58 protein-coding genes and 3 tRNA genes (1 of these 61 running past the window's edge) are annotated in these 56666 nt (G+C 63.2%); 29 read left to right on the forward strand and 32 right to left on the reverse strand.

Annotated elements, in window-relative coordinates; all coding sequences use genetic code 11:
• Both QQM37_RS12445 and QQM37_RS12450 read right to left on the reverse strand, forming a co-directional pair.
• A partial coding sequence (locus QQM37_RS12445; RefSeq protein ID WP_285727935.1) for a hypothetical protein occupies positions 1-287 on the reverse strand: 287 nt, incomplete at its 3' end.
• A 21-nt stretch (positions 288-308) separates the two neighbouring features.
• Entirely contained in the window at positions 309-569 is a 261-nt protein-coding gene (locus QQM37_RS12450; RefSeq protein WP_285727936.1) for a hypothetical protein, read from the reverse strand.
• On the opposite strand from QQM37_RS12450, the gene QQM37_RS12455 reads away from it, so the two are divergent.
• The 5 genes from QQM37_RS12455 to QQM37_RS12475 all read left to right on the forward strand — a co-directional run bounded on the left by QQM37_RS12455 (position 544) and on the right by QQM37_RS12475 (position 5385).
• A complete protein-coding gene (locus QQM37_RS12455) occupies positions 544-993 on the forward strand; it encodes a hypothetical protein (RefSeq protein WP_285727937.1) in 450 nt (149 codons plus the stop codon). The two genes, QQM37_RS12450 and QQM37_RS12455, sit on opposite strands and share 26 nt — an antisense overlap.
• Positions 994-1149: 156 nt before the next feature.
• A complete protein-coding gene (locus tag QQM37_RS12460) occupies positions 1150-1935 on the forward strand; it encodes a DUF5819 family protein (protein ID WP_285727938.1) in 786 nt (261 codons plus the stop codon).
• Positions 1932-3134 carry an HTTM domain-containing protein gene (locus QQM37_RS12465; protein ID WP_285727939.1) on the forward strand — a complete coding sequence of 401 codons (1203 nt, stop codon included), beginning with the start codon at positions 1932-1934 and terminating at the stop codon, positions 3132-3134. Before QQM37_RS12460 ends, QQM37_RS12465 begins: the two co-directional genes overlap by 4 nt.
• Entirely contained in the window at positions 3131-4567 is a 1437-nt protein-coding gene (locus QQM37_RS12470; protein ID WP_285727940.1) for a phytoene desaturase family protein, read from the forward strand. The genes QQM37_RS12465 and QQM37_RS12470 overlap by 4 nt, the downstream gene beginning before the upstream one ends.
• Positions 4568-4638: 71 nt before the next feature.
• Positions 4639-5385, forward strand: coding sequence for a YceI family protein (locus QQM37_RS12475; RefSeq protein WP_285727941.1), 747 nt, complete (start codon positions 4639-4641; stop codon positions 5383-5385).
• 206 nt (positions 5386-5591) lie between these two features.
• Here the strand turns inward: QQM37_RS12475 and QQM37_RS12480 are convergent.
• Positions 5592-5674 (reverse strand) — tRNA-Leu (locus QQM37_RS12480).
• A 298-nt stretch (positions 5675-5972) separates the two neighbouring features.
• Here QQM37_RS12480 and QQM37_RS12485 point away from each other — a divergent pair.
• The 7 genes from QQM37_RS12485 (at position 5973) to pknB (ending at position 15608) form a co-directional block, all read left to right on the forward strand.
• Positions 5973-6794: an FhaA domain-containing protein gene (locus tag QQM37_RS12485; RefSeq protein ID WP_285727942.1), complete on the forward strand. Its 822-nt coding sequence runs from the start codon at positions 5973-5975 to the stop codon at positions 6792-6794.
• Complete coding sequence (locus QQM37_RS12490) at positions 6794-7276, forward strand: FHA domain-containing protein FhaB/FipA (RefSeq protein WP_285727943.1); 483 nt, start codon at positions 6794-6796, stop codon at positions 7274-7276. Before QQM37_RS12485 ends, QQM37_RS12490 begins: the two co-directional genes overlap by 1 nt.
• Before the next feature lies 1 nt (position 7277).
• Positions 7278-8960 carry a PP2C family protein-serine/threonine phosphatase gene (locus tag QQM37_RS12495; protein ID WP_285727944.1) on the forward strand — a complete coding sequence of 561 codons (1683 nt, stop codon included), beginning with the start codon at positions 7278-7280 and terminating at the stop codon, positions 8958-8960.
• The gene (locus QQM37_RS12500; RefSeq protein ID WP_285727945.1) at positions 8957-10405 is read left to right on the forward strand and encodes an FtsW/RodA/SpoVE family cell cycle protein; all 1449 of its coding nucleotides are present in this window, start codon (positions 8957-8959) and stop codon (positions 10403-10405) included. Before QQM37_RS12495 ends, QQM37_RS12500 begins: the two co-directional genes overlap by 4 nt.
• The gene (locus tag QQM37_RS12505) at positions 10402-11880 is read left to right on the forward strand and encodes a peptidoglycan D,D-transpeptidase FtsI family protein (RefSeq protein WP_285727946.1); all 1479 of its coding nucleotides are present in this window, start codon (positions 10402-10404) and stop codon (positions 11878-11880) included. The genes QQM37_RS12500 and QQM37_RS12505 overlap by 4 nt, the downstream gene beginning before the upstream one ends.
• Positions 11877-13607, forward strand: a complete 1731-nt coding sequence (locus QQM37_RS12510) for a protein kinase domain-containing protein (protein ID WP_285727947.1) — start codon at positions 11877-11879, stop codon at positions 13605-13607. Before QQM37_RS12505 ends, QQM37_RS12510 begins: the two co-directional genes overlap by 4 nt.
• A 66-nt stretch (positions 13608-13673) precedes the next feature.
• On the forward strand, positions 13674-15608 hold the full coding sequence (gene pknB / locus QQM37_RS12515) for a Stk1 family PASTA domain-containing Ser/Thr kinase (RefSeq protein WP_285727948.1): 1935 nt from the start codon (positions 13674-13676) through the stop codon (positions 15606-15608).
• Between the two features lie 72 nt (positions 15609-15680).
• Here pknB and QQM37_RS12520 read toward each other — a convergent pair whose 3' ends face one another.
• Genes QQM37_RS12520 through QQM37_RS12535 form a run of 4 tightly spaced genes read right to left on the reverse strand, consistent with a single transcriptional unit; the run spans position 15681 to position 17883 of the window.
• The gene (locus QQM37_RS12520; protein WP_285727949.1) at positions 15681-16280 is read right to left on the reverse strand and encodes an SseB family protein; all 600 of its coding nucleotides are present in this window, start codon (positions 16278-16280) and stop codon (positions 15681-15683) included.
• A 40-nt stretch (positions 16281-16320) separates the two neighbouring features.
• A complete protein-coding gene (locus QQM37_RS12525) occupies positions 16321-16959 on the reverse strand; it encodes an aminodeoxychorismate/anthranilate synthase component II (protein ID WP_285727950.1) in 639 nt (212 codons plus the stop codon).
• Positions 16960-16968: 9 nt separating this feature from the next.
• Positions 16969-17160: a hypothetical protein gene (locus tag QQM37_RS12530; protein WP_285727951.1), complete on the reverse strand. Its 192-nt coding sequence runs from the start codon at positions 17158-17160 to the stop codon at positions 16969-16971.
• Between the two features lie 12 nt (positions 17161-17172).
• Entirely contained in the window at positions 17173-17883 is a 711-nt protein-coding gene (locus QQM37_RS12535) for a class E sortase (RefSeq protein WP_285728030.1), read from the reverse strand.
• Positions 17884-18183: 300 nt separating this feature from the next.
• Here QQM37_RS12535 and QQM37_RS12540 point away from each other — a divergent pair, with 300 nt between their 5' ends.
• From QQM37_RS12540 to QQM37_RS12555, 4 genes are all read left to right on the forward strand, one after another.
• Positions 18184-18450, forward strand: coding sequence for a cell division protein CrgA (locus QQM37_RS12540; RefSeq protein ID WP_285727952.1), 267 nt, complete (start codon positions 18184-18186; stop codon positions 18448-18450).
• 480 nt (positions 18451-18930) lie between these two features.
• Positions 18931-19968 (forward strand): iron ABC transporter substrate-binding protein, encoded by a 1038-nt coding sequence (locus QQM37_RS12545; RefSeq protein WP_285727953.1) that lies wholly within the window; start codon positions 18931-18933, stop codon positions 19966-19968.
• 4 nt (positions 19969-19972) lie between these two features.
• The gene (locus tag QQM37_RS12550; protein WP_285727954.1) at positions 19973-21508 is read left to right on the forward strand and encodes an ABC transporter permease; all 1536 of its coding nucleotides are present in this window, start codon (positions 19973-19975) and stop codon (positions 21506-21508) included.
• The gene (locus tag QQM37_RS12555; RefSeq protein ID WP_285727955.1) at positions 21505-22650 is read left to right on the forward strand and encodes an ABC transporter ATP-binding protein; all 1146 of its coding nucleotides are present in this window, start codon (positions 21505-21507) and stop codon (positions 22648-22650) included. Before QQM37_RS12550 ends, QQM37_RS12555 begins: the two co-directional genes overlap by 4 nt.
• Positions 22651-22674: 24 nt before the next feature.
• On the opposite strand, the gene QQM37_RS12560 is transcribed toward QQM37_RS12555, so the two are convergent.
• From QQM37_RS12560 to QQM37_RS12580, 5 genes are all read right to left on the reverse strand, one after another.
• Complete coding sequence (locus QQM37_RS12560; protein WP_285727956.1) at positions 22675-23424, reverse strand: VIT1/CCC1 transporter family protein; 750 nt, start codon at positions 23422-23424, stop codon at positions 22675-22677.
• Positions 23425-23555: 131 nt separating this feature from the next.
• Positions 23556-23819, reverse strand: coding sequence for a hypothetical protein (locus tag QQM37_RS12565; RefSeq protein WP_285727957.1), 264 nt, complete (start codon positions 23817-23819; stop codon positions 23556-23558).
• A 32-nt stretch (positions 23820-23851) separates the two neighbouring features.
• Positions 23852-24187, reverse strand: a complete 336-nt coding sequence (locus tag QQM37_RS12570; RefSeq protein WP_285727958.1) for a suppressor of fused domain protein — start codon at positions 24185-24187, stop codon at positions 23852-23854.
• 65 nt (positions 24188-24252) lie between these two features.
• The gene (locus QQM37_RS12575) at positions 24253-24603 is read right to left on the reverse strand and encodes a DUF2185 domain-containing protein (protein WP_285727959.1); all 351 of its coding nucleotides are present in this window, start codon (positions 24601-24603) and stop codon (positions 24253-24255) included.
• Positions 24604-24653: 50 nt separating this feature from the next.
• The gene (locus QQM37_RS12580) at positions 24654-25013 is read right to left on the reverse strand and encodes a hypothetical protein (RefSeq protein ID WP_285727960.1); all 360 of its coding nucleotides are present in this window, start codon (positions 25011-25013) and stop codon (positions 24654-24656) included.
• 52 nt (positions 25014-25065) lie between these two features.
• Between QQM37_RS12580 and QQM37_RS12585 the strand changes: the two genes are divergently transcribed.
• Both QQM37_RS12585 and QQM37_RS12590 read left to right on the forward strand, forming a co-directional pair.
• A complete protein-coding gene (locus QQM37_RS12585; RefSeq protein WP_285727961.1) occupies positions 25066-25398 on the forward strand; it encodes a hypothetical protein in 333 nt (110 codons plus the stop codon).
• Between the two features lie 300 nt (positions 25399-25698).
• Complete coding sequence (locus QQM37_RS12590) at positions 25699-26634, forward strand: VOC family protein (RefSeq protein WP_285727962.1); 936 nt, start codon at positions 25699-25701, stop codon at positions 26632-26634.
• 115 nt (positions 26635-26749) lie between these two features.
• On the opposite strand, the gene QQM37_RS12595 is transcribed toward QQM37_RS12590, so the two are convergent.
• From QQM37_RS12595 to QQM37_RS12610, 4 genes are all read right to left on the reverse strand, one after another.
• Entirely contained in the window at positions 26750-27535 is a 786-nt protein-coding gene (locus tag QQM37_RS12595) for a hypothetical protein (protein WP_285727963.1), read from the reverse strand.
• Between the two features lie 99 nt (positions 27536-27634).
• Positions 27635-28387: a hypothetical protein gene (locus QQM37_RS12600; protein WP_285727964.1), complete on the reverse strand. Its 753-nt coding sequence runs from the start codon at positions 28385-28387 to the stop codon at positions 27635-27637.
• Between the two features lie 176 nt (positions 28388-28563).
• Positions 28564-29208 carry a rhomboid family intramembrane serine protease gene (locus QQM37_RS12605; protein ID WP_337250251.1) on the reverse strand — a complete coding sequence of 215 codons (645 nt, stop codon included), beginning with the start codon at positions 29206-29208 and terminating at the stop codon, positions 28564-28566.
• A gap of 241 nt (positions 29209-29449) precedes the next feature.
• Positions 29450-29992, reverse strand: coding sequence for a peptidylprolyl isomerase (locus QQM37_RS12610; RefSeq protein WP_285727966.1), 543 nt, complete (start codon positions 29990-29992; stop codon positions 29450-29452).
• 174 nt (positions 29993-30166) lie between these two features.
• Between QQM37_RS12610 and QQM37_RS12615 the strand changes: the two genes are divergently transcribed.
• Positions 30167-31387 carry a hypothetical protein gene (locus tag QQM37_RS12615; protein WP_285727967.1) on the forward strand — a complete coding sequence of 407 codons (1221 nt, stop codon included), beginning with the start codon at positions 30167-30169 and terminating at the stop codon, positions 31385-31387.
• A gap of 94 nt (positions 31388-31481) precedes the next feature.
• Positions 31482-32384: a glycosyltransferase family 2 protein gene (locus QQM37_RS12620; protein ID WP_285727968.1), complete on the forward strand. Its 903-nt coding sequence runs from the start codon at positions 31482-31484 to the stop codon at positions 32382-32384.
• Positions 32385-32396: 12 nt separating this feature from the next.
• On the opposite strand, the gene QQM37_RS12625 is transcribed toward QQM37_RS12620, so the two are convergent.
• The 12 genes from QQM37_RS12625 to dnaA form a co-directional block, all read right to left on the reverse strand.
• Complete coding sequence (locus QQM37_RS12625; RefSeq protein ID WP_285727969.1) at positions 32397-33260, reverse strand: DMT family transporter; 864 nt, start codon at positions 33258-33260, stop codon at positions 32397-32399.
• 139 nt (positions 33261-33399) lie between these two features.
• Positions 33400-33472 (reverse strand) — tRNA-Ala (locus QQM37_RS12630).
• Between the two features lie 11 nt (positions 33473-33483).
• Positions 33484-33603: a DLW-39 family protein gene (locus tag QQM37_RS12635; protein WP_285727970.1), complete on the reverse strand. Its 120-nt coding sequence runs from the start codon at positions 33601-33603 to the stop codon at positions 33484-33486.
• A gap of 27 nt (positions 33604-33630) precedes the next feature.
• Positions 33631-33704: transfer RNA gene (locus tag QQM37_RS12640), tRNA-Ile, on the reverse strand.
• 69 nt (positions 33705-33773) lie between these two features.
• Positions 33774-34286, reverse strand: coding sequence for a DUF3566 domain-containing protein (locus tag QQM37_RS12645; RefSeq protein WP_285727971.1), 513 nt, complete (start codon positions 34284-34286; stop codon positions 33774-33776).
• Positions 34273-36888, reverse strand: coding sequence for a DNA gyrase subunit A (gene gyrA / locus QQM37_RS12650; RefSeq protein WP_285727972.1), 2616 nt, complete (start codon positions 36886-36888; stop codon positions 34273-34275). The genes QQM37_RS12645 and gyrA overlap by 14 nt, the downstream gene beginning before the upstream one ends.
• A 35-nt stretch (positions 36889-36923) precedes the next feature.
• A complete protein-coding gene (gene gyrB / locus QQM37_RS12655) occupies positions 36924-38897 on the reverse strand; it encodes a DNA topoisomerase (ATP-hydrolyzing) subunit B (protein WP_420030169.1) in 1974 nt (657 codons plus the stop codon).
• 316 nt (positions 38898-39213) lie between these two features.
• Complete coding sequence (locus QQM37_RS12660) at positions 39214-39840, reverse strand: DciA family protein (RefSeq protein WP_420030168.1); 627 nt, start codon at positions 39838-39840, stop codon at positions 39214-39216.
• Entirely contained in the window at positions 39824-41104 is a 1281-nt protein-coding gene (gene recF / locus QQM37_RS12665) for a DNA replication/repair protein RecF (RefSeq protein WP_285727974.1), read from the reverse strand. The genes QQM37_RS12660 and recF overlap by 17 nt, the downstream gene beginning before the upstream one ends.
• Before the next feature lie 16 nt (positions 41105-41120).
• Positions 41121-42005 (reverse strand): phosphogluconate dehydrogenase (NAD(+)-dependent, decarboxylating), encoded by an 885-nt coding sequence (gene gnd, locus QQM37_RS12670; RefSeq protein WP_285727975.1) that lies wholly within the window; start codon positions 42003-42005, stop codon positions 41121-41123.
• Positions 42006-42109: 104 nt separating this feature from the next.
• Positions 42110-43234 (reverse strand): DNA polymerase III subunit beta, encoded by a 1125-nt coding sequence (gene dnaN, locus QQM37_RS12675; RefSeq protein WP_285727976.1) that lies wholly within the window; start codon positions 43232-43234, stop codon positions 42110-42112.
• A 440-nt stretch (positions 43235-43674) separates the two neighbouring features.
• Entirely contained in the window at positions 43675-45141 is a 1467-nt protein-coding gene (dnaA, locus tag QQM37_RS12680) for a chromosomal replication initiator protein DnaA (RefSeq protein ID WP_285727977.1), read from the reverse strand.
• Between the two features lie 380 nt (positions 45142-45521).
• Here dnaA and rpmH point away from each other — a divergent pair, with 380 nt between their 5' ends.
• The 8 genes from rpmH to QQM37_RS12720 all read left to right on the forward strand — a co-directional run bounded on the left by rpmH (position 45522) and on the right by QQM37_RS12720 (position 51031).
• Entirely contained in the window at positions 45522-45659 is a 138-nt protein-coding gene (gene rpmH, locus QQM37_RS12685) for a 50S ribosomal protein L34 (RefSeq protein WP_055854070.1), read from the forward strand.
• Positions 45660-45717: 58 nt separating this feature from the next.
• Positions 45718-46158, forward strand: coding sequence for a ribonuclease P protein component (gene rnpA / locus QQM37_RS12690; RefSeq protein WP_285727978.1), 441 nt, complete (start codon positions 45718-45720; stop codon positions 46156-46158).
• Positions 46151-46552 carry a membrane protein insertion efficiency factor YidD gene (yidD, locus tag QQM37_RS12695; protein WP_285727979.1) on the forward strand — a complete coding sequence of 134 codons (402 nt, stop codon included), beginning with the start codon at positions 46151-46153 and terminating at the stop codon, positions 46550-46552. The genes rnpA and yidD overlap by 8 nt, the downstream gene beginning before the upstream one ends.
• 25 nt (positions 46553-46577) lie before the next feature.
• Entirely contained in the window at positions 46578-47537 is a 960-nt protein-coding gene (gene yidC / locus QQM37_RS12700; RefSeq protein WP_285727980.1) for a membrane protein insertase YidC, read from the forward strand.
• Positions 47537-48079, forward strand: a complete 543-nt coding sequence (locus QQM37_RS12705; RefSeq protein ID WP_285727981.1) for a Jag family protein — start codon at positions 47537-47539, stop codon at positions 48077-48079. The genes yidC and QQM37_RS12705 overlap by 1 nt, the downstream gene beginning before the upstream one ends.
• Positions 48080-48090: 11 nt before the next feature.
• Entirely contained in the window at positions 48091-48720 is a 630-nt protein-coding gene (gene rsmG / locus QQM37_RS12710; RefSeq protein WP_285727982.1) for a 16S rRNA (guanine(527)-N(7))-methyltransferase RsmG, read from the forward strand.
• A 339-nt stretch (positions 48721-49059) separates the two neighbouring features.
• On the forward strand, positions 49060-49959 hold the full coding sequence (locus QQM37_RS12715) for a ParA family protein (protein WP_285727983.1): 900 nt from the start codon (positions 49060-49062) through the stop codon (positions 49957-49959).
• A 55-nt stretch (positions 49960-50014) separates the two neighbouring features.
• Positions 50015-51031 (forward strand): ParB/RepB/Spo0J family partition protein, encoded by a 1017-nt coding sequence (locus tag QQM37_RS12720; protein WP_285727984.1) that lies wholly within the window; start codon positions 50015-50017, stop codon positions 51029-51031.
• A 93-nt stretch (positions 51032-51124) separates the two neighbouring features.
• Here the strand turns inward: QQM37_RS12720 and trxA are convergent, their stop codons facing one another.
• The 4 genes from trxA to QQM37_RS12740 form a co-directional block, all read right to left on the reverse strand.
• Entirely contained in the window at positions 51125-51451 is a 327-nt protein-coding gene (gene trxA / locus QQM37_RS12725; RefSeq protein WP_285727985.1) for a thioredoxin, read from the reverse strand.
• A gap of 48 nt (positions 51452-51499) precedes the next feature.
• Positions 51500-52498, reverse strand: a complete 999-nt coding sequence (gene trxB / locus QQM37_RS12730; protein WP_285727986.1) for a thioredoxin-disulfide reductase — start codon at positions 52496-52498, stop codon at positions 51500-51502.
• Between the two features lie 159 nt (positions 52499-52657).
• Complete coding sequence (locus QQM37_RS12735; RefSeq protein WP_285727987.1) at positions 52658-55984, reverse strand: lipid II flippase MurJ; 3327 nt, start codon at positions 55982-55984, stop codon at positions 52658-52660.
• Between the two features lie 81 nt (positions 55985-56065).
• A complete protein-coding gene (locus QQM37_RS12740; protein WP_285727988.1) occupies positions 56066-56608 on the reverse strand; it encodes an NUDIX hydrolase in 543 nt (180 codons plus the stop codon).
• Positions 56609-56648: 40 nt separating this feature from the next.
• Between QQM37_RS12740 and QQM37_RS12745 the strand changes: the two genes are divergently transcribed.
• Positions 56649-56666, forward strand: partial view of a CCA tRNA nucleotidyltransferase gene (locus QQM37_RS12745; protein ID WP_285727989.1) — the 5' portion only. 1458 nt of this gene lie beyond the right edge of the window; 18 of the gene's 1476 nt are visible here — the first part of the coding sequence; the start codon lies at positions 56649-56651; its stop codon lies beyond the right edge, outside the window.

Genomic DNA, 56666 nt, shown 5'->3' on the forward strand with positions numbered 1-56666 from the left:
GCCAACACTGCAGCAGCGGCAAGCGCAGCAGCCACAGCTAACTCCTCCAACCAGGCGTCAGCACAGGCAGCAGCAAACACCAACGCCAACGCAACGGCATCAGCGGCGGCATCAGCAAGCGCCACAGCCACTGCGGCAACCAATGCCGCAGCGCAGGCAGCAGCGCAGGCGGCCGCCAACGCGGATGCCAGCAGCGCTGCGACTGCAGCAGCCAACGCCAATGCCAACGCAGCGGCCTCTTCTGCGGCCACTGCGGACGCCACGGCCACTGCCTCGGCCAATGCCACCAGCACTGCCAACGCTTCGGCTCAGTCCGCAGCCAACGCAGCCGCATGGAGCACGGCAAACGCAGACAGCAACGCCACGGCATCCGCCGCAGCTAATGCCAACACTGCAGCAGCGGCAAGCGCAGCAGCCACAGCTAACTCCTCCAACCAGGCGTCAGCACAGGCAGCAGCAAACACCAACGCCAACGCAACCGCGTCGGCAACGGCGTCCGCGAACACCAACGCCAGCTCCAGCAGCAACGGCACCCCGATCACGGTGACCATCGATAAGTCGGTCGTCACGGTGGGCGAGGATACCGTCCTGACGGTGACCGGCCATGGTTTCAAGGCTGGCGAAGTGGTCTCCGGGACGGTTCACTCCGTGCCAATGGATCTGGGTGTGCAGACCGCTGACGCTAACGGCCAGGTGGTGTTCACCTTCAACAGCAAGGATCTGGAAGTTGGCGCTCACAGTGTGACGCTGACCTCCACGACCGACGCGACCCGTACCGGAACTGTCGGGTTCACCGTCATTCCGGTCGCGGCCACCGCTTCGGCCAGCTCCTCGGCCGCAGCAACCGGCACCGGTGACGGCTCGCTGCCGGACACCGGAGCGAATGGCGTGCTGCCCCTGCTTGCAGGTGGTGCCGTCATCCTGCTCCTGGGTGCCGTCATGATCGGTGCGGCTGCCAGCCGCAAACGACGGAAGATCACCGCTGAACGCTAGGTTCAAGCACTAGGGATCTACCAGTAAGAACAATGATGGCCCCGGCTCGGATCACCGCGCCGGGGCCATCATTCTCACTGACCCCCAGGATAGCCCTTTACTCTTGAGGTAAGCGGCTTGGGGGGTCGGTCATCAGATCAAGTTAAAGGAAGAATTGTGGCTGAGCCGACAAGCACCAGCACCCCTGTGAAACGCAAACCGTATGTCCGTGTGGTGATGGTTCTTGCGGTACTTCTGACTGCGTGGCACGTTGCGGCATCCTTCTTGTGGATCGCCCCATACTCGGACGGAGCGCGGTCCGCATTCCCGGGCGGCCAGCCGACCCTGACGGCCTATATGATCCCACTCTTCGGTCAGTCCTGGAGCGTCTTCGCCCCGGAACCGATCAATGGAAACTTCACCCTGAAAGTCCGTTCCAGCAGCACGGTCAACGGTCAGGAGCAGGTCACCGACTGGGTCGACGCAACTGCGGTGGAGCTGTCGATGATTCAGCACAATCTTTTCCCACCCCGCGCCGGGATCCAGGCCGCCGAGCTTGCCTCCGAATTCAAGGGCGCCTGGGACAACCTCACCGCCGATCACAAGGTGATCGTGGGCCTGAACTACACCAATGGCACCGACTGGTCCGCACGCCTCAATGACAAACTGCTCAGCTATGGCAACCCCGACGTCGTCAATGCCTACCTGATTCAGGAAACCCGGGTGGACCGCTACGCCACCCAGGTCGCAAAAGCCATCTGGGGCGACAAAATCGAGCGGGTTCAGTTCCAGATTTACCGACAGAACATCACCCCGTTCGCCCAGCGCAACGATCCCACGGTCAAACCCCAGCCTCTGCAGCTGGCCAATACCGGTTGGCGGGGCCTCGATGCCGCCCCAGGTCAGTCATCACTGGATTTTGCAGCAACCTTCCGCGCCCACTACGAAAAGACCCAGCGATGAACCCCGTCAAGGCCTCGCAACGCCCCAGCGCTCAGAAATCCAGCGCACAGAAACCCGGCGCACAACGCCCGGGACCGGGGGGCCTGGGCGCCATCATCATCGGGTATCTGAGCGGCCTGGGACGCTTTATCCGCAGCCTGCTGCAGCAACTGTTCACCCTGATCGGCTCGCTGGTTCAGCGAGGGTACCTCTGGGTTGAGTCCTGGCTGCTGGATTCCAAGAAATCACTGTATGGCCTGGGCGTGACGCGCATCGTGTTCGGTGTAACCGGGCTGACCCTGCTCATGGCCAACTTCTCGACCCGGCTCTACTCCTTTGGCCCGGGCTCGGCGTGGAACGGCGAAATGCCGGTGGCCAAGAGCGATCTGGCCCGAATCGGCATCTTCTCGATGTTCCATGACGCCATGCTCAACGGCGCTGTCTACACCTTGCTCTACCTGATCCTCATGCTGCTCGCCGTGCTCTTCATTCTGGGCTGGCGGTTTCGGATCGTTCTGCCGCTGTACTTCATCATGTGGGTCTCCTTCATTGAGGCCAATGACATGCTCGGCGATCAGGGCGACAATATGTACCGCATTGCCCTGCTGCTGTTCTTCTTTGCCGATCCTGCAGCCAGGCTCTCCCTCGATGCCCGGCGCAGGGCCAAATTCGCGGACCTTCCGGCAAGCACTCCGTGGCTGGTGCGCGTCTGGCGCGGTCACTCCCCCCTCGATCCGCAGATCGGCTCACTGTTCCACAATCTGGCGCTCGTGGCCCTGACCGCCCAGGTCTGCTTCGTCTACGCCTCGGGCGCGCTGTACAAGGCGGGCGGCGTACCGTGGTCCACGGGCTATGCGATCTACAACCCGCTGATGACCGAACGGTTCGGCACCTGGCCTGAACTGAGCCAGATCACCACCCATTGGGGAGCGGTAGTCGCCGCCATCAGCTGGGGGTCGATCATCATGCAGATCACCTTCCCGCTACTGCTGCTGACCCGCCCCACCCGCATCCTTGCGCTCTTCGGCATCATGTCCTTCCATATCGGCATCGCCGTCCTGATGGGGCTCCCGTGGTTCTCGCTGACCATGATCGCCATCGACTTCATCTTTGTCCGGGACCGGACCTGGAAAGCCTTCGGTGGGGTCATCTCCTCCACTTTCACCAAATCCTTCAACCCCTCCGCCGTGGCCGCAGAAGGTGCGGAAGGCACCTCATGAGGGATGCCGCCGTCGTCGGATCCGGGCCTAATGGTCTGGCCGCTGCCGTGCTGCTGGCACGCGCGGGCCTGCAGGTCGACCTCTTCGAGGCCAGCAGTACGATCGGCGGCGGAACCCGGACCCAGGAGCTGATAGCGCCGGAACACTGGCATGATGTCTGCTCGGCAGTACATCCCATGGCCTTCGCCTCGCCGTTCTTTCGCGAATTCGGCCTGGCGGAGAAGCTGGAATGGTTCACTCCGGAGATTTCCTACGGCAACCCGCTCGATGGCGGACGGGCGGGCCTGGCGTATCACAGCCTGGACCGCACGGTGGAGGGGCTGGGCCGGGACGGTGCTGGATACCGCAGGCTGATGGGGCCACTCGTGGACCGCGTCCAGGGCGTGCTGGATGTTGCCCTGCACCCGGTGCTCCGGATACCCCGTGATCCGCTGGCCTTCACCGCTCTGGCTCTGGGAACCCTCTGGCAGGGCAGCCCAGCCTGGAATCTCGGCTTCCACGACCAGGAGGCGCCGGCATTGCTCACCGGGGCTGCGGTGCACACCGTGGCCCCACAACCCAGCCTGAGTTCGGCCGCGGCCGGCCTGGTGCTGACCAATCTGGCGCACACGGTAGGCTGGCCGATCCCCCGGGGTGGTTCGGCCCAGATCTCCCAGACCATGCTGGACGATTTCCTGGCCCACGGCGGGACGCTCCACACCGATACTCCGATCACCGACCTGGGCGAGCTGGAGGAGTACCGCGCCACGCTGCTCGATGTCGGTCCGCGGGGGCTGCTCTCCCTGGCTGGAGAACGGCTGCCAGACCGCTATGCGGCCGCGCTGCGGCGGTACCGCTATAACAACGCTGCCTGCAAAGTGGACTTCATCCTCTCCGGCCCAGTGCCCTGGCAGAATCCGGAACTGGCGCTGGCGGGCACGGTGCATGCGGGCGGCAGCCGCGCAGAGATGGCGCTTTCCGAGCGTCAGGTAGCACGGGGCGAGCACCCCACCGAGCCCTATGTCCTGCTCTCACAACCCAGCAGTTTCGACCCCAGCCGGGCGCCGGCAGGACGTCACGTGCTGTGGACCTACTGCCATGTTCCGGCTGGCTCCACGCGAGACATGCGGGACGCCGTCGTACGCCAGCTGGAGCGCTTTGCCCCCGGCTTCCGCGACCTCATCGTGTCCTCACGTGCGACGACGGCGGCACAGCTGGCCGAGTACAACGCCAACTACGTCGGAGGTGACTTCGGGACCGGGGTGCCCGATCTGCGGCAGTTGATTGCCCGTCCTACGCTCAGCCTCGCCCCGTGGAACACACCGCTGGCCGGAACCTACCTGTGCTCCGCGGCGGCACCTCCCGGGCCCGGTGTGCACGGAATGGGCGGGTATCACGCGGCAACCAGGGCGCTGAAGGAGATCTTCGGGCTGAAACGGCCATCTCTGCGCTGAACCCGAGGCCTCAGGAGCATGGGCTTGTGTGGCACCGCGCCGTAGACTGGCCGGATCAGAAGGGAGCCCCGATGGCCATCCGGAAGCGTACTCGTCTCATCCTGGTTGTTGCTGTCGTCGTGGTGCTCCTCGGCGCCGTGGCAGTGTTCCTGGGACCGCAGTGGTACGCGGCCTCTCAGGGGCCCGCGCCCGCTCCGCTGAGCCTGAGCAGCCCGTCCACCACCGTGGGAAGCCCCACCGCCCCCGGTACAAGTGCCGCTCCCTCAGCTGCCACCACCGCCGGCGTCGCCAATCCGGCAGATGCTGGGCAGTGGAAAGTCGGCACTGGATCCCAGGCCGGATACCGGATCGACGAGCAGCTCAACGGGGCGAAAAACACCGTCGTCGGCAGGACCGGGAAAGTCAGCGGCACGGCCACGGTGGCCGGAGGACAGCTGACTCAGGCGCAGATCGACGTCGACGTTGCCAGCATCATGACGGACAACGGAACCCGGGACAATTACTTCCGCGGCTCCGTGATGAAGACGGACAGTCATCCCACGGCATCCTTCGTTCTGTCAGCCCCGGTCGGGCTTCCGGGCTTGTCCGCCACCCCGGTGTCGCTGAGCGCCTCGGGCAGCCTGGAACTGGCCGGGCAGAAACATGAGGTGGTCGCCAAATTGCAGGTGGCGCGCTCGGACGCACAGGTGTCCATCTCCGGCACCATCGATCTGGTGCTGGCGGATTTCTCGATTCAGCCGCCGAACCTGGGCTTCGTCAAAGTGGCAAACACAGGCACCATCGAATTCCTGCTGCGCCTCGATCACCTCCGACCCTGATCCCTTTTCTCAGCTTTCCCAGCTTTCCCAGCGCCACACTGAACCCGCCGCTCAGGCCCCAGGGGGGTAGTTCAGCACCGCGAGGGTGAAAACACGCGTCGCACTACCCACCCAATGCTGAAACACCCTCCCGCAGTGACCACACAGCTGTGTGGTCACACAACGCAAAAGTCCCGCAGACCTGAGGTCTACGGGACTTTCATCTGTGCGCGAGGGGGGATTTGAACCCCCACACCCTTTCGGATACTGGCACCTGAAGCCAGCGCGTCTGCCGTTCCGCCACTCGCGCGAGTGTCTGAACCCTGGAACGAATTCCCGGTTCACAGCGACATTCAGCATAACGGAAAATCCGCGAATCACCCAAATCGCGCAGGCGACGGCACCCAGAAGCACCGAAAAACAACCCCTCGGAACCTTCTTCCACCGCCTGTAACAGGTAACGATCTCGACCGTTCATGGACCAAAAGTAAGGTCATCAACAGGCGCACCAAGTAGTATCAAGCCCAGAAGCATCCGGCCGGGAGGCTGGCCCTGCGCTGTCGTCCTGGAGATGGCCGCGCTCCGAAACGACACAGGAGGAGGTGCCGATGGGACTACTGGACAACGTAGAGCGTGGTCTGGAGAAAGCCGTTCGCGGCGCGTTCTCCCGCGGCTCGCGCTCCCAGGTACAGCCGGTGGAAATCGCCAGTCGGATCCGTCGTGAGATGGATGACAAGACGATGAGGTTCGACGCCGAGCGCACCTTCGCACCGAATGTATTCGACACCCTCCTGGGCCCCAACGACTTTGAGCGCGCCAAGACCTGGGGTGCTGCCCTGGCTGAGGAACTCTGCGACGTCGTCATCCGTCACGCCCGGTCCCAGGGCTACACCCTGCAGGGGCCGGTTCGGGTGTCCTTCACGCGCGATGCCGCTCTCAAGCCGGGCGAGATGCGCGTCATCTCCTCGATTGAGCGCTCAGACGCCCGGGGGGCCACTGCGTCCCAGGCGTCGGCCGCCTACGCCTCGCCGAACCCTGCTGCACCCCGGCCCGCACCGGCGCCGGTTCAGCGCGCCCCCCAGGCGCCCCGACTGCCTCAGCGACCGCCTCAGCCGGTGCTCGACATCGACGGTCAGCGCTATTCACTCAACGCCTCCTCCGTGGTGCTCGGCCGCTCCAGCGATGCGGACATTCTGGTCGATGACACCGGAGTCTCGCGCCGACACGTCGAAATTCGCAGCCAGGGAGGCGCCAGCACGGCCATTGACCTGGGGTCGACCAACGGGAGCTTCGTCGACGGCCGCAAGATTGACGGCTCTGCACCGCTGCACGATGGCTCCACGATTTCCATCGGCCGGGCAACCATGGTGTTCCGACTGATTCCGGCCACCGGCTCCCCCGGTTCAGCGCGCACCGGGAGCGGCGGCTGATGGATGAGCTGAGCGGGCTGACCCAGGCCGTCCTGCGCTTCGGCTTCCTCCTGCTGCTCTGGGTCATGGTGTTCAGCGTGGTGGCCGCGATGCGTCGCGACCTGGTGATCGGCCGCAAGGTCCGCACCGGGACGCCCACCGCGCGTCAGGCACGCAAACACCCCGAACTGGCCGCACCGCCGGTCCACCAGCGTGCCCGCCAGCTCGTGGTCACCGAGGGCCCGCTGAGCGGTACGGTGCTGGATCTGGGCACGACGCCCATCCTGCTGGGCCGCGCTCAAGAGGCCACACTCGTTCTGGAAGACGACTACGCCTCCGGACGCCACGCCCGCCTCTTTCCTCAGGGCAGCCGCTGGTTCATCGAGGATCTCGGCTCCACCAACGGGACCTATCTGGCGGATCAGCAACTCACCAGGGCGCTGCCTCTGGAACTGGGTGTCCCGATCAGGATCGGCAAGACGGTCATCGAATTGAGGCCGTGAGATGGCCGGATCCCCCTCGCTGGTTCTGCGCTATGCCGCCCGCTCCGATGTGGGCCTTCTGCGCGCCAAAAATGACGATTCCGCGTATGCGGGCCGCTATCTGGCCGTGGTGGCCGACGGAATGGGCGGCCATGCCGGTGGCGACGTCGCCAGCGCCTCCACGGTGCTGGACCTGATTCATCTGGATCGTGACGGCTATCAGGGTGATGCTGATATTCAACTGGCCGATGAGATCCAGATTGCCAACTCACTGCTCTCCGAGATGGTGCACGTCAACCCCAAACTGACCGGCATGGGCACCACGGTGACCGCCCTGCTGCTCTCCGAAGGCAAGCTCGCCTTTGCGCATATCGGTGATTCGCGCGCCTACCGACTCAAGGGCGGCATTTTCGAGCAGATCAGCACCGATCACACCTTTGTGCAGCGACTCATCGACGAAGGCCGACTGACTCCCGAGGAAGCCGAGGTCCACCCGCATAAGAACGTGCTGATGCGAGTGCTCGGCGATGTCGATGCCTCCCCGGAGCTGGATGTCAGCACCTTTGAGGTCACACCGGGCGAACGCTGGCTCCTGTGCTCTGACGGGCTGAACTTCGTGGATCTGGACGTCGTGGAGCAGGTCATGCGGCAGACGCCGTCCCTGGAGGTCACGGCGGAGACACTGATCAACCTCACCCTGGAGGTCGGCGCCCCGGACAACGTGACCGTGGTTCTGGTGGAGGTAGCGGAAGGGCCCGATGACGAACCAGCCGACGACGTCCGGGTGACCACGGCGCGCATCGACGTGGTGCCGGGTGCAGCGAGCTCGGCTGGGGCGCCGGTCGTGGCAACCGAGACGGCAACGGCCGATGCCGAGACCGACCAGCCGCATGAGACCGGTGAGCAGGCCGATGACACCAACGATGGGCTGGCTGAGAAGGCCGAGGCAGCGGACGCCCCCACCGATGAGAAGCTGGACGACAATCAGCTGGGCGACGACGATCCGGCCGACGATCCTGCCGAGACCAGCCACGGCAGCACCCTGGGTGACCACATAGCCGATGAGGTCATCAGGGAAGAGCTTGCCGCGCGGCCGCACCAACTGGTCGGTGCGGCGGTTACCGCGCATGCCGAGGGCAAGATCCCGGTCATCGAGGGTCGCCGCCGCACGCGGCGGGCCGCTGCGGTACTGACCCACCGCACCGATTCAGACAGCGACGAGTACGTGCTGATCACCGAACCCGTCCGGCGCCGGACGTGGCTGGCCGTGGCTGCCTCGCTCGCCGTCATCCTGGTCCTGGCCGGTGCCGCCTGGGTGGGCTACGCCTGGACGCAGACCCGGTATTACGTCGGTGAATCCCATGGAAAAGTGGCCATCTACAACGGGGTGGCCCAGAGTCTTGGCCCCATTCAGCTCTCCCATCTGTACTCCGAAACCGATATCTCGGTGAGCTCGCTGCCACCCTTCTCCCAGCAGCGGTTGAGTCAGACTCTCGCGGCGGCCAGCCTGGCGGACGCGAGGAATATCATCACGGACCTGCAGCTGGGCCATATCAGCCCACCGGACGGCAGCAGCCCGAGTGACACGGCATCCCCCGGTGGAACGGGGACCAGCTCCTCGAGCCCCAGCACAGGCACCTCCAGCCCTGCACCTTCCGCGCCGCCCTCCAGCCCTCCCGCGAGCACGGGAGGAGCCACCCCATGAGCCAGGTTCTGACCGTCCCCAAGCCCCGGCGCAATACCGAGCTGGTGCTTCTCATTTTCGCCCTGATCCTGGGCATCGGAGCATATGCCTTAGTCGACATAGATCTGCGGATCCCCTTCGGTGCCGACTTCTACCTGCAGGCAGTGGTGCTCACCCTCCTGGCCATAGGCATGCATGTGACCTTGCGGTTCCGCGCTAAATATGCCGATCCAGTAATACTTCCGATCGTGGTGCTGCTCAACGGCATCGGCCTGGCGATGATCCATCGGATCGATGTCGCCACGGGCGATGGCGCAGCCACCCGTCAGTGGATCTGGACCACCGTGGCGGTCGCGGCAGCGGTGGCGGTGATCTGGTTCCTGCGGGACCACAAAGTGCTCCGGCGCTTCACCTATATTTTCCTCGCGGTCAGTGTGATTCTCCTGCTCATGCCGCTGATGCCGATCATCGGCGGCGGCGACATCAACGGCGCCAGCGTCTGGATCAAGATTGGCGCCCTCTCCTTCCAGCCTGGTGAGGTCGCCAAAATCACCCTGGCCGTGTTCTTTGCCGGCTACCTCTCCTCCAACCGGGACATCATCCTGCTGGCCGGGCGGAAGATCGGCCCGCTTCAGCTGCCTCGTCCGCAGGACCTCGGTCCCATGCTCGTGGCCTGGGCGGCCAGCGTCGGCGTCCTGATCTTCCAGCACGATCTCGGCACCGCAGTGCTGTTCTTCGGCCTGTTCGTGGTGATGATCTACGTCGCCACCGGTCGGCTCTCCTGGGTGGTGATCGGCATCATCCTGGCTGCTGTGGGCGGTTTTGCAGCAGCCAGGATCTTCTCGCATGTGGGTCTGCGCATCGACTCCTGGTACAACGCCTTCTCCCCGGAGGTCTACAACCGGGCCCCGGGCGGCAGCGAGCAGATCGTCAAGGCACTCTTCGGAATGGCCAATGGCGGGCTGTTCGGCACCGGGCTGGGCCAGGGGGATCCACAGCTGGTGTTTGCCGCGAATGCGGACATGATCATCGCCTCACTCGGTGAAGAACTGGGCATGATCGGCCTCTTCGCCATCATCCTGCTCTATGCGCTACTGGTGACCCGCGGCTTCCGTGCCGCACTGGGCGCCCGGGATGCCTTCGGTAAGCTGCTCGCCTGCGGGCTGGCGTTCGCCATCGCCCTGCAATGCTTCGTGGTGATCGGCGGGGTCACCCGACTGATCCCGCTGACCGGTCTGACCACGCCGTTCCTGGCCGCTGGAGGCTCCTCCCTGCTGGCCAACTGGATCATCGTGGCCCTGTTCCTGCTGATCTCCGATGCCGGCCGGCGGCCGATCGTGACCACCCCGCTGCCGCAGGACTCACCCGCAGACCAGGCCACGGAGAGCCACCCGGGCACCACGAGCCCTTCCGTGAACGCGCCCGCCACTGAACCATTCGACGGATCGAAGGTGACCACCTCATGAACCAGGCCATCCGATCCTCCTGGGCTGTCGCCGTCGTGCTGATGGCGCTCATCCTGGGCTCCGTCACCTATGTTCAGTTCTTCGCGGCAGACAGCCTGAAGCACAACGACCTCAACACCCAGTCCCTGCTGCAGGCCTACTGTGGCCAGCGCGGAGCCATTGTGGCGGGCGGACAGGCCATCGCCCAGTCCGTTCCTTCCGGCGACTCCTGCGCCTACGTGCGCCAGTACGTGGATGGTCCGTTGTACGCCGGGCTCACCGGTTTCTTCACGCAGGCTTTCGGTGCCTCCGGGTTGGAGCTAGCGATGAATGACCAGCTCACTGGCCAGGCACCGGAGTTGTTCTTCGACCAGATCGCACAGCTCCTCTCCGGCAGCCAGCCGAAGGGGTCCTCGGTGGAGCTGACCATCAATCCGGCCATTCAGAAGATGGCCTACGACATGATTCCGGATGGCACCGTCGGCTCCATTGTGGTGATGAACCCCAAGACCGGCGCGATCATCGCCATGGTGTCCAAACCCAGCTACGACACCAACCTGCTGGCCGGGCACAACTACCCACAGGTGGCGCAGAACTTCAGCACGCTCACCCAGGATCCCAATGTGAACATGTACGGCTCCAGCGCCTACCGGCTCACCTACTCGCCAGGCTCCATTTTCAAGCTGGTGGACACTGCCGCAGCGCTCTCCAGCGGCAAGTACACCAAGGACTCGGTGCTGGCTAACCCGCCCTCGCTGACCTTCCCCGGAACCAGCGTTGATCTGCCCAACTATGTCTACGGCAACTGCAAGCTCCAGACCCAGGCAGATTTCGCCTTCGCCCTGGCGCAGTCCTGCAACACACCGTTCGCCCAGATTGCCCTCGACCTGGGGCAGCAGGCCATCACGGACCAGGCCACGAAGTTTGGCTTCAATACCTCCGGGCTCAGCCTGCCCAGCATGCCGGTGGCCACCAGCGTCTTTCCCGGCGGCAAGGGCGGGACTCTGGGACAGGCCGAACTGGCCCGCAGTGCCATCGGCCAACAGAACGTCCAGGTGACTCCTCTGGAGGTCGCCATGTTGACCTCCGCCATCGCCAATAAGGGTGCCCAGATGAAACCACAGCTGGTGCAGGGCGTGCGAACGCCGGATTTGAAGCCGGTCTCGCGATACGATTTCAAACCGGAGCAATTGCGCCAATCGATCAGTCCCGAGGTGGCACAGCAGCTCACTGACTGGATGACCGGCGTGGTGGACAACGGCATCGCCCACGCTGCTGCGGTCCCCGGCATCAAGGTCGCAGGGAAGACCGGAACGGCCGAAGGCGACCTGACCAACCCCAGCGCCCCGAAGAATTCCTGGTTCACCGGATTTGCTCCTGCCGATGACCCGCAAGTAGTGGTTTCCATCATGGTCCAGGGCGCGGACATCGTGGCCGGAAACCAACTGACCAGTCCTAATGCAAGCAAACTCATCAAGGCGGTGTTGAACAAGTGAGGCCTATCTCCGGCGATACCTTGGGCGGACGGTTCCAACTCACTTCTCGAATCGCCATCGGCGGCATGGGCGAGGTGTGGCGTGCCCAGGACCTGGTCCTGGGGCGCACGGTAGCCATCAAGATCCTCAAAGAGGAATACACGGGCGATCCGAACTTCCTCCAGCGGTTCCGCGCCGAGGCGACCAACACCGCGCGACTGAACCATCGCGGCATCGCCGGCGTCTTTGACTACGGTGAGGAGGACGGCTCTGCCTACCTGGTGATGGAGCTGGTACCGGGCGAGCCGCTCTCCTCCATCATTGAGCGCGACCGGGTGCTCAGCCCGGACCGGACGCTGGACATCATTGCCCAGACTGCCCGCGGTCTCTCCGCCGCCCACGCCCAGGGGCTGGTGCACCGGGATGTGAAGCCGGGCAACCTGCTGATCACCCCGGACGGTCAGGTCAAGATCACCGATTTCGGCATCGCCCGGCTGGCTGATCAGGTTCCGCTGACCCAGACCGGTCAGGTCATGGGTACCGCCCAGTATCTGGCGCCGGAACAGGCCACCGGACAGCAGGCGACCGGTTCCAGCGATATCTACGCCCTCGGCGTGATCGGCTACGAGTGCCTGACCGGGCACCGGCCCTTCTCCGGGGAGTCCCAGATCGCCATCGCACTGGCCCAGGTCAATGACGCCCCGCCGCCGCTGCCTGAGTCCCTGCCCTCCCCGGTGCGTGCACTGCTGATGTCCATGCTGGCCAAGGACCCGGCCAACCGCCCCGCCAACGCCGACCGGCTCGCTGAGGCGGCGGACGCGATCCGCGCTGGTGACATTGCCGCAGCGCAGGCTGCCGTGCCCGGCATGCTGCTCTTCGAATTCAGCACCGGCCCCATCACGGCGCCGGTGAACGTCGACCCGGCCACCACGGTGCTGGGCACCGGCGTACCGACGGCCGCGACCTCGATGTACCCCGCTCCGGTCACCTCTGCCCTTCCTGCGGTTCCGACCGCTGCTGCGGCGGCAGAGACGGTTGCCGCCCAACGTGACTGGTCCGCCTCCGATCTGGCGCAGGTCAGCGACGATTCCGCCGAGCAACGCCAGCAGTCCAAGGGCCGTAGCCCCTGGACCTGGCCTCTGGTGGGTCTGTTGATCCTGGCGGCACTGGTGATCATCGCTCTGCTGCTCAATGCGCTGGGCGTGTTCTCCTCGCACTCCACCGGGGTCAACACGGCCACACAGAGCTCCTCGAGCGTCGCGAGTACCCCCTCCAGTACCACTGCCACCAGTACCTCCCCGAGCACCTCGGCCAGCGCCACCAGCAGCGCGACGACGGTGACGATCTACCCGGATCAGTTCAACGGCAAGCAGTGCTCCGCCGTGAAGACGCAGCTCGTGGCGATGAACCTGCAGGTGCAGGAGGATCAGGTCTTCGATCCTTCCGCGGCGGGTACGGTGCTGGATGTCTCGCCCGCGGGCCCGGTGCCCGTCGGATCCGCAGTGACCGTCAAATGCTCCAAGGGGCCCGAGATGGTGACGGTCCCCGCAATCGGTGGCCAGACCGGACAGCAGTATGCCAGTGCCCTGGTCACAGCCGGTCTGGTGCCCTCCGGACCCAACACGAGTGCGCCGGTCACCGGAGTGAGCCCGGTCCCCGGTGCCTCCGTGCCGAAGGGCTCGGTAGTCACCTACGTGACCGGCACTGCGCCGTCCTCGAGCTCCTCGGCGAGCTCCACGAAGCCGTAGCCGCCACACACAGTGACCAGCCCCGCCCCTGAACCCCAGCCAACCACCAGCAGAAAGGACCGACCGATGAGCGACAGTGCGCCCAGTACCCAAGGCACGCGCCGTCTGCTCAACGGTCGCTACGAGCTGGAGCGGCTGCTGGGGCGCGGGGGGATGGCTGACGTCTTCCTGGGCAAGGATCTGCGCCTGGGTCGCCCGGTCGCCGTCAAACTGCTCCGCCCGGATCTGGCGCGCGACCCGCAGTTCCAGGCGCGCTTCCGTCGGGAGGCGCAGGCGGTGGCCGGACTCAACCACCCCTCGATCGTGGCCGTTTATGACACCGCCGACGAGCCCCCTGCCGACGGACGGGTCGACTCACCACGTCTTCCCTACATCGTCATGGAATACGTGCAGGGCCACACCCTGCGCGAGCTGGTCCGCTCCGGCACACTGAGCATCGACCACGCCATCGACTACTCGCTGGGCGTGTTGTCCGCCCTTGAATACAGCCACCGGGCCGGCATCGTGCACCGGGATATCAAGCCTGCGAACGTCATGGTGACGGCGGACGGCGGCTCGGTGAAAGTGATGGACTTTGGCATTGCCCGGGCCATGGCGGATTCCTCGGCCACCATGACGCAGACCCAGGCCGTCATTGGCACCGCCCAGTATCTTTCGCCGGAGCAGGCTCGTGGGGAGAGCGTCGATGCCCGCAGCGATCTCTACTCCGCCGCCTGTCTACTCTATGAAATGCTCACCGGTCGGCCGCCCTTCGTCGGCGACAGCCCGGTGTCCGTGGCCTATCAGCACGTGGGTGAGGCAGCCGAGCTGCCCAGCCATTACAACCCCCAAGTCAGCCCGGCCCTGGACAGTGTGCTGGTGAAGGCGCTGCAGAAGGATCGCCTCGATCGTTTTCAGGATGCGGCTGCCTTCCGCCGGGCCCTCCGTGCAGCCAAGGCGGGCGTCGCTCTTCCCGTTCCGGTGGTCGCGCCTGATCCGGTGGCGGCTCCGGCGGAAACGGTGGCAGTTGCTGCCGTAGAGGCCCCCGCCCCGGTACCGGGGACCTCCTCCGATGCCGTTGCCCCCGACGCTGGCCCCTCCACCCGGGCGATGGCGAAGGTGCTCTCCGGTGGATCGCTCACCACGGGCGAGCCCGACGAGGCGGAAGAGGTTCCGCTGGGACTGATGAACGAAAAGGAAGTGGATCGGAGGGTCAGACGCCGACGACGGGCGTGGATCACGGTGCTCTTCATCGGCTTGCTGATCGTGCTGCTGGCCGGTGGCTATTTCCTGTATTCGATGCTGACGGCCAAACCAGCGCCCCCATCCACCGTGGCCATCCCCTCGGTAGTCGGCATGAACGAGACTGAGGCCTCCAATGCACTGTGGGGGGCCAAGCTCAAGCCCGTCAGTGAGAAGGTCTATGACGACACCGTGAAGGTCGGTTACGCCGTCGGTACCGACCCGACCACGGGCGCCTCGGTTCCTGAAGGTTCTGAAGTCCATCTCAAGATCTCCAAGGGCCCGGCCAGCATCGTCATTCCGGCCACCTTGTCCGGTATGACTGAGAGCGCCGCCCGGGATCAATTGCGCGCTCTGCAGCTCAACGCCGGGATGACGGTCCTGGTGGATGACCCCAAGATTCCTGCGGGCCAGGTGGTGTCCACGTCTCCGGCCTTCGGAGAGAAAGTGGCTGCCGGGAGCATCGTGAACCTCAACGTCTCCACCGGCAAGGTCAAGCTTCCCGCCTTGTTCGGCAAGACCAAGGATGAGGCCGCCCAGGCCATCGCCGATCTGTCCCCCACGCTCAAGGTGGATTTCCGCACCGAGGAAAACTCCCAGGTCAGCCCCGGTAAGGTCGTCGGTCAGGATCCTGGTGCGGACAGCGAGGTTGCCCAGGGCAGCACCATCGTGGTGAAAATCGCCGCCGCACCCAGCAGTAGCCCCTCATCGAGTCCCTCCGGCACAGCCTGCCCCACGGGCAGTTCCGCTCCGCCCACCGGATGCAGAACCGGCCCCTGAGCGCTCATTCCGTTACACCCGACGGACCGCAGTGAGGTCCATCTTCCGGTGGTACTCGGCGCCAGGAATCATCTAGGCGTTCCTCAGAACCATATGCTCATTGAGAGGGTTGATCACCACGTCCACCCCCGGGGCCAGCTGGCCGACGCCCGTCGCCGGGACCACGGAGGCGATCACCCCGGCTTCTTTGCTCTCACTCACCCATGCGTCGAACAGTTCGCGTGAGGAGAACGCAGGGATCATCGGCCGACCGTGGACGGTGATCGTGATCAGGCGGCTAGTGCCATGCTCTTCCACCGTCGGAACGAGCACGCCGTGCCGCGCGACGAGGGAACTCGCCGCTTCCAGTGTCCCGATACCGGCCTCCCGCAATTGGCGCACGGTCACGCGCGCAAGGAGCGTCAGCGTGCCCGGAGCGCTCCCCTGCAGCTCGTACATGCGCGTGAGCGCGCGCTCGAAGCCCTCGTCTGCATGCCCCGAATCGACCACCTGGTGGGTCAGGGAGACTGCAACTGATCGGGGCGACAGCTGCCCAGACCGCACAGCACGAAGCTCCGCCTCCAACTCTCGGCGGAACGAGGAGCTCAGCCGGGCAGGAAAAGCCTTCTGCGCCGAAGCAGCCGCGAGAGCGTCAAGGGCCTGGACCACCGCGTCCTCATAGCTCAGCGTCATGGAATCCTCTAGTCCAGAGCCACCACTCACCGGCGTCGATCTAGTGCGTGATCAGCGGGCTCAGATGGCTGGAAACTTCTTGCGCACCCGCCAGACCCAGCGACTCGAGCCAGTTGCCCAGCATCCGGTAGCCGCCCTCCGTCAGCACCGACTCCGGGTGGAACTGCACACCGACCATCGGGGCCGCCCGGTGGGCCAGCGCCATCACCACACCGCTCTCGGTCCGCGCCGTCACCTCCAGCAGCTCCGGAATGGTCTCCGGCACCGCCGCGAGCGAGTGGTACCGCGTCGCCGTGAACGGGGAGGGAACGCCGTCGAACATGGCCGCCCCGTCGTGGAACACCGGCGAGGTCTTGCCGTGCATCAGCTCCGGCGCGTGGCGCACCTCGCCGCCAAAGGCCTCCGCGATGGCCTGATGCCCCAGGCAGACGCCGAACAGCGGCTTCTGGGCGGCCGCTGCCCAACGCACCAGCTCAATGCAGACCCCGGCCTCGGCGGGGTTCCCGGGGCCAGGGGAGAGCAGGATTCCATCACGGGCATCGGCCAGTTCAATGGCCTCCTGCAACGTGACGTCATCGTTGCGCACCACCGTGGTTTCCGCGCCGAGCTGCTGCAGGTATCCGACCAGGGTGTAGACAAAGCTGTCGTAGTTGTCGATAACGAGAATGCGGGTGCTCATGGAGTGATCCTAGTGACGGTCGATGACGGCGGCTGGACTGCCCAGCGAACCGATGGTGGAGTCGGAGAAGGGGTTGTACTGGGACAGCCAGGGGAACACCCAGGTGACCAGAAGGGCAAGAACGACGAGGACGAGGATCACCGTCTCAATGATCCGCAGCCAGAGCGGTCCGGGCAGATGCCGGAAGAGCCAACCGTACATAGCTATTCCTTCCTACTTCTTCCCGGCCAGAGCCTGGACCTGGGCGGCGATCTCGGCGGGCGGACCAGCGCTGGCGGGCTGCCACGAGGTCAGCACCGAGTACGCAATGATGCGCTCCGCGACGCCGAACCGAGGGTTGCAGCTGGTCATGGTGAGCACCGACTGTTGCGGGGCGACTCCGGCCTGGGTGGGTACCGGCAGCAGCACATTGACCTGTGTGGGCAACACAATCTCGGTATTGCGGAAGACGTAGGTGTAGTAGCCGTCTTTGGTCTGAATGTAGATCTTGTCGCCCGGCTGAAGCGTGTGGATATTGTCCAGTACTGCGCCGTGGGTCTGCCGGTGCCCCGCGACGGCAAAATTGCCCACAGCCCCCGGCATCGCGGTGCTGTCGTAATGCCCCAGGCCCAGAGTGTCTAACTCACGCTGGGCGGTTCCCTGGACCAGCGGACGACTGTAGTCCGCACCGAAGCGTGGGATGTAGGCCACGCCGAATACTTCGCCGTCCTGCGTGGGGGCGGGCGTCACGACCGGCGGACCATAGTCTTTAGGCTGCGGATCCTGGGGGGTGAGGGGTCCGGTGATCTGCTGGGCAAACTGCTGAACGGCCTGCGCCTGCGTGTGATCGGCCTCAATATTGGTCCACCACAGTTCCCAGCTGACAAAGAGCATCAGGAGCACGCCTACGGTGATCAGGAGCTCGCCCACCACCTGCACCACCATCCGCAACGGGCCGCCGGAAGGTGCCGCCCGGCGAGGGCCCCCGCGCGTTTCAGCCTCGGCTGGAGCGTCAGGCCGCCGGCGTGAACGCCGCGATGTTCCGGCATCGTCCGGTAGCTGGGACACCGCGCCTCCTCGCTTTCAGGGTGGATCCGCTCGATCCACAGGTGGTTGGGCGATAGACTGACTGCCAGAAACCACCGTGCACGGTCAAGGTACGCCCCTTTGCAGGATACCAAGCCGCCGCGCCACGTACGCATCGGCGGCCCTCGTCGTCCATGCTCCGCCCCGTGAGGAGACCCCGTGCCCGAGTCGAAGTCCCGTCGACGCACCCGATCTGCCGAGACCAGCCAGCAGAGCAGCAAGGCCATCAAACCGAACCCGGTGTGGTTCAAGCCTGTCATGTTCGGCCTGATGATCCTGGGCCTGCTGTGGATCATCGTTTACTACATCACCTCCATGAGCCCCGGTGGCAGCTGGCCGGTCCCTTCGCTGGGTGCGTGGAACATCGCCATCGGCTTCGGCATCGTGATCATCGGCTTCCTGATGACCACCCGCTGGCGCAGCTAAGCCCACTGAGGGGCGAGGGGCCCCTCCCCCTGACATCGAGTGTCGAGATAATGCTGGAAACCCGCGGGTTTCCAGCATTATCTCGACACTCGATTCGTTTTTTAACCGCCGATCCACCGGCGCCGTGAGCCCATGCCACACCCCAGACAGCACCCGGCCCACCCTCAGCCCACAGAACGTGCACAGGCTGTGGCGAACGTTATCCACAATGTGAATAACTCTGTGGGAAACTCGCTCCCTGGGGATAACGCGAGAGCTCTCCTCGCCGGATCCCGCGGAACTACACCGTTGTAAGCCGTTTGTTCATCCACAGCCAACCCTGTGGATGAGTAATCCTTGCCTCGCAGAAGCGCTACCCGGTGGAAATAATTAGCACACATCCGTTTTTCGTTTTTATGGAAACTGGCCTACAGTGGTAACCGGCCCGGTCGTTCGGGTACCTCACAGCCTCAGGGCCATTGCTCCCAGAAAAGGACTCTCGTGTTGTTGAAAAGCAAAGCCCTCGGAACTCTGCTGGCCGTAGCGGTCGGCGCTCTGGCCCTCACCTCCTGCGGTGCCAGCACCCCCAGCGATTCGTCCTCCGGCCAGCCGGGAACCCTGACGGTCTACAACGCCCAGCATGAGGCGCTGACCACGGAATGGGCCAATGCCTTCACCAAGGCGACCGGCATCAAGGTCACCCTGCGTAACGGCGGCGACACCGAACTAAGCAATCAGATCGTCCAGGAAGGCAAGAACTCCCCGGCGGACGTCTTCCTCACCGAAAACTCTCCGGCGATGGCGCAGGTGGAAAACGCTGGGCTGTTTGCCCCGCTCGATGCCACCACGGTGAGCCAGGTGCCCGCTGCCTTCCGCCCGTCCACCAATAAGTGGACCGGCATTGCGGCCCGCGCCACAGTCTTCGCCTACAACCCCAGCAAGCTCAGCGCTGACCAGCTGCCCGCCTCGATCATGGATCTGGCCAAGCCGGAGTGGAAGGATCGCTGGGCGGCATCGCCCTCCGGCGCAGACTTCCAGGCCATCGTCTCAGCCATGCTCCAGCTCAAGGGCGAACAGGCCACCCAGGACTGGCTCAACGCGATGAAGACCAATGCCAAGGCCTACAAGGGCAACAGCACGGCGATGAAAGCTGTCAATGCCGGTGAGATTCCCGCCGCGGTCATCTACCACTACTACTACTTCGGTGACCAGGCGGCGACCGGCGAGAACAGCAAGAACGTCACCCTGAAGTACTTCAAGAACCAGGATCCGGGTGCCTTCGTCAGCATCTCCGGCGGTGGTGTTCTGGCTTCCAGCAAGAACCAGAGCCAGGCACAGCAGTTCCTCGCCTTCATCACCAGCAAGGCCGGCCAGGACATCCTGCGGACCGGAACCTCCTTTGAATACCCGGTAGCCTCCGACGTTCCGGCGAACCCCAAGCTCGTTCCGCTGGCGGATCTGCAGGCCCCCAAGGTCGATCCCGCGACGCTCAACAGCGCCAAAGTGACCGACATGATGACCAAGGCTGGCCTGCTCTAACCCTATGAGAGCCGCCTTTGCCCATCCGGGGCGCATCGCCATCGTCATCCTGGCCGTCCTGGTCAGTGCCCTCAGTCTCCTTCCACTCGGTTTCGTGGTGGTCGGGACGGTGAGCACCGGCTGGGACACCGCGGTGGCGATGGTGCTGCGCCCGCGGGTCGGTGAATTGCTCAGCAACACCCTGTTGTTAATTCTGATCACCGTGCCGCTGTGCCTGATGATCGGGACGGGGGGCGCCTGGCTGGTGGAGAAAAGCCACCTGGCCGGGCGGCGCTGGTGGGCGGTTCTGCTGGCAGCACCGCTAGCCATCCCGGCCTTCGTCAACAGCTATGCCTGGGTCAGCGCCATCCCCTCGCTCTCCGGTCTGTCCTCCGGCGTCCTGGTCGCCACTCTCTCCTACTACCCCTTTGTCTATCTGCCGGTCGCGGCCGCGCTGAGCCGCATGGACCCGGCCCTGGAGGAGACGGCAGCCGTTCTGGGCCATGGCCCGTGGCGACGCTTCTTCACCGTGGTGCTGCCCCAGTGCAAACTGTCGCTGCTCGGCGGAGGTCTTCTGGTCGGCCTGCATCTGCTCTCCGAATACGGTGCCTTCGCATTCATCCGCTTCGACACCTTCACCACAGCGATCTACGAGCAATACCAGTCCACCTTCAACTCCTCGGCAGCGACCATGCTGGCCGGGGTTTTGGTGCTTCTGTGCCTGGTGCTGCTGCTGGCCGAGGGTGGCCTGCGCGGAAAGGCTCGCTACGCCCGGCTGGGCACGGGATCCCAGGCGGCTCCCAGCCGGGAACCCCTGGGTGTCTGGCAACTTCCGGCACAGCTTCTGCTCGCCGCCCTGGCCACCGCGGCCTTCGCCCTGCCGCTCTGGCAGGTGCTGCGCTGGGTCGTCGCCGGCGGAGCTGAGGTGTGGGCGCGGCCGGAGCTGGTCAATTCCCTCGGCACCACCCTGGGGTACGGGGTGGCCGGCGCCGTCGTCACCGTGCTGGCCAGCCTGCCACTGTCCTACCTATCGGTCCGTCGTCCGGGGATGGTCAGCAAGCTGCTCGAGGGGCTGAATTACGTTTCCTCCTCGATGCCCGGCATCGTGCTGGCCCTGGCCTTGGTCGCAGTCACCATCCGCGCGGTCCCAGGGCTCTACCAGACGTCCTCCGTGCTGCTGGTCGGCTACCTGTTGCTGTTCATTCCGCGAGCGCTGGTGACGGTTCGCACCGGCCTGGCCCAGGCGCCGCCTCAACTGGAGGAAGCCGCTCAAAGCCTGGGCCGACGCCCCTTTGCGGCGTTCTGGCTGGTCACCGCCCGGTTGAGCGCGCCGGCCGTTGCCAGTGCCGCGGCTCTGGTCTTTCTGGGTGTGGTCAACGAGCTCACCGCCACCCTGCTACTGGCCCCGAATGGCACACGCACCCTGGCCAGCGAGTTCTGGTCACTCAGCAGTGAAATCGACTATGCCGGAGCGGCTCCCTATGCTCTTTTGATGGTGCTGCTTTCGGCACCGGTGACCTATCTGCTCTTTGTTCAATCCAAGAAAGTGGCCGGCCAATGAACCCGTCCGCCCAGACAGACCAGAACCGCGGCGCTGGCGACCATCTGGTCCTTGAGGGGCTCGTCAAAAGCTACGGCGACCGCCGGGTCGTGGACGATATCTCGCTCACCGTGCATCGGGGGACCACGACGGCGATCATCGGCCCCTCTGGCTCCGGCAAGACGACCCTGCTGCGGATGATTGCCGGATTCGAGCGCCCCGATGCCGGGCGCATCCTGCTCTCCGGCCAGGAGCTCTGTGCTCCAGGGAAGCACCAGCCGGCACATCAGCGGCCGGTGGGCTACGTGTCCCAGGAAGGATCTCTGTTCCCGCACCTGAGCGTGGGTCAGAATGTGGCGTTCGGCCTGCCGGGCGGGCAGAAGGTTACTGCGGACCGGGTGGCCGAGCTGCTGGAGACCGTCTCACTCAACCCCGACTATGCCAAGCGCCGTCCCCATCAGCTCTCCGGTGGTCAGCAGCAACGTGTGGCGCTGGCCCGAGCACTGGCCCGCGAACCGGAACTGATGTTGCTGGATGAGCCGTTCAGTGCGCTCGATGCCGGCCTCCGCCTGGCCACCCGACGCGCAGTGGCGCAGATCCTGGCGGAGGCTGGGATGACCACGGTGCTAGTCACTCATGATCAGGCCGAAGCGCTGTCTTTTGCAGATCAGGTGGCGGTCTTCGGCGAGGGCACCCTGCGCCAGGTGGGAAGCCCCTTCGTGGTGTACAACCGGCCGGCCGACCGCGGCACCGCCGAATTCCTGGGTGAGGCGATTTTTCTGGAAGCCGATCTGATCGACGGAGTGGCGCATTGCGCCTTGGGCGAGGTACCGGTCAGCCCGCGTGCCCTGCCCCGCGGGGAACGGGAGCTACCCCAGGGCCGGGTCACCATCATGCTCCGGCCGGAACAGATCCGCATTCAGGACAGTTCGCCGGTGCGCGGCATCGTGCTGGACAGCGAATACTTCGGCCCGGAAACCACCATCCACCTGCAGCTTCAGCCCGCAACACCCCTGGAGGGCAGTCGCGCGTCTGCGACCCCGACGTCCACCGTCCCGAGAGCTGCGGGGGATGTCATCACCATGCGGCTCTGGGGATCCACCGGCGTGAAATCCGGCACCGAGCTGGGGCTCCATGTGGTGGGACACGCCGTCGTCCTCTGATCTGACCTGAGTCCGGCACCGAAGCTAGGCTACCCCACTGGTGCCCAGCAACAGGCCGATGCCGTAGGTGGCGGCGAGCGCCAGAGCCCCACCGACCACCACTCGCAGGGTGGCCCGCGGTGCCGGGCTGCGTCCGATCCTGGCACCTATCGCACCGGTCAGCGCCAGGGCGGCCAGCACCGCGAGGATGGTGACCGGAACCTTCCAGGGCACCGGAACCAGCAGGACGGCAAGGAAGGGCAGAATTCCGCCGGTCAGGAAGGCCACGGCAGAGGCAAAGGCGGCATGCCAGGGGTTCGCGATGTCATCCGGATTGATATCCAGCTCCACCGCCAGGTGAGCGGCCAGAGCATCCTTTTCGGTCAGCTCGATGGCGACCTGGCGGGCTGTTGCAGGGCTCAGCCCCTTGGCCTCGTAGAGACCGGCGAGTTCCTCCAGCTCACCTTCAGGATCGTCTTCAAGTTCCTGTCGTTCCTTCGCGATCAGGGCGTGCTCGCTGTCGCGCTGGCTGCTCACCGACACATACTCGCCCAGCGCCATGGATACGGCGCCGCCGATCAGTGCGGCCGATCCGGCGATGAGCAGCGGTGCGTTATCGGTAGTCGCGCCAGCAACACCCACCACGACCGCCGCCACGGAGACGATGCCGTCATTGGCGCCCAACACCCCCGCGCGCAACCAGTTGAGTCGTTGGGCGATGCCTTCGCGATGTGGCTCGTTATCGTGTTGACCAGTAACTCCGGATTCTTCGGTCGACGTAGTCAGCTCACTCATACCCCTATGCAAGCACTGAAAGGTGCCACTGACCAGCAAGGATAGGCTCGCATTGGGAAGGTGTGGCTACCCTACGATTCGCTGTCCGGCTCACTCTCCGTCTCACTCGAGGGCATGCCGCCGGCGGCCCGCTACATCGGGATTCCGCGGTTCCATCCGGGTTTCTGAATCAGCCGCTCATCCTGCGTTCGATCACGGCAGGCTTCTGCGAAGGCCGCTGCCTCGCGCGGATCCGCGAGCAGGAGCCGGTACTCATCGTCGCTGAGCGCGTAGTACTCCTCGTAGTCGGCGACGCCGATGGTGACGGGAATGGAGAGAAAGGGCTGACCGGTCTCCTCGACTGTTCCCAGCGAGTACCGGCCCTCCGGTGAGTGGAAGGCATCCTGGACTTTCATGATTCTCCTGCTGTTGTGGTCGTAAACGTCATCTAGATCACCGAGGTCCTGTTCAGATCCCAGATATCCGGACGTTGTGCCTCCAGAAGCGGGATCAGCCGCACAGTGCCAGACCCACCCGTCCCGGGACCACCGTCAGCGACGGCCGCCAACTCAGCATCGGTGATCGGAATCGGCATCAGCCATTCGATACTTCGCCCGCTCGATGTCAGTTCCTCAAACGGCGTATTCCAGATGAAGGGATACCAGAGCAGTGCATGACACGCCGTGCTACCCGGGTACACCTGGGGGAAGACACGGCCTGGGGTGGGCTGGAACCCACCCACCGGAATCGCCACCGTTTCGGATTCATCGCGCCAGATGCGCACTGAACGGAGTGGACCGATATGTGCCTGCACATGATCAAGCACACGGCGTTGAGTGTCGGTGACCATTACCGGCCCGGAGCGGGCGTCAGAGGCTCCCCGGTGAGGTTGTCCCGGAAAAACATTCCGCCCTCGGGTGTGCGGACAAGCTCGTAGTCACTGCCCACGGGGTGCAGGTACACCCCGATGATTGCCGGTTCGATCGCGGCCACCTCGTTGAAGCTGACCACCGAAAGGTTCCGCGGATCGTCCAGATACGCTTCGTCATCGATCGCTGAGAAAAACCGCCACCCGTTGTCGGAGGGATTGATTGAGGGCTCGCGCACCAACCAGCGCAGGGGCGCGACTCCCTTCATGATGTTCAGCGACACCACGCACGCACCGGAGTCACGGATGAATTCAGGGGTGGTACTCGACATGGCAGCTCTCTTTCGGTTGATGGACGATGCCGGCCCCATCGGCTGGTGGCTCAGTGTTCTGCGCGCAATTCGCTGAGCAGCCTCGGCGACAGAGTAGACGACGTGGAGGCGGTGTCCACCCACAGGCCCACGGCTGCGTCCAGTCTGCGGATGACATCGGCTGCGAAAAGGGTCACGGCAAACGTTCCCACCGCGGAACTCTTGTCCAGACCGGCCGTCGAGGTGGCCACGACCATATGGGTCACACCCTCAACGTCCACCAGTACCGGCTGAAAGGAACCCTGGCCTGGATCGATCGGTGTGGGTACTGCCAGGACGGTGGTCATCACTTCCCTGACAAGATGCTCGTTGCTGTCCTCGCCTCGCTGGACCTCGCTGGCGATCAGGTCAATCGCGTCGCTGCTTTCCATCTGCACCCCTCGACCCTGCCTGGAAGGTCCATCGATTGGATACACTACCGGAATGCTGACCCTCCCCGAGAGCCAGGGCACGTATTTCCGCAAGATCATGACCTGGAAGTTCGTACCGCTCGGCATCGTGCTGGGCGGACCGGTGGCGGTCAGCGTGTCGATGGCCAACCACCGTGTCGGCATGGTGAGCGTGATCGGCGTCGCCGTCGGGCCGGTCCTTTACCTTTTGATGAACATTCTGTTCATCTCTTTCACCCTCAGGGAAGAACAGAAACTGCAGGAACGCCTGGACGCCTGCCAGCGCGCCGCCGCCCCCTCGGCTCAGTTCCCGGCGGGCGCAGCGGGCTGGAGCAGTGCCCCGGAGCGGCGCCTGGCTGCGGCTTGATCCGCATGATCCCGCGGTGGCGCTCTTTGATCTGCACGCCACTCCGACTGATCATCACCAGGCGGGCACTGACCCCGCACCGTCCAGGGCCAACCCTTCACTAGCGAGGTCTCGCCGGGGCGGGCAGGTATTGGCGTCTGCCCCTGCTGGCCCTGGTGGCGGCGACGCTCGTCAGCTGCGTGGCGATGATCCTCCTGGCCGGCTGACCGACTCAGCTGAAGCCGCCCGGCTGGATCCCCTTGCGTCGAGCGGAGGGAGCGAGCAGGCTGGAAGAGACGACCCGACATCGAGGAGGATGACATGACTCAACGCATCGTGGCCAACATCTGGTGCAATCGGACGGCGGAGGAGGCCGGCGCGTTCTACGCCGGAATCTTCCCCCGCGCCTCGTCCCGGGTGACAGCCCGGTATCCCACCGAAGGCCTCCTGGACTTCCAGCGCGAGTTTGCCGGGGAGCCACTCACGGTGGAGGTCGACCTTGACGGCTACCGGATCTCACTGATCAACGCCGGGTCGGAATTCCGCCCGAACCCAGCCATCTCGTTCCTACTGAATGCGGATCCGCTGCGCTTCGGCGGCGACGAGGCTGCTGCCCGCGACTGGATCCACCAGACCTGGACCCTGCTTGCCGAGGGTGGGACTGCACTCATGGCACTCGGCGAGTATCCACAGAGCCCACTGTACGGCTGGGTCGAGGACCGCTACGGGGTGAGCTGGCAGCTCATGCTGACCGCCCCCACCGGTGTACCCGCACCGGCCATCATCCCCGTGCTGGTGTTTGGCGGTCCGGTGCAAAACAGCGCTCGCGAGGCGATCGACCTCTACACTGGCCTGATTCCTGACTCAGCCCTCGGACGCATCGTCGAGTATCCGGCCGTCGGCGGGCCCGCTGTGGACGACCTCGAAACGGACGGGACGGGGGCCGCCGGATCCGTGATGTTCGCCGACTTTTTCCTGGCGGGGCAGGCCTTCGCCGCGATGGACTCCCGCGTTGCCCAGGACTTCACCTTCACGCCGGGGCTCTCGCTGCAGATCGACTGCGGCAGCCAGGACGAGATCGACCACCTCTGGGAGGCGCTGAGCACGGTACCGGAGGCCGAGCAATGCGGCTGGCTGGTGGACCCCTTCGGCGTGAGCTGGCAGGTGGTGCCCGCAAACATGGACGAGCTCATGGAACGCCCTGATGCCTTCCAACACATGATGGCCATGAAGAAGCTGGTGATCGCGGACTTCTGAGCCACGGTTGGCACCAAGTTCCCGGCGTCAGCTGGAGAAATTCCGGGAAACACAGAAAGGCCCCGCCATGGTCAGAAAAATATGACGATGGCGGGGCCTTCCCCTGCCAGAGCTACTAGCTCCAGGAGAGAGGGTTCTTGGTGTACTTATTGTCCGAGTACTTGGCATAGGAATGCATGGAATCCTGATAGGTCACCCCAGTGACGGCATCGCCACCCGGTGCCAGGAAGACACTGCAGGCAGTTGCCTTGGCTCCTGCGGGGATCGTCAGCGCGTCACCCTTGCCGCTGGTCTTGAAGCTGGTCGAATCACACGTTCCCATCGTGCCAAACACGATGAGCTTGGTAGCCGATGAACCGTCCTTGAGCGTCGCATCGATGCTCGGGCTGCTGCTCATCCCCAGCGAAATCCCGCTCACCGTGAGCACCTCAAGGTCAACGAACACGTAGTACGGCGTCTGCCCGGCATATTTGGCGGAGTCCTTCAGTGCCTTGAGATCGTCAGGGCTACCGGCCACCACCTTGGTCACCGTCATCGACAGCGTTGCTGAAAAGTACTTAGGGTCCGAAGGGTCCTTGCTGCTGGTGGCAGAAATGGTGGCCTTCTGACCAAACTTGAGCTTGGATCCGGGTGCTGTCACATCTGTGGGCGCAGCCGCACCACCCGTCTGAGCGCCGGTGGAAGATGACGTGCTGACAGCGGAGCTCGACTGGGTGGACGAGCTGGTGGGGCTGGCCTGGCTGCTGGAAGGGCTTGGATCTGCTACAGGATTCACCGGCGTGCAGGCACTGATGCCCAGGGCCAGAACGAGTCCTGCGCCGATCGCGACAGCGCCTTTGATGGCGTGATGCATGATGGCGGTCTCCTCAAAAGATACGAATGCGCGCGAGTCAAAAGCCATCGTATAGATTTTTTAGAAGAAAGTCATACCTTAACTGTGTATGACATATCTTCATCCTATCCTCGGGGATTACCCTTGGGGATTGACAGCGCCCGGGGTTCAACCCCAGGAGATGGGGCTGTGAAGGTACCGGTTATCCTCAAGGTTCGGATAGTTGTGCAGATCGTCCTTGTAGGTGGCACCAGTGAGGGCATCTCCCGCAGGGGCCAGAAAGACGGTACAGACCACAGACTCTGCACCGACTGCATGTGTGTAGCTGTTACCCTCCGGGACCGTCGGAAAGGCCTTGTAGGGACAGGTTGGCAGCTCATCACCCCAATCGAGCTGCGAAGCGACCGATCCGTCAGCCAGAAGACCAGAAACCGCCGCGGTATCCAGAAGCCCCAGATTGTCGCCCTTGGTGCTGATGATCTGCATGTTCACATAGACGTAGTAGGGCGTCTGACCGCTATACCGCGCGGAATTCTTCAGCACCAGCAGATCGGCTGGATTGCCAGCCACAATTCTGGAGACCGTCATCGACAATGTGGCTTCGAAGTATCCGGAATCCGATGCTGGCAGCACACTATTGGCGAAAACCAGGGCCTTCTCACTCAACTTGAGCCGGGCACCAGGAGGCGTGAGGGTACTGGGTACCGGACCGTCCGCCACCGGCAGGCTCTGGCTGGGGCCAGCACTGGCGTTGGCTCCGGGGGAGGGAGCGGCCGATGACGCAGCGGCCGATGACGCAGCCCCACTGACAACAGGAGAGGACGGAGCTGGCGCTGGAATGACCGGTGAGCAGGCACTGAGCATCAGAGACAGGACGAGCCCGGCACCCAGGAGGAAACGGACTCTGATCGGTCTGGCCATGGCGGAAGGTCCTCTGAATCTGACAGGAAGGCTCGGTATAAGCCATCGTATAGACTTTCAGATTTTCTGTCATTCTCGAGGAACTTACACGCGTGTAAGTTATACCCAACTGTGCACAAGTCTGTGGATAACTCGGGTGGAAAAGACCGTGGAACCCGTCGTTCCAGGGGTGTTATTCAGAAGACGTACTGCAGAGAAATCGCATGCAGAGCGGGAATCTTCCACAGGGTCAGCGCCAGCAACAGCACCAGCACGCCGATCACGGAGGCCGCCTGGAGCAGCTTCTGTGAAGCTCCTGGCTTGGCATAGATCATGCCTGCCGTGACGAGTGCCCCGCCGATCAGCCCACCCACATGGGCCTGCCAGGCGATCTGCGCCCCGGGCAGAAAAGCGATTGCACCATTGATCACCAGTAGGATCACCACCTGGCGGATATCGCTGCGCCGTTTGAGCTGAAGAACAAAGAGCGCACCGAAGAGGCCGAAAATGGCACCCGAGGCACCTACGACCGCCTGCCCGGGGGCGGCGAGAAGGAGCACTGCGACTGAACCGGCCAGGCCGGAGACCAGGAAAATAGTCAGGAACCGCAATCTGCCAAAGACCGGCTCCAGCGCTCGCCCCAGAACATACAGGGCGTACATGTTCAGGAAGAGATGCGGAATGAAATCCTGCGAGTGCACAAACACCGAGGTGAGCATGCGCCACGGCTGGGTTTCGGTGGTGACCGGCGCATACAGCAGGACGCCGGCGACATCGAGCTTCGGAATCCACTCGGCGGCATAGATGATCACGCAGATCGCGATCAGCGTGTAGGTAACCACAGGGCTTCCGCCACGAGCGATCGAACCGACCAGTGTGCGTTTCTGCGGTGCGGTCCGGTTCGCCTGCCGGACGCAGTCCACGCACTGGATGCCCACGGCGGCGGGACGCTGGCACTGAGTACAGGCCGGACGCCCACATCGCTGGCACCGCACATAGGAAACCCGATCCGGGTGGCGTGGGCAGACAGGTACTTCCCCGCCCACGCCCCCGGATGCGGAGGTTCCGAAGCTCACCGTGTGTTTAGAGCTGTTCGACGGTGATGGATTCAATCACCACGTCATCGACGGGCTTGTCTCCACGTGCGGTGGGAACACCTTCAATGGCGTCCACCACGGCCTTGGACTCCTCGTCGGCAACCTCGCCGAAGATCGAGTGCTTGCCCTGGAGCCAGGTGGTGGGAACAGTGGTGATGAAGAATTGTGAACCGTTGGTCCCGCGGCCACCCTGGATCCCGGCGTTCGCCATCGCCAGCTTGTAAGGCTCGGTGAAGTCCAGCTCGGGGCTGATCTCGTCATCGAACTGGTAGCCCGGGCCACCCACACCGCGGCCCAGAGGATCGCCGCCCTGGATCATGAACTGACGGATGATCCGGTGGAAAATCGTTCCGCTATACAGCGGGTCCGTGCTCTTCTCACCCGTAGCCGGGTTGGTCCACTCCTTCTCTCCTGTGGCCAGGCCGACGAAGTTGGCCACAGTCTTGGGCGCATGGTGACCAAACAGGTTCACCCGGATGTCGCCGTGATTGGTGTGCAGGGTTGCTCGTGCAGTCGCTATTGCAGTCATGGTCCGATTGTTTCATGGTCGTCACTGCACGGGGATCGTCCTTCAGACGGATTCACCTGACGGCGAAGACTCGCCCGGCCCTTGCCGCTGGACGTAGGCTAGGGAGAATGAGGGCCGAAAGGACCCCCCTGCATCACGGACGTGGGGACCACGGAGACTGATCTGGAGGCAACGGTGAAAAAGGTAGAACAACTCAGCAAAGAACTCGGTGACGCCCTGACGGATAGTCCCGAGAACCTCACAAAAGCGGTCGACGCAGCCAAAGACTGGGCTGGACCTCAGGTGGAGGCTGTTCGCCAATGGGCCGAGCGCAGCATCGAGACCGCTTCCCCCAAGGTCCAGGAGGGTTTGCGCAAGGCGGCTCAGTTCACCTCAGAAGGCGTGGCCACGGTGACGCCGAAGATCCAGGAAGGTCTGGAGAAGTTCGGCCCCAGGCTCTCCGACGCCGTGGACGATGCCGCCCCCAGACTGGCCGAAGCCCTCGAGAAGGCGACTCCCGCTCTGCAGTCTGCCAAAGACCGCGTGGTGACCGAGTACCTGCCGCTTCTTTCCGACAGGCTCGGCGAGGCGGCCGTCATCGTCGGCAAGGCTCTGGACACGGCGGCTGAGAATGCCGGTGCCGCTGTGGAGGCTGCCGGCCCGGCTTTGCACGATGCGACCGCCGGTGCCGTCAGCAAAGCCCAGGAGGCCGGTGCTGCAGCCGCCTCAACACTGCACTCCGTCGGTCACAGCGTCGCTGAATCCGTTGCAGAGTCGGCCTCCACCGTCTCTGCAGCAACCGCACCGCTGCTCGAGGAAGGCAAGAAGCTGGGCCGGAAGGCGGGCAAGGCTGCTGCACGGGCTGCCAAAGCCGCCCAGGCAGAGGCCGCCGCCGCGGCTACGCAGGCCGGTAAGAAGTCCGGCGCCAAAGGCTGGCTGGTGGTGGGCGTGATCAGTGCGGCTGTGGCCGCTGGCGTCGCCGTGTGGCGCGCCTCGCGACCCCTCGAAGACCCGTGGAAGACTCCCGTTCCGGTGAAAGAGCCGGCTGCTTCCGCGCCGTCATCGCCAGCTGGTGACGAGCCTGCGGAGAAGACCACGCAGCGACTTGTTCCCAAGGCAGAGAAGACCGCCGCTCCGACCACCGACACCACGCCGGAGGCGGCTTCCGCTGCGGACGCTGAGAGTACGCCGCCGCCCGTTCCGGCAGCACCTCAGGCCCCCAAGCACGCTTCCAGCCCTGATTCTTCGGACACCGATGCTGCTGGGGAGACGAGTGCTACCTCCGGGGAAGACTCCGTCGCTCCGTCAACACCGGCCAAACCGAAGGCTCCTGGCACCGCTCCATCCATCAAGCCCTCAGATCTCGCGAAGCAGTCGGCTCCGGACAATCCGCCTGCAACGGACCACCAGAGCTGACGCGCCTTCTGTAACTAACCTTCCACTCCAAATCTGGGTCTGCGGCAGGGGTGATGTCCCCCCTGTCGCAGACCCAGATGCTAAGTTTGTCCTGATGCCTGACCTAGCCGCTTTTGGCCACCCGACGCATGGCCCCGGCCAGTCCCGTTCTGGTCCGTCCCGTAGTCACCCCACGGTGGCGATCGTCATTCCGGCGTACAACGAGGAAAGCGTGATCCGGCAGTGCCTGATCGCCGCGATTTACCAGTCTGTTCCGGCGGACGAAATCATTGTGGTGGACAACCGCTCCACCGACTCCACTTGCGCCATCGTGGAGCAGATGCAGCGCGAGTACCCGGAAAGCCCCCTCAGGCTGTTGCATCAGAACGAGGAACAGGGCCTCATTCCGACCCGCAATTTTGGTCTGGATCACGCCAGTTCCGACGTCCTGGGCAGAATTGATGCCGATTCCGTGGTGGAGCCGGACTGGGTGGAGCACGTTCAGCAGGCCTTCCAGGACTCGTCGGTGTCTGCTGCGACTGGCCCCGTGGTCTACTACGACATGCCGATGCGGCGCTTTGGGCTCAAAGCAGATGACAAGATGCGTCAGTTCATGCTCAAACTTGCCAAACGGCAGTACCACTTTCTCTTCGGCTCCAATATGGCGCTGCGGCGCAGCGCCTGGGAGCAGATCCGCGGCGAGGCCTGCCGGGATGAAAAGGATGAGATGCATGAGGACATCGATCTGTCCCTGCACCTGGCGGCCCATGATCTTCGCGTGCAGTACGTTCCCGCCATGGTCAGCGGTATGTCCGCCCGCCGCCTGGAGGATTCCCCCAGAGACTACCGCTATTACGTGACCCGGTTTGAACGCACCTATAAGGCGCACAACGTCAATAACCTGGCGTTGAAGGCCCCGATGGTGGTCTTCTTCTCTGTGTACTTCCCGGCCAAGATTCTGCGCGCCATGCACACCTCCAGCGTCAGCCAGCACAGTCGGCGTCTCTGGCGACGCTGAGCGTCCAACGCCTCAGACTTTCGGCGTCCTGCTCTGCTGACGAATGACGACGGCCAGCCCGGCCACGATCAACACCAGCCCCACGTAGGTTCCGGCTGGTAGCCGTTCACCGAGGAACAACGCGGCCAGCAGTGCGGCCCCCGGGATTTCCAGCAGGATCAGCATCGACACCACAAGGGCTCCCAGGCTGGCCAGCAGGTAGTTGAAGACGGAGTGACCCAGTATCTGTGCCACCACCGTCACGGCCAGGATCCCGATCCAGGCCACGGGCGGGAAGTCCACCAGCGATACCCGGAAACACAGGGCAAAAATCACCAGAAACAGCGCGCAGGCGCCGTAGCACAGCGTCGTGTACACCCCGGTGCTCAGGGTGGACCGGGCTCTGGCTCCCGCGAGGGTGTAAGCCGCAGCAAACACACCACCGGCCACCCCTAACAGGTCGCCCAGAAGCGCCTTGGAGGAGCCTCCCAGGTCCAGGCCGGTAATGACCAGGACGCCGGCTACCGCCAACAGCAGGCCCAGGAAGATCGCCGGCGCCTGCTTCTGACCGCGCATGAGGTGGAAGAGCACAATCCAGGCGGACTGCAGACAGACCAGGGCGGTGGCCCCGGCGACAGAGGTCAGTTGCAGGGCGGTGATGAAACAGGCGAAGTGCAGGGCCAGAACCCCGCCAGCCACCAGGCACCAGAGCGTCTCCCTGCGGTTCAGCTGACGGAACCCCTGACGCTCCCTCACTACGGCAGGAACTCCCATCAGGACCGCACCCAGCGCATTGCGCCAGAAAGCGATGGCCAGCGCCGGAGCTGCGGTGGCTGCCATGATGGGCCCGGACGCAGCGACACCCAGAACGGCGATCGCAGCAAGGAAGGCGTTCATGACTGCACCGTGGTCACTGCAGGAGTCCTAGCATCACATGCCTCAGTTCTCGGGCCAGGGTGGTCGGCAAGGTTGGCTGTCGCATACCGGCCCAGGACACAACAAGGGGTTCCTGGATATCCAGGAACCCCTTGATCGGTGGAGGTAAGGGGACTCGAACCCCTAACCCCCTGCTTGCAAAGCAGGTGCGCTACCAATTGCGCCATACCCCCGAGGAGGATACTCAGTCCACGTGATCCGTGGCCTGAGCCCATATTTCTTTGCGCTGGTTGGAATCCAGCCACTTTTTGCGGAGTACGACGACTCCAGCCAGAACCACAGCCAGAATGATCACTTTCTTCATGGTGACCTCCCTCGGCGAGTGGTTCAGTGGGCGTACCAGGACTTGAACCTGGGACCTCTTCGTTATCAGCGAAGCGCTCTAACCGCCTGAGCTATACGCCCCCGACCCTTGCGGGCCGAGATAAAACATTACATCATGCCCCGACAATCATCCAAAACAGACGATCACTCTTAGTCGTCAGTCAGGGTGACCCCGATGCCGCCGACCAGGGTGGCCGAGATGTTGTACAGAACGGCGGAGAGCAGCGACAGCGCGGTCAGCAACACAACATTGACCACCGCGATGATCGTGGAGAAGGCCGCCACCTGACCGATCGAGAGGTACTGCTTCACATCGAACGGAGTCCCGTTGCTGCCCTGGAAGTCGACCAGCAGAGCGTTGATCTGGTTGAAGACTCCGGTCAGGTCCAGCACCGTCCACAGCACGATCGCGGCAACCACGGTCACAATGCCCAGGGCCACCGACAGCAGGAACGCCATCTTCAGCACCGACCATGGATCGATCCGGGAGACCTGCAACTTGGCCCGGCGGACCTTGGCCGTCGGTGCAGGCTTAACCAGTGCGGGCCGCTTGGCTGCGGTCTGAGCTGCCGTGTTCACCGGGGCCGGACGCTGCGGCGGCTTCGCGGGTGCACTGACCCTTGGCGCAGCACTGGGCTTCGGCTTCGAATTATTCGTGCTCAATCGGTGCCTCCTCGACATCGCTCTCAGTCACGCCAGGCGTGTTCTGGTCTTGGATCAACGGTACTTCATCCGCACTCATATCTTCTGCGGCGGCCTCAATCCCGGCTTCCACGAGCTCTTCTTCCAGAACCTCGAGTTGTTCCAAGCCACGTTCTGAGTTTCGCGCCACCTCAATGATCCGGTCGTTCTTGTCCGGCTTGGCAAAGATCACGCCCATGGTGTCACGGCCCTTGGCAGGAACTTCGTTCACGTTCGAACGCACTACCTTGCCGCCCTCCATAACCACCAACACTTCATCGTCTTCCTGCACGATGAGCGCACCGACCAGATCCCCGCGGTCCTCCACCAGTTTGGCAACCTTGATGCCCAGGCCGCCTCGTCCCTGGGTGCGATATTCCTCCACCGCGGTCCGCTTGGCGTAGCCGCCCTCGGTGACGATGAACACGAAGGATTCATCCGTGACGACGTCGGCAGCCAGAAGCTCGTCATCGTGACGGAACTTCATGCCGGTCACACCGGAGGTCGCGCGGCCCATGGGACGCAAGGCATCGTCGTCGGCCGTGAAGCGGATCGACTGGCCCTTGCGGGAGACCAGTAGCAGATCATCGTCCTCGGAGACCAGCTGGGCGGAGACCAGTTCATCCCCGTCACGGAGGTTGATTGCGATCACCCCGGCGGAACGGTTGGTGTCGTAGTCCTCCAGCCGCGTCTTCTTCACCAGACCCCGCTGGGTGGCCAACACCAGGTACGGCGCCTGCTGGTAGTCCCGCAGGTCCAGCACCTGGGCGATCTTTTCGTCCGGCTGGAAGGCCAAAAGGTTCGCCACGTGCTGACCCTTGGCATCCCGGCCCGCCTCGGCCAGCTCATAGGCCTTGGCCCGGTAAACCCGGCCCAGGTTGGTGAAGAAGAGCAGCCAGTGGTGCGTGGTGGTGACGAAGAAGTGCTCGACGACGTCGTCCCCGCGCAGCTGGGCACCCTTGATGCCCTTGCCGCCACGGTGCTGCGAGCGGTAGTTATCGCTCCGGGTGCGCTTGACGTAGCCGCCGCGGGTGATCGTGACGACCATTTCCTCTTCAGGAATCAGGTCCTCAACGCTCATGTCTCCGTCGTAGCCGAGCAGAATCTGGGTGCGGCGGTCATCACCGAACTTGTTGCTGATCTCCGCCAGCTCCTCGCTGACCAGGGTGCGCTGACGCTCCTCGGAGGCCAGGATCGCGTTGTATTCAGCGATTTCGAGTTCCAGCTTTGCGTGCTCGTCCTGAATCTTCTGCCGTTCCAGGGCGGCGAGCTTACGCAGCTGCATGTCCAGGATCGCGTTCGCCTGAAGATCGTCAATGTTCAGCAGGGTCTTCAGGCCGTTGCGGGCCTCTTCACCAGTAGCCGAACGGCGGATCAACGCGATGACCTCATCCAGCGCATCGAGCGCCTTGAGCAGGCCGCGCAGAATGTGCGCCCGGGCCTCAGCCTCATTGAGCAGAAAGCGGGTGCGACGGACAATGACTTCCATCTGGTGGGTCACCCAGTGCCGGACGAAGCCGTCCAGGCTCAGGGTGCGCGGCACGCCGTCGACGATAGCGAGCATATTGGCGCTGAAGTTCTCCTGCAGCGAGGTGTGCTTGTAGAGGTTGTTCAGCACCACCTTGGCGACAGCATCACGCTTGAGCACGATGACGAGGCGCTGGCCGGTGCGGCCGGAGGTCTCATCGCGCAAGTCGGCGATGCCGGCGACCTTGCCATCCTTGACCAGCTCAGCGATCTTGATCGCCAGGTTGTCCGGATTGGCCTGGTACGGCAGTTCAGTGACCACGAGGCAGGTGCGACCCTGAATTTCCTCAACGTTGACCACGGCCCGCATGGTGATGGAGCCACGACCGGTGCGGTAGGCATCCTCAATGCCCTTATGGCCCAGGATCTGTGCACCGGTAGGGAAGTCCGGGCCCTTGATCCGCTGGATCAGGGCTTCCAGGAGTTCTTCCCGCGTGGCTTCAGGGTTCTTCAGGTACCACTGGACGCCATCGGCAACCTCGCGGAGGTTGTGCGGCGGGATGTTCGTCGCCATACCCACGGCGATGCCGGAGGAGCCGTTGACCAGCAGGTTCGGGAACCGGGCCGGCAGCACCACGGGCTCACGGTTCTTGCCGTCATAGTTGTCCTGGAAATCGACGGTGTCCTTGTCGATATCCCGGACCAGTTCCATGGCCAGCGGCGCCATTTTGCATTCGGTGTACCGCGGAGCGGCCGCGCCGTCGTTGCCCGGCGATCCGAAGTTCCCCTGGCCCAGAGCGAGCGGATACCGCATGACCCAGTCCTGGATCAGACGTACCAGCGCATCGTAGATCGCGGTGTCACCGTGCGGGTGGTACTGGCCCATGACCTCGCCCACCACACGTGCACACTTGTTGAAGGCGCGGTCCGGCCGGTAGCCGCCGTCGTACATCGCATAGATGACGCGCCGGTGCACCGGCTTGAGGCCGTCCCGCACATCCGGCAGGGCACGGCCCACAATGACCGCCATGGCGTAGTCCAGATAGGACTGCTGCATTTCAGTCTGTAGATCAACCTGTTCAACCCGGTCGATTACGCCGCCATTTTCCTCAGACATAGTTCACTTCGCTTTCGTTGCAGCACGTCACAGGCCTAGATATCAAGGAACCGCACGTCCTTGGCGTTCTGCTGGATGAAGTGACGGCGGGATTCGACGTCCTCTCCCATCAGGACGGAGAAAACCTGGTCCGCTGCCGCGGCATCGTCCATGGTGACCTGCAGCAGGGTGCGGTGGTCGGGGTCCATGGTGGTGTCCCAGAGTTCGGTGTAGTCCATTTCACCCAGACCCTTGTAGCGCTGGATGCCGTTGTCCTTGGGGATCCGGTAGCCCTTGGCCTGTCCGCGGACCAGCGCCTCATCGCGTTCCCGGTCGGAGAACACGTATTCGTGAATCGCATTGGACCACTTGACGCGGTAGAGCGGCGGCTGGGCCAGGTAGACGTAACCGTGCTCAATCAGGGGCCGCATGTAGCGGAACAGCAGGGTCAGCAGCAAGGTGGTGATGTGCTGGCCGTCCACGTCGGCATCGGCCATCAGCACGATCTTGTGGTACCGCGCCTTCTGCACGTCAAAGTCCTCGCCGATGCCGGCGCCGAAGGCCGTGATCATGGCCTGAACCTCGGCGTTGCCAAGTGCCCGGTCCAGGCGGGCACGCTCCACGTTGAGGATCTTGCCACGCAGCGGCAGGATCGCCTGGGTCTCCGGATTGCGTCCGCGAACCGCGGAACCGCCTGCCGAGTCGCCCTCCACAATGTAGATCTCACTGCGCGAGGGGTCCTTGGACTGGCAATCCTTGAGCTTGCCTGGCATGCCGCCGGATTCCAGCAGGCCCTTACGACGGGTTGATTCGCGGGCCTTGCGGGCGGCGAGCCGCGCCTGGGCGGCCTGAATGGACTTGCGGATCACATCGCGTGCCGGGCCGGGGTTCCGCTCCAGCCAGTCCCCGAGTTCTTCGGTCACCACACGCTGAACGAAGCCCTTAGCCTCGGAGTTGCCGAGCTTGGTCTTGGTCTGGCCTTCGAACTGCGGTTCGGAAAGCTTGACCGAGATGACGGCCGTCAGGCCTTCACGGATATCGTCACCGGTGAGGTTGTCATCTTTTTCCTTGATGATGTTCTTCTCACGGGCGTACCGGTTGATCAGTGAGGTCATCGCGGCACGGAAGCCCTCTTCATGGGTTCCGCCTTCATGCGTATTAATGGTGTTGGCGTAGGTGTGCACGCTCTCCGAGTAGGAAGTCGTCCACTGCATGGCCAGTTCCAGAGCCATAGACCGCCCGCTGGAATCGGTGTTCTCGCTTTCGAAGGCAATCACCTCGGGGTTGATCACCTCGACCCGCTTGGAGGAGTTCAGGTAGGTGACGTAGTCCAACAGGCCGTTGTCGTATTGATACACCACCTGCCGGTGGGACTCCATGACCTCGGTGTTCTCGTCATCGCTGGCCAGCTCTTCTTCGCTAGGCGCGGCTTCGCGTTCGTCGGTGAGCGTGATGCGCAGGCCCTTGTTCAGGAAGGCCATCTGCTGGAACCGGGCGCGGAGAGTTTCGAAGTCGAAATCGACAGATTCGAAGATGCTCGGATCCGGATAGAAGGTCTGGGTAACGCCGGTTTCCTCCGTCGCCTCACCCTGGCGCAGACCGCCCACCGGTTTGCCGCCATCGGCAAAGGACTGGTACCAGGTGAAGCCCTGGCGCTTGACCCGGGTCTCCACCCGGGTGGAGAGAGCATTGACCACGGAAATACCCACACCGTGCAGACCGCCGGACACCGCGTACCCGCCGCCACCGAACTTACCGCCGGCGTGCAGGATGGTCATCACCACCTGAACCGTGGGAATGCCTTCGGTCGGGTGCATGTCAACCGGGATGCCGCGACCATCGTCCTCCACCCGAACGCCGCCATCGGCCTGCAGGGTGATTTCGATGTGCGTGCAGTAGCCGGCCAGCGCCTCATCCACCGAGTTGTCAACCACCTCGTAGACCAGGTGGTGGAGGCCTCGAGGCCCGGTGGAACCGATGTACATACCGGGACGTTTCCGGACGGCTTCAAGCCCCTCCAGAACCGTAATGTCACCGGCATCGTAATGGCCTTCGGCGGGAGTGGCCTCGACCGTGGTGACGGCTTCTTCAAGAACAGCAGCCTCGCTGCTCACTGCTGATTCTGGCGCGATCTCTGGATTGGTAGAAGACACAGGCGTGCTCGACCCTCTCACGTTGATGGATGTCACCTTATTCTACAGGATGGCCTTGCCTGGGCGCCTCTTCGGAGCCATGAAATGGCCATGGTTGGCGCAGAATGCCGGATAGAACGAATTTTTGAGCGCTCAGTTAGGTCCTATACGCCCCCCGGGGTCTCTGGAGCGGCTGTCTGCCGTTTTCCGGCGCTCAGCCGTAGGTGTCCCGGGGACCTCTTCCGTTGACCCGGCGTTGCCCCTTGGCCCAGTTGGGTGCGGTAGGGCCCAGCACCTGGATTCTGGTGACCACTCCTGATCCCAGCTCGGCCTCAAAACGTCCCAGCAGAGCTCCGGTCAGCAACCGCAACTGGGTGGCCCAGGTGGTCGAATCGCAACGAACCTGCAGAACCGTACCTTCGAAAGATTCCGGCTGGGCATGAGCTGCGATGTCCTCGCCCACCAGCGTGGACCATTGAGCCATGACGGAGCCGACGGCGACCGGTGCGGACCAGCCGCGCTCGGCCACCAGTCGTCCCACCACCTCGCCCAGATCCTGAGGGTCTCGTCCGATGTAGCGATCGATGGGCCGTCGGCGACGCGCGCGACGGGCCGAAGCATGCTCCGGCGTCGATGAGAACCCGAACCCTGCGGCGGCCCGGGCTGCGGCCCCGGTCAACCGGCGCTCCCCTCGTGATTCTGCGGACCGACGCACCCGGCCCAGTGCCGAGCGGGCGGCATCGACCGTCATCTCATCGGACGCCAGAGGCTCCTCCGCTGGCGAATCGCCGTCCACCCAATCACCTTCCACAGGGTCGGGCTGCTCAGGCTTCGGCGGCATCGGGTTCCACCTCCTCAGTGCCGGGCACTGGACTCTGATCCATGGATTCCTGGTCCGCCGATGTCTGCTCCACCACACCGAGGGCGGTCACCCGCACACGATCCCCGCGCAGCGAAGAAGGCACATCGCCCTCGACGGCGGCGGTGACCAGAACCTGCTCGGCTTCCGCCACGAGAGCAGCGAGCTTTGCCCTGCGCGAAGCGTCCAGTTCAGCAAAGACGTCGTCCAGAATGAGGATCGGATCGGATCCGTCCGTCGTCTGATCCTGGCGCAGGACGTAGAAACAGGCGAGCCGCAGGGACAGTGCAAACGACCACGTCTCACCATGCGAGGCGAAACCCTTGGCCGGAGCTGATCCGAGGATCAGAGCGAGCTCATCACGATGCGGTCCCACCAGGGTGATGCCGCGCTCCAGCTCACGCGGCCGGGCTGTCTCCAGAGCCTCCCGGTACCGCTGCGCCCATTCCTGCACCGACACAACATCCGGCGAAAGATCCTGCCCGGTTGCCTCCACCACCGCCTCGCCGTCATCGGACTCATCATCCTGATACCCGGCCAGGCTGGAGCGATAGTGCAGCTGCACTTCCTTGCTGCCATCCGTGAGGGCGGCATACGCCCGGCTCACCTGCGGGCGCAAAAGCTCCACGACGGCCAACCGCGCAACCAGCACCCGAGCGGCCTGCTCGGCCAGATGCTCATCCCAGACAGCCAGAGTCGCCTCAAACTCAGGGCCGGGATTGCGCCGGTACCCCTGGGATCGGGCGGATTTCAGCAGGGCATTGCGCTGTTTGAGAACCCGCTCATAATCGGCCCGTACACCGGCAAAACGCGGCGAGAGTGCCTGGGCCAGATCATCGAGAAAACGACGCCGGACCCCCGGGTCTCCCTTGACCAGCGCCAGATCCTCGGGGGCGAACAGCACACTGCGGCACAGGCCCAGAATGTCCCGGGCCCGCACCGGATTGGCCCGGTTGATCCGAGCCCGGTTGGCTCGCGAGGCGTTGATCTCCACCTCAAGGCTCAGTCGCTGTACTCCACGAACCAGGCTGGCCCGGATGATGGCGCGTTCCGCACCAAAACGGATCAGCGGGCCATCCTGGGAGACCCGGTGCGAGGACAGGGCACTCACGTAGCCCAGGGCCTCCACCAGGTTGGTTTTCCCCAGTCCGTTGGAGCCGATGAACACCGTGACTCCGGGCCGCAGGTGAAGATCAGCCTCGCGGTAGGACCGGAAGTCCGTCACGGCGAGCCGTTCCAGATACATTCCGGTCCCTCAGCCGCTAGTTGGCAGGTTTGGTGGCATGCCCACCGAATTGATGACGCAGGGCGGAGACCATGCGCATCTGGGGCGAGTTCTCCTCGCGGGAGGCGAAGCGCGCATAGAGTGCCGCGGTGATCGCCGGCATCGGAACCGCCAGCGCGATGGCTTCCTCAACCGTCCAGCGTCCTTCACCGGAGTCCTCGACGTAGTCGTTGATCGAGGCGAGTCCGGGATCCTCATCGAGGGCCTTGACCATCAGATCCAGCAACCAGGAACGCACTACGGTGCCCTTCTGCCAGGCGCGCAGAGTTCCCGGGAGATCTTTCACGATGTCCTTGGCGGTGAGCAGCTCGTAGCCTTCGGCGTAGGCCTGCATCAGGCCGTATTCGATGCCGTTGTGCACCATTTTGGCGTAGTGGCCAGCGCCGACACCGCCCACGTGGACAAAGCTGTCAGCACGTTCGCCCTCCGGACGCAGCGCGTCGAAGACCGGCATCAGGAACGCGATGTCCTCATCAGAACCGCCCGCCATCAGGCCATAACCGTTGTCCAGGCCCCAGATGCCGCCGGATACACCACAGTCGACGAAGCGGATGCCTTTCTCTGCCAGTTCGGCAGCGTGCTTCTGGTCCTCGGTGAAGCGCGAGTTCCCGCCATCGATCACCAGGTCTCCGGCCGTGAGCTTCTCGCGGAGTTCAGCGACCACGGCGTCGGTGATGGCACCGGAGGGAACCATGACCCAGATGATCCGGGGGGTGGGAAGTGCCGCAACCAGGTCGTCGATACTGGTCACATCGGCGACCTCGGGGTTGCGGTCGTAACCGGTGACCTCGATGCCTTTTTCGCGCAGGCGGGCCCGCATATTGAAGCCCATTTTTCCCAGACCGATGAGGCCGATATGCATGATGACTCTTTTCTGAAGGTGATGTGTCGGTGAAGAAAAGCGTGAAGGGCAGGATGGGGATGGTCGCTGAGCTGATCCCGAGGAAAGCTCTCTGACCAACGGTCCTATTGGTTGGGTAGGCGTACCGGCATCACCAGATAACGATAATCATCCTGGTCATCTCCACCGATCTCGTTCTGGGCCGTCATCATGGCGGGTTTAGGCGCCGAAGTGAAGGAGAACCGCACATATTTGCTGTCAAAGGCACCCAGTCCTTCACCCAGGAAGTGCGGATTGAACGCCACGGTGATGTCTTCCCCGGTCAGCGTTGATTCGAGCGCCTCGGAGGCCTGGGCATCTTCACCGGTTCCGGCGTCCAGGCTGACCTGACCATCGGTAAAGGCGAGCCTGACGGGAGTGTTCCGCTCCGCCACCAGGGAGACACGACGGACGGCTTCGATCAGTGCGGCGGTTTCCACCGCCGCGTGAATCGGCGTGCTCTCCGGGAACAGCGAACGGATCTTGGGGTAATCGCCGTCGACCAGCAGCGAGGTTGTCCGGCGTCCGCCGCTTTCAAAACCGATCAGGTCCGCCGAGTCAGACAGTGCCAGGCTGATGTCGCCGGCTCCGCCGAGCGTCTTGGCTACCTCGCCCAGGGTTTTCGCTTTGACCAGCACCGACGTCGAAATTCCAGGAGTCGCCGGTTTCCAGTGCAGCTCGCGCATCGCCAGCCGGTACCGGTCCGTGGCCAACAGGGTGATCAGGTCATCTTCGATTTCCATCTTGATGCCGGCCAGTACCGGGAGAGTGTCATCTTTGCTGGCTGCAACCCCCACTTGCGCCACGGCACGGGCGAAAGCATCGCCTGGAACGGTACCACTGAGCGAGGGCAGAACCGGCAACTCGGGGTAATCGGCATCGGGCATCGTCGCCAGGTTGAAGCGCGCATTGCGGCAGGTCAGCGTGACTTTGCTGCCATCGGTTTCCACCTCGACAGGGGCCGCTGGCAGGCTGCGACAAATATCAGCCAGGAGGCGTCCGGAGACCAGGATGGTGCCGGGTTCAGCAACATCGGCGGCAATTTCCAGGCGGGCGGAAATCTCGTAGTCAAAGCTGGAGAGGGTCAGCGTGCCGGCCTCCGCCTTGAGCAGCATGCCCGAAAGAACAGGCATCTGAGGTCGGGGAGAAAGCGACCGGGCCGCCCAGCTCACAGCATCGTTGAGAACATCCCGTTCAACTCGGAACTTCACGGAAGCGTGCCCCTTTTCTATGCGATCTGGCTGAGAGTCTGGAGCACATTTCCTGACAAATGGCAGAGAACGGCGTGACCACAGCGGTGCTGACCTTAGCTTAGCGGCTTGTCTGTGATCGATGCTCGCCGCTGCCAGAGGCGGCAGAGTTGGCAGAATTCGGCCTGGAGGGGTTCATGTTGTTTGAGGAACGAGGAATTTTTGGGATTTGTAGTGTTAATAACTGTTGTGGATACTGTGGATAACTCGTTCTGGCCGGGCTGAGCCTGCACAAATGCCTGTGGGGAAAGTGTGGGAAACCCGCTCACTCTCCACGCTGGCCTGTGCACAGTCCGGATGCCAATTTTTGTCATCAACAGTCAGAGTGAGGGTTGTGGACAGAAAATTGTTGTTCTGCACGCCTCGCCCCCAGGGAAGTCCACAGGGTGGTTTCGGGTGGTTTAGCCCTGACGTTGCTGCTGTTTGATCAGGTTGGTCAGCTCGGTGACCTGGTTGTAGATGGTCCGGCGTTCGGCCATGAGCTCACGGATCTTACGGTCGGCATGGATCACCGTGGTGTGATCGCGTCCGCCCAGTTCCTGACCGATCTTTGGTAGTGACAGATCGGTCAGTTCCCGGCACAGGTACATGGCGATCTGCCGGGCATTGACCAGGGTCCGTGTGCGCGACTTCGACTTCAGCTCGTCAAGAGTCAGCTTGAAGTAGGCCGCGGTCTGCGCGAGGATCGTCGTCGCGGTGATCTGCTGATCGCCGTCGTCTGAAATGAGATCCTTGAGCACTGACTCGGCCAGGCTGACATCCACCGGCTGACGATTGAGCGAGGCGAAGGCCGTCACCCGGATCAGTGCCCCTTCCAACTCCCGGATGTTAGTGGAGATTTTGGAGGCGATGTATTCGAGCACGTCATCGGGCGCTTCCAGGTTCTCGCCGATCGCCTTCTTACGCAGGATGGCGATGCGGGTTTCCAGCTCGGGAGGCTGAACATCGGTCAACAGGCCCCATTCAAAGCGTGAGCGCATCCGCTCTTCGAACCCTGAAAGTTGCTTGGGAGGCAAGTCTGAGGTGATGACGACCTGCTTGTTGTGGTTGTGCAGGGCGTTGAAGGTATGGAAAAACTCCTCCTGCGTCGCTTCTTTTCCGGAGAGGAACTGAATGTCGTCGATCAACAGGATGTCCACGTTGCGGTACGTGGTTTTGAAGCTCGTTCCCTCGTCGTAACGAATGGAGTTGATGAACTCATTAGTGAACTCTTCTGAGTTGACGTACCGGACCCGGATTCCGGAGTACAGCCGCCGCGCATAGTGCCCGATGGCGTGCAGAAGATGAGTCTTGCCCAGGCCGGAATCGCCATAGATGAATAGCGGGTTGTAGGCCTTGGCCGGAGCTTCGGCGACGGCGACGGCTGCTGCGTGGGCAAAGCGATTGGACTGGCCGATGACGAAGGTGTCAAAAATATATTTCGGATTGAGTCGGCCAAACTCATTGGAGGTGCTGGGTGGCGTGGGTTGTGGTCTCAGATCCTCTTCAACGGTCTCCTCAGCGAGCTGTTCACGCCGTTCTGGATCAGGCTGCGCGCGGGTACTTCCGGTGTTGGGGTTCCCCTCCGAGGGAAAATTTTCCTCATCGGCCAGGGGAGTCAGTTCAGCATCGACGCTGATGGCACACAACACTTCTGGCCCGAAGACCTGGCGCAGCGCTGCATCGAGCGGACTTTTCAGCTGAGTCTGCAGCACTTCCCGGGTCAACTCGTTCGGCACCGCGATCAGCAATGTGGAGCCGATGAGGCCCTGTGCGCGGGCCAGGGCAATGAATCCACGCTGACGCGGCGAGACGTTTTCGTCGTGTTCGAGCGCTTTCACTACCTGTCGCCAGGAGCTCGCGATATCGTCGAAGGTTTCCGCGCTCATGCGTTCTGGATCCTGCCTACCGTTGATTAGCTGCGTGCTCTGAGACTCGTCGTCATCCACAGACTTATACACAGCCGTGGATAAAGAGCCATTGCCTAAGCCTAGGTGAAGTTTGGTCGCCGTGGTAGCGAGATCGCGTGGGGCCGGTGCAGGGATGGTCCACAGTCCGGAATTGGATTTCCACAGGTGATGGAGGGGGCAGCAATCCACACCCTCCAGCGGCGGTGTTCCAGGGCTGGTTTGACTGGAGGCCTCCTGCTGGCCTAACGTTGCCTAGTCCTTTGTGCCTGTTTTCAGGCATCTGATCTACAGCCGCGCAGACCCGTAACTTCCCCAGTCGCTTTCGGTCTAGCGCACCGAAATCGTTGGAGTTGACCACCGTGAGCAAGCGGACCTTTCAGCCGAATAACCGCCGTCGTGCCAAGAAGCACGGTTTCCGTCTGCGGATGCGTACGCGTGCCGGCCGCGCCATTCTTTCTGCACGTCGCAGCAAAGGCCGCACCGAACTTTCCGCCTGAGTTGATCTGACGCCGGTTGGCGAGGGAACAGCAATGAAACTCCTTCAGGGTTGATTCGGTGCTTCCCGCCCAGCAGCGCATGCGTCGATCCGCAGAGTTCTCCACTACCGTCCGTTCCGGCGTCCGTTCTGGGCGCCGGAACTTGGTGTTATATACGCACGTTTCCTCAGAGGGTGCAGCTGGAGCGCAGGATCCTGCGCGTTTCGGCTTCATTGTCTCGAAGGCGGTGGACAAACGGGCAGTGCGACGGAATCTCGTCAAGCGGCGCTTACGTGCCATCGCAGCGGAACTCGACCAACCGCGTGGACTGACGGTGGTGGTTCGGGCCCTGCCGTCATCGGTACAGGCCAGCTGGGCAGAATTGGATCAGGATTTCCGTTCTGCCTGGTCGCAGAGCATGAAGAAGCTACGTTCGATGCCGTCGTCGAGCCAGCTGACACCCTCCTTACCCCTGACCGAGGGGCGAGACCGAACGGTGGAAGGACACAGCGATGAGTGAACATTCCTCAGCTCCTTCCCGCTCGTCCGCCCTGAAGCGGTTGGTGCGGCTGATTGTTGACCTGCCCAGGCTGCTGCTGATCGGTATTCTGCTGACGTACCGCTGGGCTATCTCGCCCCTGTATGGGCAGGTCTGCCGCTATTTTCCGAGTTGTTCGGCGTACGCACTGGAGGCTGTGACCTTACATGGCGCAGTGCGCGGCAGTTATCTCGCTGTGCGCCGACTACTGCGCTGCCACCCATGGAGTGCTGGGGGCATCGATCATGTCCCAGCGCACCCGCACCTTGATTTTGAACGGATTTCCAGTGCCGAGACGCCGCGGATTGTGATGTTGAATCACCCCGAGCGATACCTGGAAGACCGCCATGACCACGCACTACATCGTGCCGCCTGAGGCCTGACGAGGGGAACTTACTGACATGCCGGATATTCTTGGCACCATTCTGGTGCCATTCAAGTGGCTTGTTTCTGTCATCATGCTTGGCTTCCATGAGGGTCTGACCGCTCTGGGCATGCCTGGCGACAACGGCTGGACCTGGACGCTGTCCATCATCGGCCTGGTGCTGGTGATTCGCGCCGCACTGATTCCCGTGTTTGTGAAGCAGATCAAGGCACAGCGCGGTATGCAGGCACTGCAGCCGGAGATGAAAAAGCTTCAGCAGAAGTACAAGGGCAAGACGGATCAGATCTCCCGGCAGGCCATGTCCCAGGAGCAGATGGCGCTGTACAAGGCTCACGGCACCAACCCCTTCAGCGCCTGCTTGCCGATGCTGATCCAGATGCCCTTCTTCTTCTCCCTGTTCCAGGTGCTCTCCGGAGTCAGCCACGCAAGCCAGAACGCCCAGGGCATTGGTGCGTTGAGTCCCGAACAGGTACAGCAATTTGACCGGGCGGATATCTTCAGCGCACCGCTCTCGGCGGCGTTTCTTCCCCAGGTTCAGGGCGGTGACGTCAACGTCGCGGTGGTGGTTCTCTCCGTCATCATGATTCTGGCGATGATCGCCTCCCAGTTCATTACCCAGAAGCAGATCATGTCCAAGAACATGTCTGATGAGGCGATGGCTTCACCGTTCATGCGGCAGCAGAAGCTGATGCTGTACGTTTTGCCTCTGGTCTTCGGCATTGGTGGCATCAACTTCCCGATCGGTGTGCTGATTTACTGGACCACCACTAACCTGTGGACGATGGGCCAGCAGTTCTTTGTGATCCGCCGGATGCCGACTCCCGGTTCGCCCGCCTACCGTGAGTACCAGGAACGTCGCGTGGCGAAGGGCCTGCCGTTGCTGGGAGCTAAGAAGGTCGAAGAGCCGACTGAGGAAGTCGTGGAATCCAAGGGGCAGCGTGTGCAGCCTCAGCGCAAGAACAGGAAGAAAAAGTGATGAGCGCAGAGATTGAAACTGTGGAGACAGTGTCCGCTGACGTGGAAACCCCCGAGGTGGAGGAACAGCAGCCGAGCCGACTGGAAGAAGAAGGCGATCTGGCTGCCGATTATCTGGAGGAGCTGCTGGATATCGCCGATATCGACGGAGACATCGATATCGAGGTCCGCAATGGGCGTAGCTACGTCTCGATCCTTGCCGATCAGAAGAGCCGAGCGCTGGAGGCTCTGGTGGGTGCCGATGGGGAGACACTCAATGCCCTTCAGGAGCTGACCCGACTGACCGTGCTGGCTGCCACGGGCAACCGCTCGCGGCTGATTCTGGACATTCTGGGGCACCGCGAGCAGCGCGCTGGAGTGTTGTCCACCGTGGCCGAGGACGCCGCAGCGCGCGTGAAGGAAACCGGTGGCCCTGTTCACCTGGATCCGATGGGTGCTTATGAGCGGAAGCTGGTGCACGACGCCATCGCCGAGTTGGGTCTGATCAGTGAATCTGAGGGCGTGGGCCCAGCCCGGCATATTGTGGTCAAGCCCGCCAGCTGATGATGGACGATATGCAGGTTCCTCCGGCTCCGGATTCCGCAGGCCTGGTGTTCGGCGACCGCCTGGAGCTGGCCCAGCGCTATGTGACGCATCTCGCGACCTCGGGGATTGAACGGGGCCTGGTGGGCCCCCGTGAGGTGCCGCGGTTGTGGGAGCGCCATGTACTCAACTGCGCAGTCGTGGAGGAATTCATTGCCACTGGTTCCCTGGTGGCAGATGTTGGCAGCGGTGCGGGCCTGCCGGGTCTGTGCCTGGCGATTGCCCGGCCGGACCTGACCGTGGTGCTGATCGAGCCACTGGAGCGTCGGGTGCGCTGGTTGGAAGAGGTCGTTGAAGACCTTGGCCTGAGTGAGTCGGTCTTTGTGCTGCGATCTCGTGGCGAGCAGGCAGTGGATGAGGTCGATGCCGATGTGGTCACGGCACGCGCTGTCTCCTCACTTGACAAGCTAATTCGATTGACAATTCCACTTCTTCATGGACAGGGCGAACTTTTGGCCCTGAAAGGGCGCAGCGCTCAGGAAGAAGTGGATAAGGCGGCGAAGGCGATTCGTTCGATGGGTGGGCGGTCCGCAGAGGTACTGCAGGCCGGCAGCACAGTGTTGGAGGAAGTCACCACCGTCGTCCGCGTGGTGGTTGGCTGACACCCCCTATTGTGGTGTCGACGCGTGTAGCGGAGTAGCTCGTTTCTGGCGGATCGAGTGTTGGTGCGGGACATTCTGCCCGGTCTGATGCCTGGTCCGGCCAGTCCCTCGCATGAGAGGGTGCCGACCCGATAGGCTGGTTGCAGTAGAGGCGGATGCCAGTCAGTAGTTTTCCGCATGTTCCAGATGCGGCGGAGGTTTGTGCCAGTGGAAAAGGTCGATCGTCGGAGCTCCACGCTGGACGGATTGAGAGATGCGTTGAGCTCCTTAGTTAAGGCCAGACAGCCAGCCGCCAGGAAGAACGTCGACAATGTTTCACGTGAAACCGAACGGAGCCCCATGGACATGTCCGATGAGGATAGCCCCATTGCTCGCGAACTCAGGCTTGAGGCAAAGAGGCGCGAGCGTCTGGCCACCAAGGTCTTCCCGAAACCACCTGAGACCCGCATTCTGACTGTCGCCAACCAGAAGGGCGGAGTGGGTAAGACCACCACAACGGTCAATATTGCTGCCGCTCTTGCCGCAGCGGGCCTCAACGTCCTGGTGGTGGATATTGACCCGCAGGGCAATGCCTCGACCGCATTAGGGATCGATCACCGCGCTGAGGTGGAGAGCATCTATGACGTGCTGATCGATGATGTCCCGCTCGCGGATGTGGTCGCTGCCTGCCCTGATGTCGAGCGGTTGCTCTGTGCTCCGGCAACCATTCATCTGGCGGGCGCCGAGATCGAGCTGGTCTCTCTTGTTGCGCGGGAACAGCGGCTGAGTCGTGCGCTGGCCAACTACGCAACTTTCCGCGAGGAGCAGGGCCAGGAGCGTCTGGACTATGTGCTGATCGATTGCCCACCCAGTCTCGGCCTGCTGACAGTGAATGCATTTTGCGCCGCCCAGGAAGTACTGATTCCTATTCAGTGCGAGTATTACGCCCTGGAAGGGTTGAGTCAGTTGCTCAAGAACATTGAGATGATTCAGAAGCACTTGAACTCGAGACTGGTGGTGTCCACCATTCTTTTGACCATGTACGACGGACGGACCAACCTGGCTGCGCAGGTAGCCGCTGACGTCCGTAGTCACTTTCCCAATGAGGTGCTGGCTGCCGTCATTCCCCGTTCAGTGAGGATTTCCGAAGCACCCAGCTATCAGCAGACGGTAATGACCTATGACTCCTCCTCAACGGGGGCTCTGAGCTATCAGGAGGCCGCTGCGGAAATCGCTGAACGGGCCGTACTCGTTGAGTGAGCACCAGTCTGGGCATGAAATTGATCTTGGTGAACTGTAGAAGATGGGTGTAGAGATGACTGAGAAGCCACGTAGAGGTCTGGGCCGTGGATTGGGTGCGCTGATTCCACCCAGCGCGGCAGCGGAAGGCGATTCGCGAGGGTCTGCCAAGGGTGGCAGTCGCCCGGTGGACCTGTTTTTTCCCGAGGTGGAAAACAAACCTGTGCGCGAGACCGCACAGCGTGAGAGTGTTTCACGTGAAACGCTGCCGGGGTCGGAGCTGGTAGCAGTTCCGGGGGCCCAGTTTGCTGACCTCGATGTGGCACTCATTCACGCCAACCGTAAGCAGCCACGGTCCGTCTTCGATGAAGATGACATGGCTGAATTGGTTCATTCCGTACGCGAAATTGGCGTGCTGCAGCCGGTGGTGGTGCGTACCTCGCCAGACAGTGAGGGCCACTACGAGCTCGTCATGGGCGAGCGGCGACTCCGCGCTGCACGTGAGGCCGGTCTTGAGACCATTCCTTCCATCATCCGTGAGACCAGCGATAACGATCTGCTTCGTGATGCTCTTCTGGAGAATCTTCACAGAAGTCAGTTGAATCCTCTGGAGGAGGCTGCCGCCTATTCGCAGCTGCTGGAGGACTTTGGCACGACTCATGAGGAGTTGGCAGACCGGATTGGGCGTTCTCGGCCGCAGGTCTCCAACACATTGCGTCTGTTGAAGCTGCCCCCGGTGGTGCAGCGAAGGGTTGCGGCTGGTGTTTTGAGTGCTGGGCACGCCCGAGCACTCCTGGCGCTTCCCGACGCGGAGGCGATGGAGCGTCTGGCGCAGCGTATCGTGGCGGAAGGTTGGTCCGTGCGTGCTACAGAAGAGGCAGTGGCCCTCTTTGATGCCGGTGCGAGTCCTGTAAAGACGCGCCGCGAGCCCACAGCGCGTCATGAGCGCCTCGATTTTCTGGCCAATAGCCTGGCCGACCGCCTTGATACCAGCGTGAAGATTACCCTCGGCGCGCGCAAAGGTAAGGTCAGTATTGAGTTTGCCTCGGTGGAGGACCTCAATCGGATTATGGGTGTGCTAAACGCTCAGTAGTACTGCGCGGGAGTAGATCGGAGGCTTCCGGTTAGACGCAAAAGGAAGGGCCGGCGTTTCACGTGAAACACCGGCCCTTCCTTTTGCATCTGGTTACGCGATGTAGTCCGCGAACTCCTTTTCGAAGTACTGCTTGGGCCGCGCGCCCACCACGGTGGACTTCACTTCGCCACCTGAAAACAGGTAGACAGCCGGAATCGAGGTAATCCCGAACTCAGCGGCAATACGTGGATTGTCATCGACATTGATCTTGACGACCTTGATCTTGTCGGCGTGATCCTCACCGAATTCTTCCAGGATAGGCCCCAGCTTGACGCAGGGGTGGCACCACTCGGCCCAGAAGTCGACCACCACAGGGGTGTCAGAGGCAAGAACGTCTGCAGCGAATGAATCATCGGTGGTGTTGATGGTGTTGCTCATGAATGAACCTTTCGAAGATGGCGGGACGGATGTTCCGACGGCAAAACGTCAGAGGGTGGCAGAGGTGGCAAGTTCCACGTCATGGTCGGAGACAGAGGATTCCTGAGTGGCCAGGAAGTGTTCGACGTCCAGGGCCGCGACACAGCCGGAGCCGGCAGCGGTGATCGCCTGGCGGTAGGTGGGATCGACCACGTCACCAGCAGCAAACACACCCTCAACGCTGGTGCGCGAAGAGCGGCCTTCCACCGCGATTGTGCCCTGGTCGGTGAGATCCAGGATGCCCCGGAACAGGTCCACCCGGGGGTCATTGCCAATGGCGACGAAAACGCCGGTGACCGGCAACTCGGAGGACTCGCCGGTGACGAGATTGCGCAGCGTCAACGAGGAAACCTTGGCATCACCGGTAATGCCGGTGACCTCGCTGTTCCAGATGAAGCGAATCTTGTTGTTGCTCAGTGCGCGCTCCTGCATGATCTTGGAGGCGCGGAGTTCACCGCGGCGATGGATCACGGTCACCGAGCGGGCAAACTTGGTCAGGAAGGTGGCTTCCTCCATGGCGGAGTCCCCACCACCGACGACGGCGATGTCCTGATCCTTGAAGAAGAATCCGTCACAGGTGGCACACCAGCTGACGCCGCGACCGGAGAGGCGCTTCTCGTCCTCAAGGCCGAGTTCGCGGTAGGCCGAGCCGGTGGAGACGATGATCGACCGGGCCGAGTAGGTGTCCCCGCCGCCAGTGGTGACGGTCTTGACTGGACCTTCGAGCGAGACCTCGGTGACGTCATCGTACTCAACCTGGGCACCAAAGCGCTCAGCCTGCTTCTGAAGGCTTTCCATCAGGTCCGGACCCTGGACGCCCTCGGGAAAACCGGGGAAGTTCTCTACCTCGGTGGTGTTCATCAGCTCACCACCCGCGGTGACTGAACCGGCGATAATCAAGGGATTCAGGTTGGCACGAGCCGTGTAGATGCCAGCGGTGTATCCCGCCGGTCCTGAACCGATGATGATGACATCCCGAACCTGCTCGGTGGTGGGATCAATGCTCACGAAGAACCGCTCCTCTGGTGACAGCGGCCCTGGACCGCTTTGGTGTACTTGGTGAACGCGGTGTCTGGCGACGCTATTCCATTGCCACCGGACACCGCGACCGTTCCTACCAGAGTACGTGAGGAAGCGCTGGCTGATCCGAGTACTGCTACAGACGGGCTACTTGACGGTAATCTCCGAGATTTTCAGTCCGTAGGGGTAGTTCTGTGCGGACTGAAGCTTGGGCAACTCAGTGAAGTTGAGGAAGACGTACTTGGCCTGGGTTCCGCCGGGAATTGCGACAGTGATGTCCGGACCGGTGAAGCTGCTGGGGCTGACCACCTTGGCGGCATCGAGGGAGGGTGTGTCACTGACAAGCACCTCGAAAGCCCCGCCGCTGCCGCCCTGCTGGCTCAGCGTCACCGAGTGGAGGTCTGCCCTGGCCTGCAGCTCCACCACCAGAACAACGCTCTTGGCCAGGCCGCCAAACTTGGGATTGGCGAATTCGTAGCTCAACCAGGTGGTGGCTGGATTACCGTCGTATAGCGCGCTGAGCTTGCTGTCCGGGCGTTCCGCGACGCCCTGGTCCCCACCGACCGCCTGCACGGTCACTCCGGCGATCACGGGGGCCACTACCGGGGTGCCGGAATTGCTGCCGCTGGCCCCAGGCGTCGACTGCTGCGCCACCGGGGAGGAGCTGCTGGAAGGCTTGGAACCCATCAGGTTGCCAATGGTGCTGGCAGCGAAGACGATGGCGGCCAACAGTACCACCACCAGGATCGCGCCCACCAGCCAGCGTCCGCCGCGGGGAGCATTGGCCTCGTCGTCGTCGTATTCCGGCTCCGAAGTGGCCGGTGCCGGGCGCGCCTGATCCAGGGGGGTACTGAGCCAGGCGTCCTTGGCTCGGGCCGAGATGCTGGACGTCGAGCTGGCGGCTGGCTGTGCCTGACCAAGCAGGGTGACTTTTGGCTGCCCGGAGGCGGTAGTGCCCGTTGCTGAAACCGACGCTGCGGTACTAGGTGCCGCTGTGGCTTGGGTGGCTGGCGTGGGCTGTGGGCTGTCTGTGCGGGTCACAGGGGCTACGGGGGCGGACGCTGCCTGCGGTACGGGAGTGGTGCCCTCCGTCGGCGCAGGATGCACTGTCTGCGGCTGCGGGTGATCGGCGGTACCGCCGCCCTGGTAAAGATTGCGCAGCTCGCCCGTGGGCACCGGCGAGTCGTCATCGTATACATAATCGTAGGAACCCAGCATGGGAGCGGGTGGCCGGACATCACCGAAGATCTGCATCCCGAGAGTGTCGGTGAAATGAGGTTCGATGTAGGGCACGGTCGGGATGACCAGGTCCAGCAGATCCGCAGGGTTGGCCCGGCTCGTGATGAGGTAGGTGATGCCCTTGCTGGTGCCCAGGTCCAGGATCTGGAAGCTCGCGGGACGTTCACCCGTGGCCACCTCACGCGCACCCTGGGTCAGGTGTTCGACGTGTTCCTGGCCCGGGACGACGATGCTCACGGGACGGCTCAGGACCTGATCGCTGCCCTCCAGGACCACGTCGCCTTCAGCGGAAGCCAGTAGCTGGGCAGTGACCTTGTAACGGCCGCCCAGAACGGTGCCGAGTTCGATGGTGTGCGCCACTGATTCCTCCCCGACCGGAACGCGCGGAATGCGTCCGGTCCGCAGATCTTCCTTGGTGTTTGATCCTATCGGATGGCCCCCGGCACGCGGCGAAGTTGCCCCGGGCAACCGCCCCAGCAGTGGAGTCAGGCCCGGCACCCGTCGGCTCAGCGCGGCCAGGAGCGGGGACAGGCGTCGGGTGAGTGGTGCGAGCAACTCATCGAGTTCCTCCACGCGCATCAACTTCAGGGCCAGCCCGTAGACCAGCCCCATCACCAGAGTGACCACCACGATGGTCAGCAGCGCACTGGTGGTGGAGCGCCAGGCGAAGCCGCTGTAGGAGCCGTCCAGAAAACTGGCTCCACCCAGGCCCAGGAGTACGATGCCGCCCACCACCGCAGAGATCACGGCCGCCAGTGCATACTGCACGTACGCGCGGATGATGCGCCGGAGGCCGTAGTCACCAATCTTGTTGCGCAGGACCAGCCCGGCCAGGAAGGGTGCCAGGACATTGCCCACCGCCTCCATGGCCAGCAGAGCGTAGACCAGGCTTTGCACGGGGACGAAGGAGACTGCCAGGGCTGTCCCCACTCCGAAGACCACCAGGATGGATTGCAGGACAAACGGCGTCCGGGCATCCTCTGAGGCATAGAACACCCGGTTGATCATGAAATTGGCGCTCAGGAATGGCGAGCTCAGCGCGAGGATCGCAATCGCGATGCCCATGGCCAGGCCGGCCTTCTGGGAGTTGCCACCGATCACCATGCCGATCTGGCCGGAGAGCACGAAGAGCAGCATGGCAAAAAAGGCAGTCGCCACGCCGACAATGCGCAGCAGCCGGGAGACTGAAGCGCGCAGTGCCGGGAGGTCGTGATTGCTGGCGACGCGGGACATCTGATTGAACAGCACGGTGGCCACCGAGAGCACGATGAGCGAATGCGGCAGGATGTAAATATCGCTGGCCCGGTTGAGAATGAAGGTCTGAGGAATGTCCTGGAGACCCTTGGTCTCTGAAATCTGGGTGGCCGCGCTGCCGACCCAGCCGATCACGATGTAGGAGAGTTGACCGACCAGCATGGTGCTCAGCGCCCAGCCGGCGATCTTGCCGGTGTGGCCGAGCCCCATGCCGTGCCAGCCGAAGCGCGGCCGCAGACCCAGGCCCAGTCGGTAGACCGGGATCAGCAGGATGGCGGCCTGAGCGATCACCCCGAGCGTCGTCGTCCCGGCGAGCAACCAGGTCTGGGCATTGGTCCAGCCCGCGACGGTGAGGTCATTGCCCGTACCCACAGTGCCCCAGGTGGCGATGAAGATCACCAGACCGGCGATGGCGATCAGGTTGTTCACCACGGGTGCCCACATATAGGAGCCGAAGCGGTCGTGGGCATTGAGTACCTGGCCCAGCAGTGTGTACAGGCCGTAGAAGAAGATCTGTGGAATCAGGAAGGTGGCAAACTGGCCGCCGAGAATGAGTTGTTCGCCACGGAGCTGGGTCAGCAGTCCCAGGATCGGTTGGGCGAACAGGGTCAGCGGGATCGTGATCACTGCCAGGAAGAGCACCGCCAGGGTCAGCAGCCGGCTCAGATAGTCCGCGCCACGGTCCGGGAGTTTGCTGGCCTTGATGATCTGGGGCACCAGAACGACATTGAACACCCCGCCCGCCAGCATCAGATACAGGAGATTGGGAAGCGTGTTGGCCATATCGAACACATTGGAGATATGGCCCAGGGCACCCAGCGCCCAGGCGATCAGGATGCCCTTGAGGAACCCCAGACCACGGGAGGCCAAGGTGCCTGCCGCCATCACGGCGCTGGATGTGGCCGTGTTGACACTACGACGGGCGCTGAAATGCGCTCCCTGACCCCGGCGAGGCACAACTGCCTGGAATTGCTCTGACATCTGCTTCATCATTCCATGTGGGAGGCAGAACACCCGGGACATTGCAGCCATCCCGGAAAATCCCGGGGCAGCGGGAACGGTTCAGAGATCGGCGGGCAGGGAGTTCGCAGCGAGATCGGCGATCCGACGCTCATTCGGGAAGGTCAGTCGCTTGGGCAGATCCGGCAGCGCTACCCAGGCCACGTCAATGGCTTCCTGATCAGGATCGTTCTCAATGGTCAGCTCACCACCGGTGGCGCGGAGCAGGAAATGGTGCACGGTCTTGTGCACCCGGTGACCGGTGACGGTGAACCAGTAGTCGATGCTGCCCAGTGGGCCGATCACGTCACCGCTGATCCCGGTTTCCTCGGCAATCTCCCGCACGGCGGCCTCAGCATGGGTCTCCACGCCTTCCGGGTGCCCTTTGGGCAGGCACCACTCCACCCGGCCGCCCCGATTGAGCCGGGCAATGATGGCCACGCGCAGGACGCCATCGTGCCGTTCTACGACCACACCGCCGGCCGAGACTTCCTCCACCGTGGGCAGAGTGTTGATATTGCTCAGCAACGGCCCGGAAGAGCCGTGGGCGCCCATGGCCGAGGGCAGCGGCGTGCGCTTGGGTGCGCTCGGAACGGGACTGGCCATGCACTCCACTCTAACGAAAGTCTGGCAGGCTTAAGGAACTATGATTCAGGTTCTGGAT

The sequence above is a fragment of the Psychromicrobium xiongbiense genome (assembly GCF_030271165.1).
Classification (GTDB): Bacteria; Actinomycetota; Actinomycetes; order Actinomycetales; family Micrococcaceae; genus Renibacterium; species Renibacterium xiongbiense.

Coding starts and splice junctions, on each gene's coding strand:
- QQM37_RS12475 (WP_285727941.1), top strand. CDS start 4,639: ATGGCCATCCGGAAGCGTACTCGTCTCATCCTGGTTGTTGCTGTCGTC.
- QQM37_RS12500 (WP_285727945.1), top strand. CDS start 8,957: ATGAGCCAGGTTCTGACCGTCCCCAAGCCCCGGCGCAATACCGAGCTG.
- QQM37_RS12735 (WP_285727987.1), bottom strand. CDS start 55,984: ATGTCAGAGCAATTCCAGGCAGTTGTGCCTCGCCGGGGTCAGGGAGCG.
- QQM37_RS12590 (WP_285727962.1), top strand. CDS start 25,699: ATGACTCAACGCATCGTGGCCAACATCTGGTGCAATCGGACGGCGGAG.
- QQM37_RS12720 (WP_285727984.1), top strand. CDS start 50,015: ATGACTGAGAAGCCACGTAGAGGTCTGGGCCGTGGATTGGGTGCGCTG.
- QQM37_RS12575 (WP_285727959.1), bottom strand. CDS start 24,603: ATGTCGAGTACCACCCCTGAATTCATCCGTGACTCCGGTGCGTGCGTG.
- QQM37_RS12525 (WP_285727950.1), bottom strand. CDS start 16,959: ATGAGCACCCGCATTCTCGTTATCGACAACTACGACAGCTTTGTCTAC.
- trxA (WP_285727985.1), bottom strand. CDS start 51,451: ATGAGCAACACCATCAACACCACCGATGATTCATTCGCTGCAGACGTT.
- QQM37_RS12465 (WP_285727939.1), top strand. CDS start 1,932: ATGAACCCCGTCAAGGCCTCGCAACGCCCCAGCGCTCAGAAATCCAGC.
- QQM37_RS12555 (WP_285727955.1), top strand. CDS start 21,505: ATGAACCCGTCCGCCCAGACAGACCAGAACCGCGGCGCTGGCGACCAT.
- QQM37_RS12740 (WP_285727988.1), bottom strand. CDS start 56,608: ATGGCCAGTCCCGTTCCGAGCGCACCCAAGCGCACGCCGCTGCCCTCG.
- dnaA (WP_285727977.1), bottom strand. CDS start 45,141: ATGAGCGCGGAAACCTTCGACGATATCGCGAGCTCCTGGCGACAGGTA.
- QQM37_RS12505 (WP_285727946.1), top strand. CDS start 10,402: ATGAACCAGGCCATCCGATCCTCCTGGGCTGTCGCCGTCGTGCTGATG.
- QQM37_RS12585 (WP_285727961.1), top strand. CDS start 25,066: ATGCTGACCCTCCCCGAGAGCCAGGGCACGTATTTCCGCAAGATCATG.
- QQM37_RS12625 (WP_285727969.1), bottom strand. CDS start 33,260: ATGAACGCCTTCCTTGCTGCGATCGCCGTTCTGGGTGTCGCTGCGTCC.
- QQM37_RS12495 (WP_285727944.1), top strand. CDS start 7,278: ATGGCCGGATCCCCCTCGCTGGTTCTGCGCTATGCCGCCCGCTCCGAT.
- pknB (WP_285727948.1), top strand. CDS start 13,674: ATGAGCGACAGTGCGCCCAGTACCCAAGGCACGCGCCGTCTGCTCAAC.
- QQM37_RS12470 (WP_285727940.1), top strand. CDS start 3,131: ATGAGGGATGCCGCCGTCGTCGGATCCGGGCCTAATGGTCTGGCCGCT.
- QQM37_RS12715 (WP_285727983.1), top strand. CDS start 49,060: ATGGACATGTCCGATGAGGATAGCCCCATTGCTCGCGAACTCAGGCTT.
- QQM37_RS12635 (WP_285727970.1), bottom strand. CDS start 33,603: ATGAAGAAAGTGATCATTCTGGCTGTGGTTCTGGCTGGAGTCGTCGTA.
- QQM37_RS12520 (WP_285727949.1), bottom strand. CDS start 16,280: ATGACGCTGAGCTATGAGGACGCGGTGGTCCAGGCCCTTGACGCTCTC.
- gnd (WP_285727975.1), bottom strand. CDS start 42,005: ATGCATATCGGCCTCATCGGTCTGGGAAAAATGGGCTTCAATATGCGG.
- QQM37_RS12550 (WP_285727954.1), top strand. CDS start 19,973: ATGAGAGCCGCCTTTGCCCATCCGGGGCGCATCGCCATCGTCATCCTG.
- QQM37_RS12600 (WP_285727964.1), bottom strand. CDS start 28,387: ATGGCCAGACCGATCAGAGTCCGTTTCCTCCTGGGTGCCGGGCTCGTC.
- QQM37_RS12485 (WP_285727942.1), top strand. CDS start 5,973: ATGGGACTACTGGACAACGTAGAGCGTGGTCTGGAGAAAGCCGTTCGC.
- QQM37_RS12565 (WP_285727957.1), bottom strand. CDS start 23,819: ATGAAAGTCCAGGATGCCTTCCACTCACCGGAGGGCCGGTACTCGCTG.
- QQM37_RS12610 (WP_285727966.1), bottom strand. CDS start 29,992: ATGACTGCAATAGCGACTGCACGAGCAACCCTGCACACCAATCACGGC.
- QQM37_RS12580 (WP_285727960.1), bottom strand. CDS start 25,013: ATGGAAAGCAGCGACGCGATTGACCTGATCGCCAGCGAGGTCCAGCGA.
- yidD (WP_285727979.1), top strand. CDS start 46,151: ATGAGTGAACATTCCTCAGCTCCTTCCCGCTCGTCCGCCCTGAAGCGG.
- QQM37_RS12490 (WP_285727943.1), top strand. CDS start 6,794: ATGGATGAGCTGAGCGGGCTGACCCAGGCCGTCCTGCGCTTCGGCTTC.
- yidC (WP_285727980.1), top strand. CDS start 46,578: ATGCCGGATATTCTTGGCACCATTCTGGTGCCATTCAAGTGGCTTGTT.
- QQM37_RS12535 (WP_285728030.1), bottom strand. CDS start 17,883: ATGGTGGTGCAGGTGGTGGGCGAGCTCCTGATCACCGTAGGCGTGCTC.
- rsmG (WP_285727982.1), top strand. CDS start 48,091: ATGCAGGTTCCTCCGGCTCCGGATTCCGCAGGCCTGGTGTTCGGCGAC.
- QQM37_RS12705 (WP_285727981.1), top strand. CDS start 47,537: ATGAGCGCAGAGATTGAAACTGTGGAGACAGTGTCCGCTGACGTGGAA.
- recF (WP_285727974.1), bottom strand. CDS start 41,104: ATGTATCTGGAACGGCTCGCCGTGACGGACTTCCGGTCCTACCGCGAG.
- QQM37_RS12660 (WP_420030168.1), bottom strand. CDS start 39,840: ATGCCGCCGAAGCCTGAGCAGCCCGACCCTGTGGAAGGTGATTGGGTG.
- gyrA (WP_285727972.1), bottom strand. CDS start 36,888: ATGTCTGAGGAAAATGGCGGCGTAATCGACCGGGTTGAACAGGTTGAT.
- QQM37_RS12560 (WP_285727956.1), bottom strand. CDS start 23,424: ATGAGTGAGCTGACTACGTCGACCGAAGAATCCGGAGTTACTGGTCAA.
- QQM37_RS12530 (WP_285727951.1), bottom strand. CDS start 17,160: ATGTACGGTTGGCTCTTCCGGCATCTGCCCGGACCGCTCTGGCTGCGG.
- QQM37_RS12620 (WP_285727968.1), top strand. CDS start 31,482: ATGCCTGACCTAGCCGCTTTTGGCCACCCGACGCATGGCCCCGGCCAG.
- QQM37_RS12595 (WP_285727963.1), bottom strand. CDS start 27,535: ATGGCTTTTGACTCGCGCGCATTCGTATCTTTTGAGGAGACCGCCATC.